This is a genomic window from candidate division Zixibacteria bacterium HGW-Zixibacteria-1 (genome assembly GCA_002838945.1).
GTDB lineage: Bacteria > Zixibacteria > MSB-5A5 > GN15 > PGXB01 > PGXB01.
Map to the genome: position 1 here is coordinate 57,672 of PGXB01000006.1, position 56,381 is coordinate 114,052.

At 48.7% G+C, this 56,381-nt stretch carries 41 protein-coding genes (1 of these 41 only partly in view); 6 read left to right on the forward strand and 35 right to left on the reverse strand.

Annotated elements, in window-relative coordinates:
• Positions 1-3,243 carry the 3' end of a hypothetical protein gene (locus tag CVT49_04080; protein ID PKK84315.1) on the forward strand. 3,369 nt of this gene lie to the left of the window's left edge, so the window shows 3,243 of its 6,612 coding nt (coding positions 3,370-6,612); its start codon lies off the left edge, out of view; its stop codon occupies positions 3,241-3,243.
• Positions 3,244-3,384: 141 nt separating this feature from the next.
• Here the strand turns inward: CVT49_04080 and CVT49_04085 are convergent, their stop codons facing one another.
• The 3 genes from CVT49_04085 to CVT49_04095 are packed head-to-tail and all read right to left on the reverse strand — an operon-like array spanning position 3,385 to position 7,626.
• A complete protein-coding gene (locus CVT49_04085; protein ID PKK84316.1) occupies positions 3,385-5,142 on the reverse strand; it encodes a hypothetical protein in 1,758 nt (585 codons plus the stop codon).
• 19 nt (positions 5,143-5,161) lie between these two features.
• Positions 5,162-6,283 carry a hypothetical protein gene (locus CVT49_04090; protein ID PKK84317.1) on the reverse strand — a complete coding sequence of 374 codons (1,122 nt, stop codon included), beginning with the start codon at positions 6,281-6,283 and terminating at the stop codon, positions 5,162-5,164.
• An 8-nt stretch (positions 6,284-6,291) separates the two neighbouring features.
• Positions 6,292-7,626 carry a hypothetical protein gene (locus CVT49_04095; GenBank protein PKK84318.1) on the reverse strand — a complete coding sequence of 445 codons (1,335 nt, stop codon included), beginning with the start codon at positions 7,624-7,626 and terminating at the stop codon, positions 6,292-6,294.
• Positions 7,627-8,287: 661 nt separating this feature from the next.
• On the opposite strand from CVT49_04095, the gene CVT49_04100 reads away from it, so the two are divergent.
• A complete protein-coding gene (locus CVT49_04100; protein ID PKK84319.1) occupies positions 8,288-8,980 on the forward strand; it encodes a hypothetical protein in 693 nt (230 codons plus the stop codon).
• Positions 8,981-9,013: 33 nt separating this feature from the next.
• On the opposite strand, the gene CVT49_04105 is transcribed toward CVT49_04100, so the two are convergent.
• The 5 genes from CVT49_04105 to sat form a co-directional block, all read right to left on the reverse strand.
• Entirely contained in the window at positions 9,014-9,853 is an 840-nt protein-coding gene (locus tag CVT49_04105) for a zinc/iron-chelating domain-containing protein (GenBank protein PKK84320.1), read from the reverse strand.
• A complete protein-coding gene (locus CVT49_04110; GenBank protein PKK84321.1) occupies positions 9,850-10,128 on the reverse strand; it encodes a hypothetical protein in 279 nt (92 codons plus the stop codon). Before CVT49_04110 ends, CVT49_04105 begins: the two co-directional genes overlap by 4 nt.
• A 140-nt stretch (positions 10,129-10,268) precedes the next feature.
• The gene (aprA, locus tag CVT49_04115) at positions 10,269-12,191 is read right to left on the reverse strand and encodes an adenylyl-sulfate reductase subunit alpha (protein PKK84322.1); all 1,923 of its coding nucleotides are present in this window, start codon (positions 12,189-12,191) and stop codon (positions 10,269-10,271) included.
• A 21-nt stretch (positions 12,192-12,212) separates the two neighbouring features.
• Positions 12,213-12,653, reverse strand: a complete 441-nt coding sequence (aprB, locus tag CVT49_04120; protein PKK84323.1) for an adenylyl-sulfate reductase subunit beta — start codon at positions 12,651-12,653, stop codon at positions 12,213-12,215.
• A 47-nt stretch (positions 12,654-12,700) separates the two neighbouring features.
• Positions 12,701-13,924, reverse strand: a complete 1,224-nt coding sequence (gene sat, locus CVT49_04125; protein PKK84324.1) for a sulfate adenylyltransferase — start codon at positions 13,922-13,924, stop codon at positions 12,701-12,703.
• Positions 13,925-14,447: 523 nt separating this feature from the next.
• On the opposite strand from sat, the gene CVT49_04130 reads away from it, so the two are divergent.
• From CVT49_04130 to CVT49_04145, 4 genes are all read left to right on the forward strand, one after another.
• Entirely contained in the window at positions 14,448-15,677 is a 1,230-nt protein-coding gene (locus tag CVT49_04130) for a heterodisulfide reductase (GenBank protein ID PKK84325.1), read from the forward strand.
• 216 nt (positions 15,678-15,893) lie between these two features.
• The gene (locus tag CVT49_04135) at positions 15,894-16,715 is read left to right on the forward strand and encodes a hypothetical protein (protein PKK84326.1); all 822 of its coding nucleotides are present in this window, start codon (positions 15,894-15,896) and stop codon (positions 16,713-16,715) included.
• A gap of 196 nt (positions 16,716-16,911) precedes the next feature.
• Positions 16,912-18,615, forward strand: coding sequence for a putative sulfate exporter family transporter (locus tag CVT49_04140; protein PKK84327.1), 1,704 nt, complete (start codon positions 16,912-16,914; stop codon positions 18,613-18,615).
• Positions 18,615-18,905: a hypothetical protein gene (locus tag CVT49_04145; protein PKK84328.1), complete on the forward strand. Its 291-nt coding sequence runs from the start codon at positions 18,615-18,617 to the stop codon at positions 18,903-18,905. The genes CVT49_04140 and CVT49_04145 overlap by 1 nt, the downstream gene beginning before the upstream one ends.
• An 87-nt stretch (positions 18,906-18,992) precedes the next feature.
• Here the strand turns inward: CVT49_04145 and CVT49_04150 are convergent, their stop codons facing one another.
• From CVT49_04150 to CVT49_04280, 27 genes are all read right to left on the reverse strand, one after another.
• Positions 18,993-19,964, reverse strand: coding sequence for a porphobilinogen synthase (locus CVT49_04150; protein PKK84329.1), 972 nt, complete (start codon positions 19,962-19,964; stop codon positions 18,993-18,995).
• Complete coding sequence (gene cobA, locus CVT49_04155; protein PKK84330.1) at positions 19,961-21,514, reverse strand: uroporphyrinogen-III C-methyltransferase; 1,554 nt, start codon at positions 21,512-21,514, stop codon at positions 19,961-19,963. The genes CVT49_04150 and cobA overlap by 4 nt, the downstream gene beginning before the upstream one ends.
• Positions 21,504-22,433, reverse strand: coding sequence for a hydroxymethylbilane synthase (locus tag CVT49_04160; protein PKK84331.1), 930 nt, complete (start codon positions 22,431-22,433; stop codon positions 21,504-21,506). The genes cobA and CVT49_04160 overlap by 11 nt, the downstream gene beginning before the upstream one ends.
• A gap of 25 nt (positions 22,434-22,458) precedes the next feature.
• On the reverse strand, positions 22,459-23,100 hold the full coding sequence (locus tag CVT49_04165; GenBank protein ID PKK84332.1) for a siroheme synthase: 642 nt from the start codon (positions 23,098-23,100) through the stop codon (positions 22,459-22,461).
• Between the two features lie 4 nt (positions 23,101-23,104).
• Complete coding sequence (locus CVT49_04170) at positions 23,105-24,325, reverse strand: glutamyl-tRNA reductase (protein PKK84333.1); 1,221 nt, start codon at positions 24,323-24,325, stop codon at positions 23,105-23,107.
• Between the two features lie 28 nt (positions 24,326-24,353).
• Entirely contained in the window at positions 24,354-26,051 is a 1,698-nt protein-coding gene (locus CVT49_04175; GenBank protein ID PKK84334.1) for a hypothetical protein, read from the reverse strand.
• A gap of 99 nt (positions 26,052-26,150) precedes the next feature.
• Complete coding sequence (locus CVT49_04180) at positions 26,151-27,356, reverse strand: menaquinol oxidoreductase (GenBank protein ID PKK84335.1); 1,206 nt, start codon at positions 27,354-27,356, stop codon at positions 26,151-26,153.
• 7 nt (positions 27,357-27,363) lie between these two features.
• Positions 27,364-28,146 (reverse strand): 4Fe-4S ferredoxin, encoded by a 783-nt coding sequence (locus tag CVT49_04185; GenBank protein PKK84336.1) that lies wholly within the window; start codon positions 28,144-28,146, stop codon positions 27,364-27,366.
• Positions 28,146-28,532 (reverse strand): cytochrome C, encoded by a 387-nt coding sequence (locus CVT49_04190; GenBank protein PKK84337.1) that lies wholly within the window; start codon positions 28,530-28,532, stop codon positions 28,146-28,148. The genes CVT49_04185 and CVT49_04190 overlap by 1 nt, the downstream gene beginning before the upstream one ends.
• Positions 28,525-30,180, reverse strand: a complete 1,656-nt coding sequence (locus CVT49_04195) for a menaquinol oxidoreductase (protein ID PKK84338.1) — start codon at positions 30,178-30,180, stop codon at positions 28,525-28,527. Before CVT49_04195 ends, CVT49_04190 begins: the two co-directional genes overlap by 8 nt.
• Positions 30,181-30,182: 2 nt before the next feature.
• Positions 30,183-31,178 (reverse strand): menaquinol oxidoreductase, encoded by a 996-nt coding sequence (locus tag CVT49_04200; protein PKK84339.1) that lies wholly within the window; start codon positions 31,176-31,178, stop codon positions 30,183-30,185.
• A gap of 29 nt (positions 31,179-31,207) precedes the next feature.
• Positions 31,208-31,750, reverse strand: a complete 543-nt coding sequence (locus CVT49_04205) for a hypothetical protein (protein PKK84340.1) — start codon at positions 31,748-31,750, stop codon at positions 31,208-31,210.
• A gap of 95 nt (positions 31,751-31,845) precedes the next feature.
• Complete coding sequence (locus CVT49_04210) at positions 31,846-32,163, reverse strand: sulfurtransferase TusE (protein PKK84341.1); 318 nt, start codon at positions 32,161-32,163, stop codon at positions 31,846-31,848.
• A 44-nt stretch (positions 32,164-32,207) separates the two neighbouring features.
• Positions 32,208-33,899, reverse strand: coding sequence for a hypothetical protein (locus CVT49_04215; protein PKK84342.1), 1,692 nt, complete (start codon positions 33,897-33,899; stop codon positions 32,208-32,210).
• Positions 33,900-34,016: 117 nt separating this feature from the next.
• The gene (locus tag CVT49_04220; GenBank protein ID PKK84343.1) at positions 34,017-35,438 is read right to left on the reverse strand and encodes a cobyrinic acid a,c-diamide synthase; all 1,422 of its coding nucleotides are present in this window, start codon (positions 35,436-35,438) and stop codon (positions 34,017-34,019) included.
• Between the two features lie 25 nt (positions 35,439-35,463).
• Positions 35,464-35,712: a hypothetical protein gene (locus CVT49_04225; protein PKK84344.1), complete on the reverse strand. Its 249-nt coding sequence runs from the start codon at positions 35,710-35,712 to the stop codon at positions 35,464-35,466.
• Positions 35,713-35,729: 17 nt separating this feature from the next.
• Positions 35,730-36,800, reverse strand: coding sequence for a dissimilatory-type sulfite reductase subunit beta (gene dsrB / locus CVT49_04230; protein PKK84357.1), 1,071 nt, complete (start codon positions 36,798-36,800; stop codon positions 35,730-35,732).
• A 50-nt stretch (positions 36,801-36,850) separates the two neighbouring features.
• A complete protein-coding gene (dsrA, locus tag CVT49_04235; protein ID PKK84345.1) occupies positions 36,851-38,065 on the reverse strand; it encodes a dissimilatory-type sulfite reductase subunit alpha in 1,215 nt (404 codons plus the stop codon).
• A 466-nt stretch (positions 38,066-38,531) separates the two neighbouring features.
• Positions 38,532-40,781 carry a heterodisulfide reductase subunit A gene (locus CVT49_04240; protein PKK84346.1) on the reverse strand — a complete coding sequence of 750 codons (2,250 nt, stop codon included), beginning with the start codon at positions 40,779-40,781 and terminating at the stop codon, positions 38,532-38,534.
• 3 nt (positions 40,782-40,784) lie between these two features.
• Entirely contained in the window at positions 40,785-42,062 is a 1,278-nt protein-coding gene (locus tag CVT49_04245) for a heterodisulfide reductase subunit A (GenBank protein ID PKK84347.1), read from the reverse strand.
• A 395-nt stretch (positions 42,063-42,457) separates the two neighbouring features.
• The gene (locus CVT49_04250; GenBank protein ID PKK84348.1) at positions 42,458-44,614 is read right to left on the reverse strand and encodes a hypothetical protein; all 2,157 of its coding nucleotides are present in this window, start codon (positions 44,612-44,614) and stop codon (positions 42,458-42,460) included.
• Between the two features lie 163 nt (positions 44,615-44,777).
• A complete protein-coding gene (locus CVT49_04255; GenBank protein PKK84349.1) occupies positions 44,778-46,628 on the reverse strand; it encodes a hypothetical protein in 1,851 nt (616 codons plus the stop codon).
• Positions 46,629-46,652: 24 nt separating this feature from the next.
• A complete protein-coding gene (locus CVT49_04260) occupies positions 46,653-48,833 on the reverse strand; it encodes a hypothetical protein (protein PKK84350.1) in 2,181 nt (726 codons plus the stop codon).
• 146 nt (positions 48,834-48,979) lie between these two features.
• Positions 48,980-49,795, reverse strand: coding sequence for a hypothetical protein (locus CVT49_04265; GenBank protein PKK84358.1), 816 nt, complete (start codon positions 49,793-49,795; stop codon positions 48,980-48,982).
• Between the two features lie 2,233 nt (positions 49,796-52,028).
• Positions 52,029-53,396: a DNA recombination protein RmuC gene (locus tag CVT49_04270; protein PKK84351.1), complete on the reverse strand. Its 1,368-nt coding sequence runs from the start codon at positions 53,394-53,396 to the stop codon at positions 52,029-52,031.
• A 138-nt stretch (positions 53,397-53,534) separates the two neighbouring features.
• Positions 53,535-55,631: a S9 family peptidase gene (locus CVT49_04275; protein ID PKK84352.1), complete on the reverse strand. Its 2,097-nt coding sequence runs from the start codon at positions 55,629-55,631 to the stop codon at positions 53,535-53,537.
• A gap of 214 nt (positions 55,632-55,845) precedes the next feature.
• Positions 55,846-56,381 (reverse strand): hypothetical protein (locus CVT49_04280; protein ID PKK84353.1); only part of this gene is annotated, 536 nt, incomplete at its 5' end.

The following is a 56,381-nucleotide window of genomic DNA, read 5'->3' on the forward strand; positions in this document are numbered from 1 at the left end:
GGAAATATCGTTCGCACCTGGACGGCCACGGATGCCTGCGGCAATAGTTCTTCATGCCAGCAGCTGATTAATTTCGAAGATACGACGCCTCCTGTGCTGGTTTCCTGTCCTCCCGATATGACAATACAGTGCGATCAATCTTCGGCCCCATCCTCCACCGGACAGGCCACCTCAGAAGATAATTGCGATCCTAATCCTGTGGTTACTTATTCCGACAGTGAAACTCCGGGCGACTGCCCACAGGAGAAGACTATTTCAAGAACATGGATTGCGACCGATGCCGACGGTAATTCGGCGACAATTTGCCAGCAAACAATTACCATTGTCGATACCACGCCGCCGGCAATTACATGCCCGGCCAGTGTCGAGGTTGAATGCGGCCAGCCGAACGATCCGGATCACACCGGTTATGCGACGGCAGTCGATAATTGCGATCCTTCTCCGATAATAACTTTCTCCGATACCAGAAATAACGGTGTCACCACCAGACTCTGGACCGCGACCGATGCCTGTGGCAACAGCGCCCAGTGCACGCAAACTATCACGGTTGACGATGGTACGCCACCGGTTATAACCTGCCCTGCGAGCATCACAGTCGAATGTGGGACTTCGACTGATCCGGCCAATACCGGTTCGGCGACGGCCACTGATAATTGTGATCAGAATCCGGCTATTACAAAGACCGATTCAGAATCGGCCGGAAGTTGTCCTCAGGAGAAAGTCATAACGCGTACGTGGAAAGCAACCGACGGCAGCGGCAATTTCGCTGAATGTCAGCAAACCATCACCGTTGTGGATACGACACCGCCTGTAATTACTTGTCCGGGCGCTTATGTCGTGGGGTGCAGCGGATCGACCGATCCCGGCGTTACCGGGAATCCGACAATCAGTGATAATTGCGACCCAAGTCCGATAGTCAGCTATACCGATTCGCTATCCGGGACCACAATCATAAGGAAGTGGACGGCGGCGGATCATTGCGATAATGCCGCCTTCTGTCTGCAGACAATAACCCAGGCTCAAAACTCGCCGCCCGTTGCGACCTGCCCGGGTAATACGACAATGTTCCTCTGTGCCCTGACCGATACGGCCCTGGCCGGCTTTACATACAGCGATCCCGATGATAATATCGCAACGATCGATCTTGCCGGCGGAACGCTTGACGGCAATATCGCCCGCTTTACTCCGGTCGAGGGCGTCAATATTCTGACCCTGATTGTTCAGGACGAATGCGGTGAAGTTGATTCCTGCACAACCGAGGTGCTGGTTACTTTGAATAATCCGCCTTATGCAGGGGTAGATTTCGACACAACGGTATTTAAATGCACCCGCGAGGAAATCTGTCTGACTGGTTTTGGCTGCACTGATTCGGATGACAATCTGGCCAGTTGCTATGCTGTCGGCGGCGTGCTCTCCGGCGGTGTGATTTGCTTTACACCCAACAACGGTGTAAATGTCATAAAGCTGATTGCGGTCGACGAATGCGGTGCGGCGGATACGGCTCTAATCACGGTCAATGCGATTTTGAATAATGCGCCGTTTGTTACCTGTCCCGGTTTCCAAACTGAAAATGTCTTTGAGCTTCCGGCCGAAATCTGTGTCACCGGTTTCGGTTGCAGTGATCCTGACGGCAATCTGACCAACTGCTCGGTTACCGTGACGGATGGCGACGGGAGCATTTCCGGCACGTTTGACGGCAATTCGGTTTGTTTCACGGCTGATGCCATGGGCATGTATACTATTATGTTGACAGCAACTGATCAATGCGGCGCCACCAGTTCCTGCTTTACGGAGGTCTTTGTTAAGAAGGTCTCCAGCTGCCCGATTGTCAGAATCGAAAAGACCCACAATACTTTCCAGGGTTATTTCGAGAATGTTTCGATTACGATAGAAAACAGCACCTATGACTTCGAGGGGTTTGACTTCCTGATTGCCTATGACGCCTCGGCTCTCAGTGCGGTGTCGGTTACGGCAGGCGCATGGATTGAAGATTGTGAGTGGGAGTATTTCACCTACCGATTCGGGGTAAACGGAAATTGCGGAAGCGCCTGTCCCTCGGGATTACTGAGGATCGTGGCAATTGCGGAAATGAATAACGGCGCTCATAGTCCACTCTGTTACGGGCCGCCCGATGGGGCCGAGTATGAGCTGGCCGTCATGCGATTCCTTGTCACGAACGACAGAACCTTCGAATGCCAGTATGTGCCCATATCGTTCTTCTGGAATGATTGCGGTGATAATGCCATTTCCGGTATGAATGGAGAGATTTTATACGTAAACAACATTGTTTACGATTTCCTCGGAAATGTAATCTGGGATGAGGAAGATGATGTAAATTATCCCGAAGGCAACAGAATTCCTTATATCGGAGCGCCTGATTTATGTCTTAATCCTGATCCGCTCAAGCCGAGCGCCGTTCGCTGTATCGAATTCGTGTTCGGCGGGGTGGATATCATCTGCGCCGACAGTATCGATGCACCGGGCGACCTTAACCTGAATGGGGTTGCGAATGAGATTGCCGATGCCGTTGTTTTTACGAATTACTTTGTCTATGGCACAAAGGCATTTAATGTCAACGTCGAAGGGCAGAGAGCGGCTTCGGATGTCAATGGCGACGGTGTCATCCTGACCGTATCCGATCTTGTATATTTAATCCGCATTATCTGCGGGGACGCTTTGCCGCTTCCTAAGGTTGCCCCTCATGTCAAGGCCGAATTCAGCATTCAGAATGGTGTGGTTTCCGTTGAAAAGCCGCTGGGCGCCGCCCATATCGTTATCAAGGGCAATGCCAAAGTGGTTCTTGGCAAAGACGTTTCGCATATGGAAATGGCCTATAATTTCGACGGCGTCAACACCAACGTCCTGATTTACAGTTTCACTCAGGATTATTCGTTCAGCGGCGAAATCCTGGTTACCGACGGTGAAGTCGTCTCGATTGACGCGGCCGATTATGACGGCATTGCCTGTCAGGCGAAATTCCTGCCGGCTACATTCAGTCTGACCGGTTATCCCAATCCGTTTAATCCGGTCACCAATATTGAAATGAATATGCCGGTTGCAGCCGACTGGACAATCGATATTTATAATGTTGCCGGACGCAAGATCGCGGAATTCAGCGGCCACAATGAAGCCGGTACGGTAAAGATTCAGTGGGATGCCTCCGATCAGGCTTCGGGGATATACTTCTTCAAAGCCGAAGCCGGCCAATACTCGGCATCCAGAAAAATGCTTCTTTTGAAATAGGGATTTGATAAAAGAGAGGCAAGCTAAAATGGCCCCCGATTGGGGGCCATATTTTTTGTGTCATTTATGTTTCAGAGAGTTTGTAATCAATAAATATCATTACCGTATGGAAATATTCGGGGATCGGGACGTTAACAGTACCTACATTTTCAACTGGTGCTTGGCAAGTTCGCGATAGAGGGGAGAGCTTACCATCAGCTCTTCATGCCGGCCTTCGTCGATAATTTTGCCTTTGTCGAGTGTTATGATTCTGTCGGCATGTTGAATGGTGGAGAGACGGTGCGCAATGATGATGGCGGTCTTATCCGCGAGGATCTCTTTTAATGCTTCCTGAATAAGATGTTCGGATCTTGAATCAAGCGCCGAGGTTGCCTCATCAAGAAAGATAATCGGCGGATTTTTTAATATCGCCCGGGCCAGGCAGATTCTCTGTTTCTCGCCTCCGGATATGGTGACGCCGCGCTCGCCGACTTCGGTCTGATATTGCTCGGGAAGAGATGAAATAAAATCATGAATGTTCGCAATTTTGGCAGCTTCGATAACTTTATCCAGACTCGCCTCGGGAAAAGAATAAGCAATATTATTATAGATGCTTGTCTTAAACAATAATGGGTCCTGATCGACCAGACCGATATTGCCGCGAAGGGACTTAAGAGAAATATTCCGAATATCGATTCCGTCAATCGTTATATTGCCTGATTGGAACTCGAAAAAGCGCATCAGAATATTTACCAGGGTTGTTTTGCCCGAACCCGACGGTCCCACTATGGCGACTTTTTCTCCGGGGCGGATATCGAGCCGGAGCGCTTCAAAAACAGGGCTGCCGGTATTATAGGCGAATGATAAGTTGTCAATTTTAATATGACCTTTGGCCTTTTCCAGAATAACGGGTTCCGGGGGATCGGTAACTGCCGGAGAAATATCCATGTATTCAAAAAAACGGTTGACGGAAGCCATGGTCGATTGCACCTGGACATGGATCGAGGCGATATTTTGTATCGGAGAGTACAGATAGGAGAGAAGCATATAAAAAGCAATCAGAGCGCCCAGTTTCATCGAGCCGCCGGCAATCAGATAAGTTCCCCAGGAGAGAACCACAATGGGCCCGGTCATATTGACAAAATTGACAAGGTTGACGGTAAGAGAATTAGTCACACTGTGTTTTATATAAAGCTTTGTCATCTTCTCAAGAACTGTGTCGACTTTCTTTTTTTCCGCCAGCTCCTGGCTGAATGCTTTCACCGTCTTAATAGAGAGAAATGATTCCTGCAGCTTAGCTGAGAACGAAGCAACGGTCTCCTGTAGATTTTTCGCTATTAAGTGTATTTTGGATCCGAATTTCAGGGCCAGCAGGAAAGTAAGGGGAACCGGTATAATGGCTATTAAGGTCAGAATCCAGTCGGTCATAAAAAGGTAAATCGAAATCGCCGCGAGCATCATGATATTGGTCAGGAACACCAGAAGGATAGAGGTGAGCAGACTCTGTATGTACTGAACATCGGACAGTACTCGAGACATCATTTCGCCGACCTGATGACTCTGATGGAAATCAAGGGTGAGCATTTCGAGGTGGCCAAAAAGTTGCGAGCGCATTCTGGCGATAATGTTGGCGCCGATGTATCCTACCAGGTAATCCCGGATATATGAAAAAATGACATTAAAGAGATAGATTCCCAAAAGCACCAACCCGAAATAGATGACGGGCATAACATCTATTCCATTTTTGGCCTGGGCGGTTAATGAGGGTATTAAATCGTCGATAAGGTACTTGACGGCCAGCGGCATCGCCAAGACCAGGGCAGCAATCAACCCCATGATTATGAGAGTCAGGAGTTCAAGGTGCCAATGCGGCTTAAGATAACCCCACAGACGCACTATTGTCTGTTTTTCAATTTTCATATCGGGTGCGGCACATATATTACGGCTGCCGGACTTTGTTCATTTCCTCTTCGGTTTCTCTGATATTTTCAAGCAATTGAGAGATGTTGGAAGGATCTTCACATTTAATACCCTGTTGCTTTTCAATTTGATATATGCAGAATGGATTATTAGCACGCTCCCCGCTGGCCGAAACCGAAGTGGTTGTGCAGCCGCCGCGGCAAAGCGGAAGATAGCGGCAATCATGGCAGAAACCGGTGGCGGTCTCTTTGGTAAACTTGCGATTGTAGGCGAACCCGTTAGGATTGTTCCATATTTCGGTAAATGAGGAGTTCCGAATATTACCTTCAACAAACTGCTCCTGCATCGACAGGCATCCCTTGACATTGCCGTTGGAGCAAATACCGGCCACCCTTGTTCCGGCATAACAACCCAAATATACATTATTCTTCCCAAGCAAATCATAGCCCATGCAGCCATAATAACCTATATTTTCACCGGCATTGATTTGGACGCGATCGTCTTTCTTCAGGTCGATGATTTTGCGGATAAAACGGGGATAATTTTCAAGCGACATGACCAATTCTCGACGGTCTTTCATTCTGCCGGTGCTGGTGGTCATCTGTATCCGCCACTGTTTAGCCCCGATTTTGACTAATATGTCATGCATGGCGTCCAGTTCATCCAGATTAATATTCGAAATCTGACTGACCACGCAATATGGGACACCCTCCTCAGTCATCATTTCCATGGCCCGAACAACCTTCGTCCAGCTGTCATCACGTTGCCTTATATAGTTATGCGTTTTCGCTGTCCCGTCGAAACTCACTCCGACATTGGTGAAACCGAGCTGCCTGAAATCATTGATAATATCTTTTGTAACGGCATAACCATTAGAGATAATATATGACTTCACCCCTTTTTCCACAACATGGGCGGCCAGTTCCCGCCAATCAGGGCGCAGCAGCGGTTCTCCGCCGGACAGGGTAAGTTCCTCACAGCCAAGCGCCGCCAGCTCATCGATAAGTCCAAATGCTTCCTGTTTCGAGAGCTCATCGGGGCGGATTTTTCCGGCCGAGGTCCCGCAGTGGAGGCATCTCATGTTACAGGCAAAAGTTATTTCCCAGACAACAGCCTTGGGATAAAATCTGAATTCCGTCATATCTACTCCTATACTGTGCTCTTGGCCTTTTGCTGCCGGGAGCGGGCAATTATATCAAGCATTTCCGGAAGCCTGTGTTTCCAGGTCCCGCACAAATTTTCCTGGGCAAGTTTGCGATCCTGCCGGCGCGAGGGACAGCCGCCCATGCAGATCGGCAGAATATCACATTCCCGGCAGGTGGAATCATTGAAGGGGTCGAAGTCGAAGAGCCGGGTAAAATTGGGATGGCTGTAATCAATTTTATCGGCGATATTACCCATCGATTTTTCCTTATTGCCGGTGTAACCCAGGCATCGGTACAAATCCCCCTCGGGATCGACTATAAATGAGTTGATCGTCTGCGCCATGCAATGAAAGGCGCATGGCCGAGGAATATAATTTATGGAAAATCCCCTGTCCAGTAAAAGGGAATAAAGTTCTATTTCAAGTTTCGAGAAATCACGGTTGCTGTAACAGCTTTCCGCGATATTTCCACAGACTTCGGATACCGGTTCCACCATTCCGAAATACAACCCGACGCGGTGTTTCAATCCGGCGTCGGAAAGCTCCTCCAGCATCTCCGAAATAATTTCGGACGTGAAGGTCATATCGATATTGACACGTATGGCCACCGCCATTTTCCCGGCGGCGTATTTGATATTATTTACGATTTTGGCAAAACTCTCGCCACCGTTCTTTAACGGTCGTTTCTTATTATGGAGTCTTGAAGGACCGTCAAGGGTTATTTGAACGCTGCCGACTTTTAAATCCGCAAACCTGTCAACCAAATCAGGCGTCAACAGAAGGCCGTTGGAAATCAACTGCGCCGTATAATCAAAATCATGCTTTTGGCCCAGAGACATGAATTTCTCAGACATCTGTTCGATTTTCCGATGGGCCAGCAGAGGTTCCCCTCCGAACCAGATAACGCCGAATCTATTGAGATAGCGCCCCTGCTCTTCCAGCAGTTTATATATTGCGCTGCTGACATCATCGGAGATAAGACCTTCTTTCTTACCCTCGTAACAATAGGCGCAGGCCATATTGCAGGCCATTGTCGGCGCAATGGTCATACCGAGTTCCGTCTGGTCATAACGATCGATCATATGCTGGAAATGTAAGATATCAATTTCTTCTCTCGGATCGTCATATACAAAGTTTCCGAACATCAATTGCCCAAGAAGAGTCTGCTCGTTTTCGGACAATGATTTTTCGCCATTCTCCTTGAGTTTTAAATAAAGCCTGTCCAGGACAGCTACATTTTCAGGTGTAAGGAGAGCCAATCCCCCGGAACGGGCATTATATGCAATATGATAACCATTGTGCCATGGCAGGATATGATTGTATTTTGATACCTTTTTCATCGGCAAGTTAATCCCTTAATTATTATACGGATACGGAAGGACGACAAGCGCCTTCCGTATCCCATAACTACTCTAATCAAATGGGTACTGGATCAATACCATAGAGAGGATACACTACATCCTTGCAGACCGGCGGTACATAAGTGTCACAGGTCAGCTTTTTGCAACCGCTTTTCGTAATTTCGCTTGGGTCGATCAGGTAAATCACAGTCTCACCTCCTCAACGATGTCTAGCAGTTATGCGTTTAATGTTGACTCACGCAACCTCACTGTTGACAGTATGCTGCGTTTTAAAATTGCATAGCACAAATATCCAAATAACTTATCAAGACAGGTAGGATCAAATTTGCGAGGCGCAGACCTAATATCTACACCCAAAAATCGGCAAGAATCTCGGGTTCAAGTGTTAAAATATTGTGTTGCAGTTAAGGCGCTCTCTACCTACCTCCCGCTTATTTATTAAATTTATACTAATCTTTTCTAATGTCAAGCCAAATATGCTCGCTTCTTTCCAATGCAGAAGAAGCCTATTTCCGAGTACGGAAATATCTTTCTTCAATTCACGCGGCTGTCTGATGTTACCGCAAAGTTTGCCTTGTCATTATAAATCGATTTCAGTACATTTATAGATGTCAAATACCTTTTAAGAGATTGGTATTCAATGGGAATGGGATTTCGACAAAAGAAGCACCTGGTTCGCGAAATGCTTGTGGCTCGGGATAATGAGGGAATAGTTCGTTGGGCAACGGCCGATCGGTCGGCCTTCCGCGTCTTGATTTCATTGTTGTTCGAACCGGAAAAAGTGAACTGTTATCGGGCGGCAGAGGTTCTGGGCAAGGTGGCCGCTGTCGAAGCGCGGAGCAACCTCGAAAATGTCAGGGAATTGCTTCGTCGCCTCTTTTGGACGATGAACGATGAATCCGGAAATATTTGCTGGTATGCGCCTGAGGCGATTGGAGAGATTCTATTCAATGTCCCTGATCTGTGTAGGGAGTTTTGCCCCATTTTGGCTTCATTTCTGAGCGAAGAACCGTTTGAAAGGGGAACCCGGCTGGCTATTGCCAGAATCGCCGAGTACAATCCCGATATTTTTGACGGTATAAAAGAAAAATTGTCAAAATCGCTGGAAAGTCCCGATCATGAAATAAGAGGGGCCTCATTGCTGGCACTGGCATTGATAGACAACCCGGCCGCACAAGAGGGGGCGCACCTTTTAACCGACGACGACCATCTCGTTGATATTTATGAAATAGAATCAGGGACTTTACTGAGTTTGAAGATCAGCGATCTGGCGGAGAAAATCAGCCAAAATAAAAATCCCCGCACCGGGACAGGAGGCGGGGATCAGCCTTAGCTTGCCTTAACGATAATATTAAATTACCGGCGGCTACTTGCCGCTGTTTTTATTTTTTAATTTATCCTTAAGCTGTTCTTTTTTAGCTGCTGCGACATCCTCTCTAATACTCGCGGTTTTTTCTCCAAAAAATGCAAATCGCAGCCAGTTAACCGCGAATTTCGACAGCTCGACATCGTCTGTCTTGATTTTACTTTTTGTTTCTTCATCAACTTCGAATTTGTTAAAAAAGCTGCTTTCAAAGACAAATCTGCGGAAGCGATCAATATCATAGCAGGCGGTAAAGAACATTTCAATCTGCTGCGGGTTAAGTTTATTCCCCTCCCGAAAGAAATGATGCGTCGTAATTTCCTTGAAGTACTCGCCGTTTTCGTTATATTCTTCGATACCCTGATTTTCCAGCCACTCGGCGACCGTGAATTCCTTGTCTTCGTTAAAACCCTTGCAGACATCTTCCTTCAGAAGGAAATAGAATTCTTCACTGACATCGCCGGCATCTTCACCGGGCGAGGCCAGTCCGAGCGGATACATCCGGCACGCCCAGGGGCGGTCCGGATACACGGTACAACCCTGTTCCGCCACAAAGGGACAGCTTTTTTTGGCATCGTCGTTCATTTTGAGAAGGAGTACCGGGAAGTGAAGATTCTTGTCAAAAGGGGAGATGGTATATTTTTTGAGAAGTTCGGTTGAAGCAATACCCAGATTTTGCTTGAGCCGGATAATATCGTAGGGAGTAAGGAATATGTTGACGTCGCCGCAGCAGGCATTGAAACAGGGGACGTTTTTATGGCATGAAAAAGTGAATTTATCCTCTTTTTTCAAGCGTGGATATTCCTTCAAAATATGCTCTTTGAATTTTTCGATTTCTCTCATTTTTTCTCCTGATCAACTATTATACCATCTTTAAGGGCGTCCCTGGACCAGACCGGCAACGGTCCTTCTTCACCTGTTTCGGGATCAAGCCGGTACCGATATGAGGCATTGACCTCATATTTGGAGCGCATCCAATCCCAGCCTTTGACGAAATACGGGCATTCATCGTTAAAACAAACGAATTGCACTTTTGACCCCCAGCAGACCATTTCGGGAACGGTCCAGGGGGCGAGTCTGGTCTGGCAGTGCGGACAATTGTACGTTTTTTCAGTCATACTCATTCCTTAACAGCCCCATAATCATCGTAAGATAACAGTCGGCGACCAAAAGTCAATCCGTTTAATAAAAACCTCCAGGCGCCTGATAAACAGCGCCTGGAGGAGTTCGCATAAGCGATTATCGGACGGGCTTAAGATCAGCCACCGAGAAGTTCATGCTCTTTCGGCTGAGGATAGACATGAAGCATCGGGCGTTTGATCATTTCCCATTCATTCTTAGCAGGATGCCATTTGCAGTTGGCGAAGCAGTGCCAGTTGTCCTCGTCCATTTTCGGGAAGTCGGCACGGAAATAATAACCGGGCCAACGGGTTTCCTGACGGAACAAGACGGTCCGGGCATGAGCTTCAGCCTGCCACATACGCTGAACATTTTCCCAGCAGCGCATCAGTTCATGCAGGTCGCGGGCTCCCAGTTGCTCGGCATCTTCTTTGAGATAGTTAAGCAGTTCGAGGGCGCGGTTGAGCTGCATTTCGTTGGTGGAGAACTGCGACGAAACACCGCCGACGTACTCATCCATGATCTTCTGCAGACGGAACATGAACATCTTGGGAATAATGTAGTTCGGGTTGGTGTCGGGATCGGTGGAAGCGCCCTGATTGTCCTTAAAGGTCTTCAGCGGCTTCAGAATGGCGTCTCTGAGTTTATCGATTTCGGCCTTGTTGATGTTCGGCAGAGTATTGTTTTCGAGGACGAATTTAACGGCTGCCTTGCCGACGATGCGGCCTTCCGCATGCGAACCGGAAGAGAACTTGTGCGAGGAGGCGCCTGAGGCATCACCGGCACAGAACATACCTTTGACGGTGGCCATATGATCGTAGCCCCAGAAATACTCGCTCTTGGTGTCCTTGCTCTGGATGTCTTCCGGACCGCTGACCCAGGCACCCGAGGCGCCGGAGTGAGAACCGATGAAATACGGTTCGGCGGCGGCGATTTCGGAAGCTTTCTTCTCCGGCTCCACGTTGGTGGCGGCCCAGAGAATGGCCTGCGAAATGGTCATATCAAGGAAGTCTTCCCAGGCTTCGGATTCCAGTTCTTTAAGTTTCTTCTTGGCCGCTTTTTCATCGCCGGCCTCGGCAACTATCTTCTGGATAGCTTCTTCGGTCCTCATATAGATGGGGCCTTTGCCATCCTTGATGTCAAGCATACCAAGCCAGTTACGAAGGTTAGCCGGGATCGGCTTGACCAGACCGTACGGCTTCCAATTCAGGAGCTCGTCGGTGCGTTCGACCATGTAGTTACCGCCCATGGCGTTGGTCGCACGGGATTTGAACAGAAGGAACCAGGCTCCAACCGGACCGTAAGCGTCTTTGAAACGAACCGGGATGAAGCGAACTTCCTGGCTGGTCATTTCGGCGCCGGCACGAATGGTGAAATAGGCCGATGAGCCGGAGTTCCACGGCGGATACCAGGCGCGGCCGAGACCTTCACCGGTACTGCGCGGTTTGAAGACGTGCACCGCGCCACCCATGGATACGATGGTGGCTTTGGCACGGAAGACATAGAATTTGTTCTCGCGAACCGAGAAGCCAACGGCGCCGGCGACACGATCGCCGTCAAGCAACGGCTCAACGATGAAGATACGTTCAAAATACTCACCGCCGGCTTCGGCCAAAGCGTTCTTGGCGGCTTCAGCGACGATGACTTTATAAGATTCGCCGTTAATCATCAGCTGCCAGCGGCCTTCATGCACATATTTGCCATCGGCATCCGTCCAGATGGGGAGTCCCCATTTTTCGAACAGGTGCACGGAGGAATCGACGTGGCGGGCAATATTGGCCACCAGATCCTCACGGGTGATACCCATCAGGTCCATGCGGACATAGTCAACGTAATCCTTTACGGTATTCTTGCCGCTGGGAAGATCGACATACTGGTTGATGGCCGACAGTCCCATAGCGACGGCACCGGAACGATCCATGGCCGCCTTGTCGACGACTGTAACCTTAAGATTGTTTTTCTTCGCCCAATAGCTGGCCTCGACGGCCGCACCGCAGGCTGCCATACCACCGCCAAGTATCAGCAGGTCAGTGGTAATTTCAACAGTTTCAAAATTTTCCATTACTATCCAACCTCCTGAAATTTACTTAATGGTATAGACTTCGGACAGTTTCAGTGCTTCCGGCTCCTGGGCCAGAATGTGATCATTCAAATTACCGTGAGAAGTGCCGTAACCACCGGCCGGCTTAGCCTTGCCTTCTTCAGTCGTTCTGATCGGGAATTTGAATCGCTTCAACATTCCATTACGGAACTTGACCGTCCACATGATGCTGTCGGTGCTGCGAAGCGGGGTAACCGAAGCATTCAATGGCACGAAGTCGGCATAACCGCGGATCTCGACTGCCTGGGTAGGGCAGATCTTGACGCAGTTATAGCATTCCCAACACATCTCCGGCTCTCTGTTGAAGGCTTTCATTTTGTCCTTGTCGAGAACCATAAGATCATTCGGACAGATATGCTGGCACGCGGTTTTGTCCAGTGCCTTGCACCCGTCACATTTTTCGGGATTCACAAAACTAGGCATTAACTACCTCCTAACTGAGTTTATAAATCAGCTTCGTGATGTATTTATTATTTCTTTTTATCCGCATCGCCGGTCGCATGGCCATGCAGTTTGACTTCAACCTTGTCTTCTTCCTTGATGCTGGCATAATATTCGCGAAGAATGGCCAGAACCTCGGGACGACTGAACTCGGTGGGGATGTCGCCGCCTTCGGATAATCCCTTGCGAAGAGCGGTGCCGCTCAGGAACAGACGATCTTCTTTACCATGCGGACAAGTCTTCATTGAAGCCATACCACCGCACTTGTAACACCAGAATGTCCAGTCGATAGGAAGCATCTTGCATTCAAGAGCGCCGTCCCACAGTTTGAAGAAGATTTCCTGTGCATCAAACGGACCATAATAATCACCGACACCGGCATGGTCACGGCCGATAATCATGTGCGTACAACCGAAGTTTTGACGGAAAAGAGCATGGAGGAGACCTTCACGCGGTCCGGCATAACGCATATCCAGCGGGTAACCGCCCATCACAACACGGTTCTTGTCGAAATAATTCTCGACAAGGGTGTCAATGCATTTGACGCGAACCTCGGCCGGAATGTCGCCCGGCTTAAGATTGCCGACCAGCTGATGGATATAAAGACCGTCGCTGACTTCAACCGCAATCTTGGCAAGATATTCGTGGGAACGATGCATGGGATTACGCAGTTGCAGGGCGGCGATTGTTTTCCATCCTTTTTCTTCGAAAATTTTGCGGCTCTCGGTGGGAGTCTGATAAATGCCCTTGAATTCCTTGGGGAAATAACTCTCCGAAAGAACCTTGACCTTTCCGGCGATGTTCCACTCTTTTTGAGCCATGACCATCTTGACACCGGGATGCTCCATGTCGGTGGTCTTGTAAACATGTTTGCATTCGAATTCTTTGTCGATCTTGTACGATTCGGAGACTTTCATCGTACCCATAATCTCATTTGTCTCGCCGGAGACAAGGCATATCTCCGTGCCGGGATCGATCTTCTTGTCGTGAGAGAGAGTCACGGGAATCGGCCAGAAGACACCATTGGTCATTTTCATATCTTGGCAGACACCTTTCCAGTCAGCCTGTCCCATGAAACCTTCCAGGGGAGTGAACCCGCCGATGCCCATCATGATGAGGTCACCGGTTTCGCGAGAAGCCATTACCACCTTGGGTAATCCTTGCGCTTTTTTCAATTCAGCTTCTTTCTCTTTTCCTTCGAGAAGCAGAATCTTCAGCGTGTCGCTTCCATGTGGAGAAATTAGTTTTGACATAATTCTTACCTGCTTTGTGTTAATTATCAGTAAACTAAAATTTCAATTCTGCATTAATTGTGATATAATTCACAAGCTTTGTCATCTATTCACACAGCATAGAATGTAACTTTTTTCACAAGCTTTGTCAAGAGGTAAAAGCCATTTTTTTGCGTTTTTTGCCCTTATTTTGTATCATTTTTCAATCGATTTATCAAGGGTGGCTGGCAGGATTCGAGCTTTGCCCTCTATCTGTAAATAGTTCATAGGGATAACGTTTTGAGTGTGATCCCCTGATGGTGCCGGACCGGGCTGTGGCTTCATGGTGAGCCTTTTCCTCCCAATAGGCTGCGTCGATGTCTAGTTGCCCCAAATTCAATTAAATGTCCGAATTTATGACTAAATTAGTAATATTAAATTCACCGCCTCTCTTATAATAGATTTCGATACTATTTGTGAAAAACTTAACTGACTTTGTGAAAAAAATAACAAAAAATCTTGACATATTTGATGCCTGTGCCTATTTTTAATCGGGTAAACCGGCATTATTGCCGATTTACCAACCAAAGATGGAGAGATATCAGATAAGGAGTGTGTAGTGGCCAATGGGCAGTTAATAGAACCCAATCTTCAATTTATACGCGATGTCAGAAAAGCCGGGGGAGACACTGTCAAAAGCTGCTACCAGTGTGCCACCTGCTCGGTGGTTTGCAGCCTTTCTCCGGCCGAAAAGCCATTTCCGCGTAAGGAGATGCTTCTGGCACAATGGGGCCAGACGGACCGCTTGATGGCTGATCCGGATATCTGGATGTGTTTTCAGTGCAATGACTGCACGCAGAAATGTCCCCGCGGCGCCCGTCCGGGTGATGTTCTTGCGGCCATCAGATCCTATATGTATAAAAAGTTCGCCTTCCCGTCATTTATGGGCAGGGCAGTAGCTTCACCAAAGGCCCTGCCGATCCTATTAATGGTACCGGTTCTTATTCTTGTGTTCGCCATATTATTTATGCCCAAAATCGGCCCGAATGGCGACGTCCTGTATCTGAGCAGCAGCACAATAGATTTTGACTACTTTCTCAGACATAGCTTTGTCGATGCTTTGTTCGTAGTAGGAAATATTATTATTTTTCTGTTTGCTTCCATTGGCTTTGTAAGATTCTGGAAAGGGCTGAAATCAAGCGGCTTTCAGTCGCAGATGTCCTTTATGAAGGCGCTGATTTTGACGGTAAAGGGAATTCTTGCCCATTCCAGCTTCTACGACTGTGATACCAATAAGCCCCGCGCCCTGGGACACCTTCTGCTTTTCTATGGATTTATCGGCGCCATGATCACCACCGGGGCGGTTTTTGTTTTTATATTTATTCCTCATTATCTGCATCTTCTCGGTCTGGAGCAGTTAAGCGCCTTTTTTGATTTACCGGTTAATTTGCCTCACCCCGTAAAAATACTGGGCGGTCTGAGCGGTCTGGCCCTGGTAATCGGCGGTGGCATGCTGATTGTCAGGCGCTGGCAGAACCGAGACAATGTCGGGGCCAACGGCTATGCCGATTATCTCTTCCTGTATATGCTTTTTCTGGTCGGCTTGACCGGCATGCTGTCCTGGGCAACTCGATTGACCGGGGTGCCTATGCTGGCCTATATTGTTTATTTTATTCATCTGGTCGTGGTCTTTTTCCTGCTATGGTATATGCCTTATTCGAAATTCGCCCATATGATTTACCGCACCCTGGCACTGGTTTATGCGCGAAGTATCGGGCGGACAGCCGGGAAATAGCAATTATGCCGATTGCCTTTATTACAGGCCGGCTATTGCCGGCCGGGTAAATATCGTTTGCCTAAGTCCAATTTAAATTGTATTTTAAAACGGCCCGGGATTACCCGGCCGACCTGCCTGTTCCGAGATACCCGGAAATAGCGGACAGGCGAATTTTTAACATAGTTGGGCCTCATTTTATAAGCTCATAGAGGTATCATTGATGAGGAGGTTGAGATGCCGGTTATAACAATCACACGCGGTTCCCTTAGCGCTTCCTATAAACTCACGCAGGGTCTTGCCAGGGAAATTCCCTGCCGGGCAATTTCCCGCGAGGAAATAATCGAACATGGCAAAAAATACGGAATTGAAGAATTCCTTAATGCGGCCAAGAGCATCATGGAAACCCGGCCGCCTCACTCGTGGGATCCTCACGCTGCGCAAATTCACCACTATCTTGTCATTTTCAAGGCGGCCCTGATGGATTTCGTCGCCGAAGGAAATATTATTTATCACGGGCTGCAAACCCATTACCTTTTGACGGATGTCCCTCGGGTGCTGCGGGTCAAGGTCGTGGCGCCGCTTGAATATCGCGTCAAGACTCTGACCGCCGAATCCAATTACAGCGAGGCGGAAGCCAGGGAGCATATTCAGTATGTGGATGCACAGCGGATTAGCTGGTACAAGTTCCTTCATGGCGCCGAATATGACGAAATGACGAATTATGATATCGTCCTGAATATGGAGAAGCTCAATCTCGATGCCATGGTGGAAATGATCGGCCTGCTTGTAAGAAAGCCGGAATTTCGAATTGATGCCGGCGCCATGAAACTGATCCATGATGCCCACATGAAGGCAAAAATCAGGGCATATCTGGTGCGGTCACCGAAAACCAGGGATATGGATATGACGCTTACCTGTGATTGCGAATCCGGCACCGTGAAAGTGAAATTCAATGCGCCGGGCCGTATGGCCGGTGAAAGGCAGAAAGACATCAAAGAGGCTCTTGCCGAGTTGGATATTATCAAAAATATAGAGATCACCGGGATCGATACCTGATCCCGTTCTCATTTCCAAAGCCATTCTAAAATATATTTTATAGACGCCCCTGTATAAACAGGGGCGTCAGTGTGTTTATTGCCTTTTTCCATTTTTGTTTTTACTTGACTGGAGGGCAAACGGCCGGTTATTATTTATTAATCAGTGAATAGGGTGTGATAGTACAAATTCATCAGTAAAGTAAAGGACGGGATGTATGGAAAAAGGCATAAAAGCACTTTGGAAAGAGGAAGATTGGTGGGCGGTCTGGATAGGCTTCTTTATTTTAATCGTGATTTTGACGCAGTCGGTGTCCCGTGAAGAATATCATGATAAAAGCGCCTGGTCCAAACTGGAAACCGCGCAAGCCGGGCAATCATGGGTGTTGTTTACCAATGATCTGTGCGTGGAGTATTTTTTCGATCAGTTCAATGACAGCCTGATCAATCGAAATAATTTTCAGTATGCCGCCGGTAATCATAAGACCGCCGAGGCGCTGGAAGCCAAAGGTGTTAAGGTAGAATTTATTCCAAAGGATTCCACCGATATGGCCCTGGCGCGCGGCTTAAGAAAAAATTATGACTTATCGCAGGCATCGGTGTTCCGGGTCAGGTGCAATATTATGGATAACACCATAAATGCCGAAATGAGCGAGAATGTCGGGCAATTTGTGTCGGTCATGGTATATAAAGTGGTGCATGGATTTCCGGTGATTCCGAAGGTCGGTAAATGGACAACCAATCCGCTCGATGCTTTGGCAAAATCGGGCAAGTCGTTGATTCCGTCGTTGCTTATATTAATGATTATCCTGGGTGTGCTGACCGCCATAGTCATCGGTGTCACCAAGCGACATAATGTCTTTAAGTATCTGCTGGCATTTGTTTTTATTTTCATCCTGGCTGTGATATCGTATTGGATGGCCAATCAGACCGAAATAAAATATTGGGGGTTGAGCTATGCCATGTGGGCGCTGCTGGTTGGTCTTCTGGTGTCGAATACGATAGGAACGCCAGGCTGGATCAAACCGGGTATAAACACTGAATTGTTTATTAAAATCGGTTTGGTACTCCTGGGTGCCGAGATTCTCTTCAAGAAAATACTTTCTCTGGGCGTCCCGGGGCTGATGGTCGCCTGGATTGTGACGCCAATTGTAATCATATTCATGTATATGTTCGCAGTCAGAGTATTGAAAATGAAAAATAAAAATCTGGCCATTATCATAGCCAGCGCCACCTCGGTGTGCGGCGTGTCGGCGGCGATTGCCGCGGCGGCGGCGTCGCGAGCGAAGAAAGAGGACCTGACTCTGGCCGTCGGAATGACCCTGATCTTTACGGTGCTGATGATGTTTTTCATGCCGCTTTTCATCAAATTCGTCGGAATGAACAAAATCCTCGGCGCCGCCTGGATGGGCGGGACGATCGATTCCACCGGAGCGGTTGTGGCGGCGGGGTCGATGCTGGGGCAGACCGCCGAGCAGGTGGCGGCGGTGGTCAAAATGATACAGAATGTCTTGATCGGCGTGGTCGCTTTTTTTATCGCGATTTACTGGGTTACCAAAGTCGAAGCCATCCCGGGGCATAAGGCCAGCGCCATGGAAATCTGGTACCGTTTCCCGAAATTCGTTATCGGATTTGTCGCGGCATCATTGTTTTATTCGTTTTTGGTGGTCCCGATGATGGGCGGCGATTTTCGGATGGTCGAGGCGATTATGATCGATCCGTTTTCGAGCGTTCTTCGCGGATGGTTCTTTTGTCTCGCGTTTGTGTCGATCGGTCTGGAGTCAAATTTCCGTGATCTGGCCAGTCGCATGGAGGGCGGCAAGCCAATGTATTTGTATGTTATCGGTCAGTCCTTCAATATGATTTTGACGTTACTGGTCGCCTGGCTGGCCTTTATAATATTATTCCCGAATGCGATATGATGAAAGATGTTGACGGCAAAATTAACAGGGAGCCATTGAAAAAAAGGCTCCTGAAATTTATGGCAGGCCTGTCGGCCATTGTTATTTTTTATATAATCCTTGCCGCCGGGACCACTCCGCCCGGAATATGCGGTGAAGTGTTAAGGCATAACCGCGCCAATAAGATCGATGCCTCACCGCTGTTTTACAGTGAAGTCGAAAACATACGCGAGCTTGAAGCCGCCGTCCGGGCGATGCGGGAAAAGGCGGATGAAGATATTGTGCTCAACAGAAGTATCGTACCGGATTAACCGGATTAATTGATTGAAATCATATATCATGCAAGAAGGCCCGATCAAGCTAAATGACCGGGCCTTTTTGGGAACATATAATGCAACTTATTCCAGCCACCGAGCCGCTTCAAGAGCATGGTAGGTAATTATTATATCGGCCCCGGCCCGTTTGATCGATGTCAGGATTTCCAGCGTCAGTCTTTTTTCGTCGGCAAGATTATTCTTCGCGGCTACTTTTACCATCGAGTATTCGCCGCTGACATTATAAGCCGCGATCGGGACGGCAAATTCGCTTCTGGCTGCGGCAATAATATCCAGGTATGACAGGGCCGGCTTGACCATTACGATATCGGCTCCCTCGGCAATATCAAGCTCAATCTCCCGGATTGCTTCAATGGCGTTGGCCGGATCCATCTGGTATGTCTGCCGATCCCCGAATTTCGGCGCCGAATCGACGGCGTCACGGAAAGGGCCATAGAAAGCGGAACAGTATTTGGCCGAATAGGCCATGATGGCGGTGTTGGCAAATCCATAATCGTCAAGCGCCCCCCTGATGGCCCCGACGCGTCCGTCCATCATGTCCGAGGGGGCCACGATATCGGCTCCGGCCTGAACATGACTGACCGCCTGGCGGGCCAGCACATCCAGAGTGGCATCATTATCAACGCCATTGTCTTTAATAATCCCGCAATGGCCATGATCGGTATATTCGCAGAGGCAGACATCAGTAATGACAACAATATCCGGGTTCTGGGATTTTATTTCCATGACCGCCTGCTGGACAATACCGTCCGATTTTAATGATGCCGATCCGCCGGGATCCTTTTTGGCAGGCGTGCCAAATAAAAGAACCGCCGGAATGCCCAGTTTGAAGGCTCGGTCGGCCTCAAGAGCGATATTTTTAAGCGGGTAATTAAATATACCCGGCATCGAGCCGATCGGGGTGGGATCATCGATTATTTCACTGACAAAGAGCGGGTAAACAAAATTGGAAGGGTGCAGTCGGGTCTCGCGAACCAACCGGCGGATCGCCTCACTCTTTCTCAACCTTCTCGGTCGTGATATTGGAAATGTCATTGTACCCCCTGTAACTTATTTGTATAATATTCGACAATTTTTGAAATTATGCCCGGTACACTGTGTTCATCGGCTTCAAGAGTGACTTTTATACCCAAAGATTTTATCATGTCGGTCGTCGATGGTCCGATCGATATGATCTGCGCATCCCTCGTCAGTATTTCCATCTCTTCACCGGAAAGAATTTTACACAACCCTGCGGCGGTTGAACCGCTGGTAAATGTAATTATGTCGGGAAGGTGCTCAAACAGCCGTTCCTTAAATCCATCCATCCAGCCGGTATATGAAGTGTGGTAACAGGTAATCGGCAAGACGGAAGCGCCGGCTGAAACCAGTTTATTTTCAATTCGATCGTCAGCCAGATTACCGCGAATTCTGACAACATTTACGCCGGATAAATCCACATGCCCGCAAAGCTCATCAGCCAAAGCCTGAGTGGTGGCTTTTTTCGGAATGAAATCGGCTCTCAAATGCACTTGCTCCAGGGCTCTCGCTGTACCATGACCGACCGCTGCGATTTTGAAGCGGCCAAGTTGACGAATATCGCCGACTCTTTCGGCAAATTGCCTGAAGAAGTAACGAACGCCGTTTTCGCTTGTGAGAATCAACCAGTTGTTCTCTTCTGAAATTTTGCTGAATGACTCCCAGCCTTTATCGTCAATATTCTCTCTGGTAGATATGGTCGGATAGGGGAGCACCTCCGCCCCGAGATCCCGCAAGGCGCGGTACACCTCTCCCGATTGATCCGCCGGACGGGTCACCATGACACGTACGCCAAACAACGGCCCGTCGCCAAACCATTCCATAAACGGTTGCAGTCTGACCACCTCGCCGATGACAAATAAGGCGGGCGGCCGGATATTCTCCCTGATAACCAGATCGGGCATATCAGTCAGTGTCGTGGTAAAATGCCGCTGGGTGGGGAAAGTCCCTCGTTCGATGACCGCCATGGGTGAGTCCGGGGACATGCCGTATCGGGTAAGTTCACTGACAATATTGGCAATCTCGCCGACACCCATATAGATCACAACGGTTCCATTTTTGGCTTTGGCAATACATTCCCAGGGGACCGTCGAGAGGACTTTTTCCTGTGCTTTATGACCGGTGACAAAAGTTACCAGGGATGCTTTATCCCGATCGGTACAGGGGATTCCACAGTAGGTTGGGGCGGCAATACCCGACGTGACACCGGGGACAATTTCGAATTTGATGCCGTGCGTTTTAAGATATTTGGCCTCTTCACCGCCGCGGCCGAAAATGAGAGGATCGGAGCCCTTCAATCGGGCCACTCGTTTTCCTTCCCCGGCAAGCCTGACCAGAAGTTCATTCATTTCGGATTGGGGGAGGGTATGTGTGCCGGCTCTCTTGCCGACATAATATTTTTCGGAGTGGGGGGGCAAATTCACAATCAACTCATCAGGAACCAGATTGTCGAAAACGACGGCATCACAATTGTTGATCAATTCCATTCCCTTGACGGTGATAAGGCCGGGATCACCGGGCCCGGCGCCGATCAGGTAAACTTTCCCGGTTTTTTCTTCAGCTTTCATATTGCTTAATAATTCCGGCTGCACCTTTTGCCAACAACTTGTCCGTCACAGATTTTGCAAGCTTCTCGTTCGGCTTTTCATAATCTATATTACCTTCGGCATATAATCTTGTTTTGCCGTCTTTGTCAAGCACGACCGCCGAGAGTAATATCTTATTACCCGAGAATCGGGCCCAGCCGCCGACTGCCGCCGAACACCCGGCCTGGAGCTTTTCAAGAAGCAGCCTTTCGATGGTTAAGCAGCGGCGAGATGCTTCATGATTAACCGCCCGGGTTATTTCTAGGGCTTCATTATCGTCGTTTCTGATTTGAATCAGGAGAAATCCCTGCCCCGGCGCCGGAATGAATCTGTCCGGTGGCAGAACCTGGGTTATATGCTTGTCAAGTCCCGCCCTCTTTAATCCGGCATGAGCCATAAGGATGGCATCATATTTACCTTCTTTTACTTTTTTCAACCTGGTGTCGACATTTCCGCGGATATCCGTCACAGTCAGCTCCGGACGCATACATAAAAGCTGGGCGCGGCGGCGCGGCGAGCCGGTTCCGACAACGGCGCCAGCCTTTATCTCATGAATACTGCTGCCGTCATGAGATATCCATACATCGGAGCAAGATTCCCGCTCCGGCACCGCCCCGATAGCCAGCCCTTCGGTCATCACCGAAGGCAGGTCCTTGGCGCTGTGAACGGCTATATCGATATTATGTTCCAGCAATTCCTGTTCGATTTTTTTGGTAAATACACCCACGCCACCCATTTGCTCAAGAGACGTGGCGGTGTCATGATCGCCCTCGGTCGTGATTGTCAGAATCTTAAAATCGACATTTGAATGGAGCTTTTTTAAATATTCCACAACCTGACCGGTCTGAGCCAAAGCCAGTTTGCTTCCCCTGGTCCCGACTTTATAAACTTTTTTTGACATATAGCATCAAGCCTGATTCAGTTAATCAGAACTTCAACATTTCATCCAGCATGGTTCGAATTTCATCATCACTTTTTTCGCCGATAACCGATTTCCAGTCGGTATCCAGAAAACGGCTATAACATCCGGTCTTCTTGTCGGTATCGTCCGGCCACTGCTCCTGCACTTTTTTACGAAACTCCGAAGCAAATTCGGCAATTTTATTCCAGCGGTTTTCGACAAACATATTTTCGAGGACAAACCTAAGGTGACCCGATAAAAACGGCGCCTTACCGTCGCTGGCCACTGATACGGAAAGGCAGCCTCGCCGAACCACTGCCGGAAATATAAAGTCGCACAGGGCCGGGTTATCGACCACATTGACCGGAACGCCGGCGCTGCGGCAGTCATCAAAGACGGTTTGATTCACAACATTGTCATTACTGGCCGAAATGACAAGCCCATATAAGGCTGCTTCAGGAGACTTGTAAGCTCTCTTTTCCAGCTTAATCAGCCCTCTTTGGGCATAATAATCTATTTTGTCCTCTGTCTCCGGGGCGATCACTGTAAATTCGCCATCATAATTTATTAAGGTTTCTATTTTTCGAAGCGCCACCCGGCCGCCTCCGACAACAAGGCATTTACGGTTTTTCATAGCGATACTGATGGGCATATAATTATGAGACATGAATTCACTCCGTTTTTTTGCTGTCAGATGAAAGCCGGACTTTAAGATGCACCAGCTTGTTTATAAGATTTTTTGTGGCCCGATTTATAATAATGCGCTGGTCCTGCGGAAATTTTTCGAGTATTGATTCCATCTCGGCCTGTCGAATATTCTCATATGCATCGTACAAACCATTATAAATCGGTTCATAGCGCACGTGATCGAACCAGTAAACAAATTCCCCAAGTTTGCGCTCGATTATCTGTTCGGCCTGCGGGATGGCCAGTTCCCGTTTCGCCTGCTGTTTTTTTACAGACAATTTGATATCTTCGAGATCAAGCACCTCTATTGATTCATGATAATTCTTGTCGATCTCGCTATCCCTTGGAACAGCCATGTCAATAATTTTCAGTTTCTTTCCGGGATTTTTGGTAAGGAGGCTGTCAAACATATCTTTCCTGATAATCGGTTCCATGGATCCGGTGCAGGTGATAATGATATCGGACCCGCCGATTAACTCATCAAGTCGGTCAAGAGAATGCCCCTCGGCATTGTATCCGGCCGCGAATGAGGCCGCCTTTTCCTGTGTGCGGTTGGCAAAAACAAAATGGTTATAGTCAAGGCGGCGCAGCCCGTTGGCGGCCAGGGTGATCATCTGGTTAACGCCGATAAATAGAATTCGCGGGTTTTCAGCTGCCGCCGTGCGCTCGCTTAGCATCTCGACCGCCGCGCTGCTAATCGAACAGGCCCCTTTACCCATCTCGGTATCGGTGCGGACACTTTTGCCGACCCTGAAAGCCTGATGAAACAGGCGGTGGATGATCTTCCCGGCGGCTTTGACCGCGCAGGCGGAGCTGTATGCATCCTTGACCTGACCCATAATCTGGTTTTCGCCAAGAACCATGGAGTCGATGCCGGCCGCGACGCGAAACAGATGATCGGCGGCATGGCGGTTCTTTTTTACGAAAAACAGATCAGACAGCGCTGAAATATCATTGCCCCGGAAGTCCCGATAAAACTGCCTGACAGCTCCAAACGGGTCACATTCCTTTTTGGCTACAAAATAAAACTCGACTCGATTACAGGTGGCTACAATGGTCGATTCCAGGATATCCGGATGATTGCTGAAAACGGCATGGGCTTTGGCCATATCATCGCGCCCCAGTTGCACCGGTTCGCGCTCCTCGAGAGAGGATGTCTTATGGTTGATTCCACAAACGGCCAGATACCAGTTGCTCATTGCCATTTATATGATACTCCTTCCAGTCATAATATCATGCTAAAGCTGCCTGCGTTCCTCCGGATGAAATATAAACATTTTCATATCCGGCATCTCTTAAAATTATGGCCGCCTGATATGACCGCGGTCCCCTGCGGCAGACAATTCTAATTTTATCGAAATTCTTTACTTTATCAAGATTGTCTCTCAAATCATTGAGAGGGATATTTATATAATGATCTTTTTTAATTTCTTCGGGCAATTGCCATGGATCTTCGGCCGCCTCCTCTGTTTCGCGAACATCAAGCCAGAGGACGTTACCTTTTTCAATTGTTATACCCGGTTTGGCAAAGGATATACCTCTTTGCTGCGCCTGTGCCATGGTTGTCAGATGATACAACGGATCGATAGCCTCCGAATATGGCGGGGCGTAACCCTGCTCAAAATCAAGCAAGTCATTAATTTTTGATTTCTTCAATAGAAATGACGAAAAGACATCGATACGGCGACAGATATCGCCGCTGCCGACCGCCTGTAAACCGAGAAGACGATCGCTGTTTTCATCATATATCATTTTCAGGGTGAAGCTTTTGCTTTCGGGATAATAGTCGGGCTTATCGACAAAGGCCCCCCAGACTGATCTTGCCTTTAATCCGCAAACTTCGGCCGTTTTTTCATTAATGCCGACCGAACCGATATTGGTATCAAACACTTTAACCAGAAAGGCCCCGGTTACACCGGGAAACTCCGTCTTGTTTCCGGCAATATTCTCGGCAATCACATGTCCGTGACGGTTGGCCAGTGAGCCCATCGGAATATATAATTTCCGGCCGCTTACCAGACATTCCGATTCGACACAATCGCCTCCGGCATATATATTCGGATCCGATGTCAGCATATTCCGGTTTATCTTAATGGCTCCGGTTTCTCCAATTTCCAATCCCGCATCACGGGCGAGATCAACGTTTGGTTTTACACCAAGACAGAGAAAGACAAAATCTGCCGCGATCGGCGCCGAATTCTGAATATAAATAACAGGATTTCCATTATCATCGAGTCCGATTTTTTCGACACAACTTGAAAGCCTGACTTCGATATTATTCCTGATCAATTCCCGTTGGGCTATGGCTGCCATCTCGGGGTCAAGAAGGTAGGGGAGAAGAGAAACTTCCTTTTCCACCAGAACCGTTTCGATTCCCCACATTCCGCCGACCGCTTCGGCCAGCTCGCAGCCAATAAAACCACCTCCGATAATTACTGCTTTGCCGATTTGCCCCTGCTGAGCCGCCTTGCGAAATTCCATGGCGTCTTCAGGTCGCGTAAAATGCCTGATTTTAGGACTTTCCGGAATTGGGAAAGGCGTCTTCTGGGGTGTTGCGCCGGTAGCCAGCACCAGCTTGTCGAAGCCATATTTATAAATCACGCCGTCGTTGGCTTCTTTTACCGTTACAGTCTTGTTGCTCCGATCAATATTAATGATCTTTGCGCCGGTGATTACGTCAAACCCCTTCGTTTTTTTGAAGAAATCGACATCCCGCGGGACCCCATATGAGGTCACGGTCAATTCGCGGAAACTGTCAATGTCCCCCGAGGCAAAATAGGGAAGACCGCAGGTTCCGAAAGAAATGTGTCGATCTTTCTCGAACAGGGTGATTTTGGCCTTCGGCATGCGCCGGGCCAGAGTGGCCGCAGTCTTGGGGCCGGCCGCGACGCCGCCCACAATAACAATATCGGATTTTTTCAGTTCTGTCATCTCATTCCCGAAAAATTAGGGGTTGCCGAGGCAACCCCAATTTTTAAGCTGCCCAAATCGCAGCGTCCTCAAATTTAATAAATTTCGTATAAAAATCAACTACCCGGCGATCGTTTTGACCTCCCGGGCGATTATTTCATTTTCCTGGTTTTTAAGGGTCTCACCCCTGAGAGATAAGGTCATTTTGTAGAAGACAGTCACGAGCAGGGCGCCGATCGCGTAAACTCCCATACTTATAAAAAACTCGGTCCAAGTCAGCCAATATTGAATAACATGACCAAGCGGTGTCGGCGTGAAACCGGCGACAACCATGCCAAGGCCCTTATCGATCCAGATTGATACGAAAACAGCCACACATGCCACTGCCAGAATACTCTCGTTCCGCCGGGTCTTGGGATTCAGCAAAAGAATCAGCGCCAGTATCGCCAGAATTACAGAAGACCACATCCACGGAACCAGGGTGGTGTTTCCCTCCAGACCAAAGAAGAGGAACTGGAAGTGATGTATGTGCTCGGGAATATTGCTGTATAGAACGGTGAAGACTTCCATCAGAATCAGAAAGATGTTCATGCTCATGGCATAGGTGGCGATGATAGCCAGTTTTTGCACCGGCTCTTTACCGGGATCGAAGCGGGTGAATTTCCGAATCAGCATGACCATGATAATCAGCAGCGCTGGACCGGATGCGAAAGCCGAGGCCAGAAATCTCGGGGCCAAGACGGCCGTCATCCAGAAAGCACGGGCGGCAAGACCGGAGTAGAGGAAGGCGGTGACTGTATGAATACTGATGGCCCACGGGATCGAAAGGATAATTATCGGTTTGATCCATTTCGGCGGCGCAATGCTCTTTTTCTCGGCATCAAGTGTTACATGGCTGATGAGCACATTTAAGAGCAGGTAACCGCTCAGGACAATCACATCCCAGAACATCAGTGAATGCGGTGTCGGGTGCAGAAATATGTTCAAAGCCCGGAACGGCTGTCCCATATCCACAAATACAAAGAGCATACACATAATTACCGAGCCGATTGCCAGGAACTCACCCAGAATGGTCAGTTTGGAAAAGGCCTTGTAATTATGCAGGTAATAGGGTAATACAACCATCACCGCCGAGGCCGCCACACCGACCAGAAAGGTAAACTGGGCAATATAGAAGCCCCAGGTTATATCCCGGCTCAGACCGGTAACGGTGAGGCCGTTGGTGTATTGCCTCAGGTATGATAGAAACCCGATGCCGATGACAATCATGAGGAAGGCTATCCAGCTCCAGTATTTTTTATCTCCACTAAGTGCTTTTTCTATCATAAAAACCTCACACTATATAGTACACTTCCGGAGAGGTGCCTAAATTGGGTTTACGCCGGATGGCATAGTTTTCGCGAAGGAGTGCCCGGATTTCCGACTCCGGATCTTCAAGGTCGCCGAAGTGCAGTGCTTTTTCCTGACAGGCCTCAACACACTTTGGCTGCAGTCCTGTGGCCAGTCTTTCAGCACAGAAGTTACACTTCTCGACGACACCTCGGGATCGCGTCGGGAATTCCAGGTTCAGATTCTTTATGAACGGTCTCGGGTCGCGCCAGTTGAAACTCCTGGAACCGTACGGGCAGGCCGCCACACAATAACGGCAGCCGATGCAGCGATGCATATCCATCATCACGATGCCGTCATCGCGCCGCCACGTCGATTGTGTCGGGCAGACCCGGACACAGGGGGGATTATCGCAATGATTGCACATGACCAGGACCGGCGTTTCGAGAAGACCTTCCTTCAGGTGCTCATGCTCCTGATTCGGAAAGGCCTCTTTATAATGCTCCTTCCAGATCCATTTGACTTCATCCTTGGGGTTGCCGAAATAGGGAACATTGTGCGTCTGGTGACAGGCCTCGATACACACCGTGCAGCCGTCTTTCTGACGGCAGATTCTGGTGTCGATAACCATCGCCCAGCGTTTCGCGATCAGCGGCGATTCCTCGGGCAGTCCAAGAGATGTCCGGACGGAATCAGTTTCTTCCGTCTGACCGATTACTTTTCGGCCAAGGGCCGTTGCGGCCGTAAGGCCGGCTATTGTCAGGAATTTTCTTCTATCTATTCCCATCACTGCACCTCCCCCGGAACATTATGGCAATCCCAGCAATTTGGCTGACCGACCGCACTGTAATTGTGACACTGGTCACAGAAATCAGCCTTGTTCGAGTGGCAGCCCATACAGGTGTTGGTCAGGCTCATATTGAATTTGCGGCCCTCGGGCGAAGTAAAGACCCTTAAACCGTTACGAACAACGTCGGTTCTCCAGGAATTGAGGAGATCCATGTGCCGGGTCTTCATATATTCGGTGGGCATCACGCATTGTTTTTCGCTGGTGACATATTTGAGGTCGGGCACGACATTGGCCCTGCCGCTCGCCATATTGTACCAGATCGGACTGGATATCAGGGCAAGGAAGATAACTAAGCCGCCGATGATTTTACCAGCATCATACATTTGCTTTATCCTCCTTCCTTTCGATCATATTTTCCGTTTCTTCACTTTGTTTCTGATTTACGAATGGGTCACCCCTTAAATCGGTCCGGTCCTCTTTCTCGCCGGTCATGACAAGAGCGTTGCCGACGAGTTCGTGCAGACTTCCGATTTGCACCCCGGGGGCCCAGAAATCGACCACGGCCGGAAGAGTCGCCTTGTCGATGGCGCACATGCAGGCCAGCAGATTGACATCATGCTTTTCCTGAACGTAGCGAACGGCGTTGCCTCTGGGGTACCCGCCGCGCAGGCGCATCTCGAGGTTTTCATCGGTGCCCAGCCCCGCTCCGCTGCCGCAACAGAATGTCTGCTCTTTGATCGTGCCTTCCGGCATATCAAAGAAATTGTTGCAGGTATGGCGGAGGATATACCGTGGTTCCTCGAAAATACCCATGGCCCTGGCAGGGTTGCATGAATCATGCCAGGTCACGCGCCACCGGTCGTTGCGTCCCCTGTCGAGTTTGATCTTATTGTGCCTGATCAGATCCGATGTGAATTCGGCGATATGGACCATCTTTGTTGTTTTGGCATTATTGAACTTCGTTCCCGTCACAGGGGAGACCGGTTCTTCGAGAAAATCGGCCGGTCCGTTGAGAGTGTCCATATACTGATGCAAAACGCGCCACATATGGCCGCACTCTCCGCCGAGGATCCATTTGACACCGAGCCGTTTGGCTTCGGCGTATATTTTCTGATTGAGGCGTTTCATCGTTTCGTACGAGTGGAACAATCCGAAATTTCCGCCTTCCGAGGCATAAGCGCTCAAAGTGTAATCCAATCCGATTTCGTGAAACAGCGCCAGGTAGCCCAGAAATCCGAAATAGTGGGGGTCACCGAAATAATCGGCTGATGGCATTATAAAAAGTATTTCGGCGCCCTTGCGGTTGATGGATGGAGTGGTTCGGACCCCGGTCACATCAAACAGGTCATCCGCCGCGAATTCAATGCTGTCCTTGAAGCCGTGCGGCTGAATGCCGAGATGATTTCCGGTGCGAAGACAGTTCGCCGCCGGGGTGCAGATCCAGTCGATATCGAGACCGACCAGGCTCAACAGCTCCCGCGCCATCATGGTGATTTCGGCGGTGTCGATGCCGTAGGGGCAGAACACCGAGCAGCGACGGCATTCGGTGCACTGGAAGAAGTAGTAGAACCATTCTTTAAGCACATCGACCGTCAGCTCGCGGCTTCCGGAAATTTTGCCCATGATTTTTCCGGCCAGGGTAAAATTATTTCGATACACCGCACGGAGCAATTCGGCCCGAAGGACCGGCATGTTTTTGGGATCACCGGAACCGATGTAGTAATGACATTTATCGGCGCAGGCGCCGCACCTGACACAGATATCCATAAAGACCCGGAGGGACCGATATCTGTCCAGGCGGACCTTCAGTCCTTCAAGAATAATTTCCCGCCAGTTCTCAGGCAGCTTCCAGTCATCATCGGTCGGCTGCCATTTTCTCGGATTGGGCAGGCCCAGGTATTCAATGCTCTTCGGGATGGCGCTGTAATTAAAACGCCCCTTTTTGAATACCGGGGAGGTATCCATCCAGTCCGTCTTTGGCGGTGTTAAGTCTATTCGGGATAATTCTTCTGCTTTATATTTTTCCGACATGGCTATTCCTTCTCCAATGGCATATCAGCGGCCTTCATCAGTTCCCTGAACTCATCTTCCCATTCCATGTAGGAATGTCCCTCGACAGGGTAATCCCAGGGATTGACATGCCGGCGGGCACGGTTATTGTTAGCCAGATTTCGTGTAGGGCTCAGAAAAACGCCACCCATGTGCATCAGCTTGCTGGCCGGGAAATAGGCCAGAAGAAGACTGACCAGAAACAGGTGAATAAAAAACGTGGCACCGATTCCTTCAGGGACAATGGGACCGAAACTCAGGAGGCCGAGGGTCAATTGTTTGATTCCATTGATATCGACTTTCATGGAAGGAACATATCTCATAAGTACTCCGGTGGTGCCTATCGCCATAATCAGGAAAAGCGGGAAATAATCGCCGGCCAGCGATATATATCGCACCTGCGGCACGATCACCCTTCTGAAGAATAGATATGTGAGCGCTCCAAGGAATACCACGTCGGTCATGTAAAGTACCGGTATACCAACCTGCATGATGCCGTCAAGGTTTTGAATCCAACCCACAAAGAACGGCGCCGGCTCCATGAAAAACCTGAAGTGTCTCACGAGGACAATTAAAAATGTCCAGTGAAAGGCCAGTCCGCCGAGCCAGAGCCACTTGTTCCCGCCGTACACGATTTTACCGTCATGGATATCAGCTTTGGTATTTCTGAACAGCGAGCGGAAAAACAGAATTTCCAGGGCCATGCGGCCGAGGACACCAATAAGATTATGGGGATTGTCAAAATAACTGGAATTGATCCACGGGTGTGTTTTCTGTTGTCCGCATGTGGTCGTGATTCGGAAGGGGACCGGCGATTTCGCCCATTTGATTACCCGGTAGATGATTCCCAGAATAAATATGGCAAAGGCCGTATAGGGAATTACCACTCCAAATAGAAAGTGCCATTTGACTACCTGGACACCTATAAGGGCAACGGCAATGAGCAGAAGTAAAGAAAAGAATGCATACAAACCTTTCATTTACCATCGTCTCCTTCTATATCTTAATATCAATTATTTTCGATTTTCTTGTCGTCGGCGCTCGCAGCGCCGTCGTATCTGCGATTTAATCGCTCGATTAACCTGTTACTGCCGGCTCGGGCCTCGTTGACCCTGATCTCAAACATTTTCTCGCGGCATTGCATATAATTATCAAAGGCATACAGGGTCAGTCGATCGACCCGGCAGTCAAAATTGTGCAGTTGGTTTCGAAGTTGATCGTCCCTGATCTGTTCGCCCAGTGATTTTCTTACCACTTTCTTAAGCTGATGGATGAAGGCCACGGCCTGAGAAGGGGAAAAATCCTGGACCGATCTGATTTTGATTATTTTATCCAGAGGAGCAGCAACATCTTCAAGGCTGAATTCTCCCAGGAGTCCTTCAAAGAGTTTTTCGATGCCATTCAGGATCGTATAACCTACCGGATTCTGGAACTGGTCCTTTTTGTTTTTGAAGAAATCAATCGAGCCGGGGGGATAAGATTCGAGGATCAGTTGAAACCAGTCTTCCAGTATGGTTTTCTTTTTCTCAATTAATAAATCTTCCAATTTCATTTTTTTCGATATACCTCATGGTCCCTGGATAATATTAGAATGCGGGGCGCTCCGGGCGTTCCAACCCGAAAAACCCCGCATTTCCCACATAGGATTTATACGCATCCGGTCGGCTTGGGCAGCCCCGCGACTTTGCAGGCGCCTTTTGCAGGACCCGACGGGTAAAGTTCATAGACATATTTCAATGAAAACCCGGTTTCCTTGCAGAGTTTCCGAATCATCGGAGCAATCCCGAATTTGAGATAATAATCTCTGAGATAATTGGCAAGTTTCCAATGATCGTCGGTCATTTCGCCAACGCCCTCGGTGCTGGCCAGAGCCTTGGCAATTTCTTCATTCCAAGTTTCCGGTTCCGCCATGAAACCGTCTTCATCGACTTCGATTGAAACACTGCCGAGTGTGAATGTAGGCATTAGTACTCCTCCTGTAGTTCAATTTATGTTTTTTGACTGATTGCTCATAAAAACATTTCCATATAGCCGCAAGGACAGTTCTCAGCGCATTTCTTGCAGCCGTTACAAAACTCCATCTTGAATTTGTACGCCTCACCTTTGACAAGCGGTTTGATGATGGCGTTATCCTGGCAAAAGCTCCAGCAGGTGCCGCAGTCGAAACAATATCCGCAGCTCATGCACCGTTTGGATTCAAGGACAGCCTGTTCCTGAGTATAGACGTTGGTTATTTCGGCGTCGAGACTCTTGAGGCGTTCTTCCACGGCCATTTCGGTGGGATTATTGCGGTCCTTGGCTTCATAATAAGCCAGCTGCATCTTATCAAATCGAATAACGCCCATCTCCGGCGGATCAATGGCCATTTCCGTACCGGTAAACCGCTCGTGAATCGCCTCGGCCGCCCGACGACCATGGAAAATACCGTCGATCACAAGACCAAGATTGATATTATCACCGCCGGAATAGACATTGTCATCCTTGAGCGATTTGAATTTATTGTCAACCTTGACCCAGTCGCGACCTTCAATCAGGTTCTCGAAACCATTGAAATCGGGAGCCTGGCTGATAGCCGCGATCAGAGTCGTGAATTTCAGATCAAAGGTATCGCCTTCGATCGGAACAGGGCGGCGTCTTCCGGAATCATCCGGTTCGCCGAGTTCCATCCGCTGACATTTCATGCCGACTGCGTTGCCGTTCTCGGAGTAAATTTCCAGCGGAGCAGCCAACAGGTCGATTTTGACGCCTTCTTCCTCGGCGCCCACGATTTCCTCGTCGATGGCGGGCATTTCGGTCCGTGTCCGACGATAAAGAATGGTGGCATTGGCGCCCAGACGACGGGCGACGCGGGCGGCATCAATAGCAGTATCACCGCCGCCGATTACGACCACATTGTCGCCGATCTCGACCTTTTCGCCCTGATTCACGCGGTGAAGGAAATCGGTGCCGGTGAAGACATTCCCGGCATCTTCGCCCTCGACGCGCAATTTCAATCCTTTATGCGCCCCGATGGCGACAAAGATGGCGTTGAAGTCGCGGCGAAGGTTATCCATGGGAATATCGTTGCCGACGGAAGTCTTCGTTTTTATTTCCACACCCATGTCGGCGATGCGGTTGATTTCGGCATCAAGAATATTTTGAGGTAAACGATAGTCGGGAATGCCATATCTAAGCATGCCGCCGGTTTTCGGGAAAGCCTCGAAAACAGTGACCCGGTAACCGCGACGGGCCAGATGATAGGCGCATGACATTCCGGCCGGACCGGAACCGACGACGGCCACTTTCTCGGAGCGCTTTTCTTCTGTCAGCATTTTCGGTTTGAGGCCCTTATCGAGACCGAAGTCGCCGATAAATCTCTCGACCTTATTTACGCTAACGGCACCTTCCTTCTCTTTACGGTTGCACTCTGTTTCGCAGGGATGCGGGCAGACACGGCCACAGACTGAAGGGAAGGGGGTCTTTTCCATAAATAGATAGAAAGCCTCTTCGAAAGCCTGGTCATAGGATTTTCCATAATCCTCGGCCTTTTGAATCGTCATGAGCATTTTTCTGATCGGATTGTGATTCGGGCACCGGTCACCGCAGGGGGGAAGCTTCTCGACAAATTTTGGACGATATGGGGAAGTCTCGACTCCGGATCCGCCGGCCGAGCGACCCATACTGCCCAGCCCCCTTTTTTTCTTTTTCACGATTTTTGCCATATTGCTACTCTCTTATTTATCGTATGACTGCCGGAAACATCTTCCTCAAAGGCTCACACAATCTCCTGCAGTGCATCTGGTTTATTTGTTTCGTTTCACAAAAACCGACTCAAATGTTTAAACCGCAACGCGGCTGCTGCCGGTCACTCTCCCGTTAATGTTTTTTTTATAGGCCAGTGCCTTATTGACAAATGCCGGAGCCCAGCCGGCGACTCCATCGGCATGAATATGCGTATATGTTGCCAGAGTATTTTTTAATAACAACCCGTCACGACCGCCGCCGATTCCGGCGCCGGTTTCAACAGCCATACAACTGTTCGGAGCAGTCGAAGATGATTCAAGACTCGAATAATGAAATTCATGCCCCCTGACTGTGTCGCCCGTATCAAAAAATGGATTGTCTTTATCAATCAGAACCTCGGCATATCCGTGACCGGCCGGCTTAAGGTTCATTTTTAAATCTATTGGAAATATCCCGGCCATGGGATAATTGTTGTCATTCCAGATAATCGAGCGGGAGAGATAAATAAGCCCCCCGCATTCGGCATATATGGGCATACCGTTTTGCGAGGCTTCGCGGACCGACATCATCATTGAATGATTGCTCATAAGCCGGTCGGCCTGGGTTTCCGGAAAGCCTCCGCCGATGTAGAGCCCGTCGATATCGGGCAAATGTTTATCGTCCGTCGAAGAAACCGGCACCAGTTCGGCGCCGCTTCTTTCGAGAGCCTCAAGATTTTCGGGATAATAAAACGTGAAGATGGAATCCTTGAAATAGCCTATTTTCACGTTTGCCGGAATTTCCTTTTCGCCGGATTCACCGGTGTCATCAAGCAGAGAAGCCGTTCCGGCAATCTCCACCAGTTTTTCAATATCCAGATATTTTTCGCCGATTTCGGTCAATAAATCCGAGAATTCATGGCTTGAATTAAATTCCGCCGGCGTTATCAGACCCAGATGACGTCCCGGTATGAGAGAGGCATCCTCACCAAGTTTTGGAACGGCGCCCAGCACCGGAATCCCGCAATACTTTTCGATTGATTCGGTAATAATTTTTTGATGTCTTTTGCCGGCCACCTTGTTGAGAATCACGCCGGCGATCCTGACATTCGGATCAAATGAAATACAGCCGCTGATAATTGCGGCCACTGTTCGAGTGACTTTACTTACATTGATGACCAGTACAACCGGGGCCTGCAATAGCCCGGCAAGCCCCGATGTACTGTGTGTGCCAATGAGGTCTTTTCCATCAAAGATACCGCGATTACCTTCAATAATGGAAATATCGGTTTTGGAAGCGTTGCGAAAGAAAGTTGCGAAGACAATCTCGGGGGTAACCATATAGGTGTCGAGATTTCGGCAAACAGTGCCGGCCGCTGTTCCGAGCCAGGCCGCATCGATGTAATCGGGTCCTTTCTTGAATACAGAAACAGAATATCCTTTGCGTCGAAGACTGTTAATCAGACTCAAGCTTACAACTGTTTTGCCGGAATCGCCGGAAAGACCGGCGATTACCAGGCGCGGTATCTTAACAGACATAGAAATTTAACCCGGGGCGCCGGGATTAATCGTTAGCGGCGCCCTCTCTGTGTGGAACTTCCAAAAAACTTCCGCCGAAATAAGTGTAGACGAGGCGACCGGAGTCAACCAGAGTTTTGATCGCCTGCTTGCACAATAATTTATCTACACCTTCTCCACCATAAAGCTGCACCATAGCCTTGGTGAGATCCATCGGTTTCAGCTTTTTCTGGCCCATGGCATCTTTGACCATGGTATACATAGCATCAGCCACTTGTTCTACTGTTTTGGCCATTATACACCAACCCTTCCTTAGAAGGTTAAATGTGTCGAACGCTTAAACGTCAGACCGGCATGCTTGAAGTCGTCGATATGCTCCTTCTGGAATTCAATACCGGACATCCTGAAGAATTTGGGCCAACCGATGCGTTCAATCCATTCGCCCATTCTTTCGTATTTGCGTGCATTTTTCGCCCACAGCTCAACCAGGCTCCTGACTGCCGTGGTAACTTCCGGCCAGCGCGGCGGATTGTTCGGCAGGAAGGGAATCGCCAGTTTCGAGAACATCGGTTCATGTCTGGCATTGGATACCTTTCCGCCGACCCAGATCGAGACACCATCGTTGAGCGGATCATTCAGCGTCATTGCAGGACAAACGGTAAAGCAGTTGGCGCAGAACATGCACTGTTCTTCGATGACCTCAACCGACGGATTGCCATTGACCGTGGCGGGCCTGATGGCGGCCGTGGGACATGAAGCGGAGACGTTGGGAATTTCACAGACTTTTCTCAGATTTTCGTGGTCAACCCGCGGGGGACGACGGTGAATACCGAGAATAGCTATGTCGGAACAGTGAACCGCGCCACACATGTTCAGGCAGCAGGCCAGGGCGATTCTGAGTTTGCCGGGGAGCTTGGTCTCCGTGAAGTATTCAATCAGATCATCCATGACGCACTTCACGATACCCGAAGCATCGGTGGCCGCCGAATGGCAGTGAACCCAGCCCTGAGTATGAACGATGGATGATATAGCATTGCCGATACCACCGATCGGGTGCCCGATAGCGTCCAGATCCTTAATCAAAGGATCGATGTTTTCCTTCTTGCTCAGCAAAAACTCGACATTATGACGGCTGGTAAAGCGCAGATAGCCGTCACAGTACTTGTCTGCCAGATCGCAGTACATGCGAATCTTGTCGATACTGAGAAGTCTTCCGGAGGCGGCCCGAATAGTGTATAATTTGGCATCGGTCTCGGAAACGTGAACCATCACGCCCGGTTTGATCAACTCATGATATTTCCATTTGCCGTAATTTTCTTTAATTATTGGCGGCAAAAACTGTTCATAATGCGGAGGGCCATAATCGGTCCTTCTGTCTTGCATTGCACCAGCCATTTTATTACCTCAAAATATTAATTTTCATGGTTACCAGTTTACGCTTTTTCTTCCTCTTCTTCACCATCATCCTCTTCATAATATTCTTCATAGAAGACATAGGGATTCTCGCGGGGATGGGCAACCATCTCGGCGACCGGTTCCATCTCAATGGCATCAAGGAAATTACCAAGGCCGACACGCTGGATAAATTCGCCCACACGTTCGCGGTTTTTACCTTCTTCACCCCATACATCCCAGATTTTGTCAACCAGACTTTTAATCTCGTCGTAAGGAGGTTTAATCTTCATAAACGGAATAAAGACTGAGGATAGGAAAGCGCCCTCGATAATCGGAGCCTTCGATCCGAGCAGGATAGTGGCGCCGCGGTCCTTACCGGGTCTCAGGGCCTTAGGCATAACATTGATACAATGCATGCATCTAACACAATATTCATTTTCGATGTTCAGTTCCTTACCGTCCCATTCCATACATTTTGCGGGGCAGTTAGCGACAACATCGCTTTGAATATCCATGCCGCGTTCGGCATATTCTCTGACGGCGTCTTTATCGATCTGGATCGAATCGCGCCAGGTTCCGATGATGGACATATCGGCACGGGCAATCGAGGCGACACAGTCGTTGGGGCATCCGGACATTTTGAATTTGAATTTGTAGGGGAATGCGGGACGATGAAGTTCATCCTGATAATGCATGGTCAAATCGTGAGTCAACGCCATGGTATCATAACAGGCCCATTCGCATCGTGACATACCGCAACAGCAGCTTGGAGTTCTAAGATCAGAACCGGACCCGCCAATATCGAAATTGATTTTCTGTAGCTCGGAAAAGACCGGCTCCAGTTCCTCTGTCCTTGTCCCCAGAAGGATGATATCGCCGGTCGATCCGTGCATATTGGTCAAACCGGATCCATGTTTTTCCCAGATGTCGCATATCTTCCGCAAAGCGTCGGTTGTGTAATACCAGCCGGCGGGCTGATTGATTCGCATGGTATGGAAGTGCGACACATTCGGGTATTTTTCGGGAAGAGCCGAATAGCGGCCGATAACGCCGCCGCCGTAGCCCATAACACCAACAATACCGCCGTGCTTCCAGTATCCGACTTTCTCATTGTACGACTGTTCCAATTGCCCGAGAAGGTCGCCCGCCATCGGGCTTCTTTTGGCCGCCATTTTTATCTCTCTGACAAAACTCGGCCACGGCCCTTTCTCAAGCTCGTCCAGTTTTGGGGTTTTTGGGATATTGTCCGCCATTTTTACTCCTTAATTTATTATGGTACACGCTTGTTGAACGTTCATCTCCGGTTTTAATCAGCCGAAAATCCAATATATTTAATGTCACATATAATCTCGCTTGCTTTTGCCGGATAGCAGCCTAAATTACACCAAATGCCACTATCCCACTATTGACACAAACTAAGCATTATTCAATTGATAGTCAAGTATAATTTGTGAAAAATTTCATTATCTTTTTAAAAAATATGATTTTTTTCGGTCTTGTTTAAGAGACCAGATTCGTTTATAACGATATACATAATAGTAAGTTATGACGAATTGTCCGGTTTTTTAAAAAACCTCCGTTAATGGGCCGGTTTTATTTATTTGCGTCAAATAAGATATTTTCGAGATGGACTCTTGTGAAATTCGTATCAAGGATTGTTCTTCTAAAAAAATAAGGCCCTCGTCAAAACGAGGGCCTTTTTTGCAGGAATCGCTGTTTTTACATATCCTTATAAGGATTCGGGCCGACCGATTCGATGACCTCCAGAAAATCATCAAAAATCTTCGGAATCTTGTAGTAATCGGAAATGGCCAGCTCAATTAATTCCACCCGGTCCTCTTCAAGAACCAACTGTTTGAGTTTGTCCCTGACATTGTCCATACGGGTATTGGCCAGCTCGCTGCCACGGATGAAATGACACTGGTAATCATCGCCTTTCTTGCAGCCGATCAGCATGACCCCGTCAAACCCGCTCGAAAGGGCATCCCCGACCCAGATGGAGTTCATCGAACCCAGGCATCTGAGAGGAATGATCCTGACATAGGCATTATATTGAAGTTTCTTCAATCCCGCCATGTCGATTGAGGGAAGGGCGTCATTTTCGCAGATGAAGGCAAGAATTCGTGGTTTTTCCTCGAACTCATCGGGAACATGGATCGATTTGATCATGCTGGAAATCGAATTGATGCTGTAGTTCTTAAAAGAAATAATTCGCTCCGGACAGGCTCCGAGGCAGATACCACAGCGCCGGCAGCGGAATGGGTTTGGCAGGGGCGTTCCCTTGGTGTCTTCGTCAAGGGTGCCGAAAGGACATTCTTCCGTGCACCGCTTGCACTGTGTACATCGCTGCAGGAAGAAATCCGGGAAACTGGTGTCTCCGGCCCGCGGGTGAACCGCCTTGCCTTCGCTCATTGCCACGACGGCCTGGATGGCTTTCATCGCCGCTCCGTAGGCGTCGTTCGTGCCGCCGGCAAAATCCATTGGAGCGCGAACCGCCCCGGCCGCATAAATACCGGTCCTTCTGGTTTCATAGGGGAAGCAGATAAAGTGCGAATCCGGAAAACCGTATTTAAGAGTCGGCAGATCGGTCCCCTGGCGGTAGGTCAGATTCAGAATTCTGGCCCCCGGTTCGGCGGCCGCAGCCGGCTTCTTACCGTCCTCGGTCTTTTCTTCCTCGCCCTTCTCCTTGGCTTCCGCAAGCGCCTTTTTATAGGCTTCAATCATCTCATCGGGGACCTTGGTGGTGGGAACCATGCCGGTGGCCAGAACCACCATATCCGCCTTTACCCTGATATCCTCGCCGAGCAGGGTCTCCTGAACGTCTATTATCAGCCTGCCATCATCATCTTTTGAGACGCCGGCCAGTTCACCCTTGGTCAGGAACAGTCCCTCGTCTTTCTGGGCATGGGCGTAAAACATTTCATACTGTTGCGGCGACCGGACATCTTTGTAAATTATATAAATCTTGGCATCAGGATATTGCTCCCTGACATACATCGCCTGCTTCAATGAAACCCGGCAGCATACCGCGGAACAGTAGGGGAGATGTTCCTGGTCACGGGAACCGGCACATTGCAGGAAAGCGATACTGTCTATCGGCTTGCCGTCCGAAGGGCGCTTTATCCCGCCGTTATTGGCCATTTCTTCAATCTGGATATTGGTGACAACATCGGGAGAAACACCATAACCCCATTTCCCAAGTTTGTGGGGTTCATAAGGAACCCATCCGGTGGCCTGGACAATGGAGCCGATGACCAAATTCGTTTCATTTCCGTTGGCGGTCAAAGTCACATTGAATTTGCCCGGCTGACCCTCGGTCTTTTTGATAGCCGTTGCGGTATGGACCGTGATATTTTTATGTCCATTGACCTTTTCGATCAGATCGGCGACGCCGGTATCCTCGAGATCCTGATACGGGGGATGTTTGGGAAAGACTTTTTTAAATTTGGTCGCCCAGCCCCCAAGTTGTGGGCTTTTTTCGATCAGATTCACCTTATAGCCGGCATCAGCTGCGGCCAGGGCCGCTGTCATGCCGGTCATACCGCCGCCGACAACCATTATATCTTTACTGGTTTCCTCGAGATGCGGCTCAGGAAGCTCGGTATGCTTGGATTTGGCAATGCCCATCCGGACATAATCTTCAGCCAGCATCTGAGTATCCTCGTCATTGGCCTTATGCGACCAGACTACCTGCTCGCGCAGATTGACACGATCGGTCAGGACATCCTTGCCGAAATCAAACAATTCCGGGAAAACCCGGTTGGAACAGGCCGCCACGACGATCCGGTTCAGGGCTTCGCCGGCAATGTCCTGCTTTATCATATCGACCGCTTCTTTGTTGCAGAGACAGTCATGGGTCTTGCATATTGGAAGTTTGCCCGCTTCCGATTCCTTGATCAACTGATCTATATCGAGACTGGCGCCGATTTCACAGCCCTTGCATATATAAACACCAATTTTCGGATCCATCGCTTACCTCCTCGCCCCGATATTTAATGCCTTCAAAGCAACGCCGGTGGCATCCTGTATGGATGCGGCGACCTCCATCGGCCGGACGGCCGTTCCGGCTCCAATAATCCCCCCGCCCGTATCGGTGACAATAAAGCCGAATTCATCAAGTGGTGTGTCCAGAGGCGGAGCGACTTCGGCCGTATTGGGAACCATGCCGGTGGCCAGAACCGCCAAATCGACCTCGGTCTTGGTAATTTCGCCGGTTAAAGTATTTTCGGCATGAAGGATCAAATTATGGTTGGCCGGATTTTCTTCGATTTTGGCCACTTTGCCCCGGTGAAAATGCAGTTTTTTATCTTCCTGTGCCTTGGTATAGAAATCTTCGAGCCGTCCCGGCGACCGGACATCGATGTAAAACATATGAACTTCAGCCTCCGGATATTGGGACCGGATATATGTCGCCTGTTTCATCGAGGCCAGGCAGCAAACGGCGGAGCAATAGGGAAGGTGGTTCTCGTCGCGCGATCCGGCACATTGCACAAAGCCGACTTTGGTAACTTCCTTCTGATCCGACGGGCGGAGTATTTTGCCCTCGGTCGGGCCATTGGCCGACGCCAGCCGCTCCATGATAACATTGGTCACGACATTTTTATATTTGCCGAAACCGAGATTATCGATTTTGGTCGCATCGTAAGGCTTCCAGCCGGTCGCCCAGACGATGGCTCCCACTTTTGCCGTAATCGTCTTCGGTTGCATGTCGAGTTCGATGGCATCGTACTTGCAGGCCTCGACGCATTTTTTCATCCTGTCGTCATTGGCGAATTCGGGATCGATGACATAACGCGGCGGATACGCCATCAGGTGAGGAATATAAATGGCCTTGCTTTTGTTCAATCCGTAGTTGTATTCATTGTCGCGCTCTATTTCACAGACCTGCTCGCAATCGCCGCAGGCGGTGCACTTATCATTGACATAGCGCGGCTTCAGGGTAATCTTTATCTCATAATCGCCCGGGCTTCCGGAAACGCTTTCCACTTCGGCCAGAGTCAGAACCCTGACATGTGGATTCAAGCGTATTCGCTTGAGATTAATTTCTATTCCGCATGTCGGGGGACATAGTTTGGGGAAGTATTGATGTATCGATGCCACGCGTCCGCCGAGACTGGGCAGCTTCTCCACCAGAATAACATGTTTACCGACCTCAGCGGTTTCGATGGCGGCTGTCATTCCGGCAATGCCGCCGCCGACCACCAGGATATCGGCTTTGATCTGGCTGTCAACCGGTTCAAATTCGGCCATTTTTTAATCCTCCAAGCCGATGATGCCCAATAAAGAATCAATCGGCTTTATCAGAATAACATATTGCTTGTTAAAATTTTCACAAACCCATTTAAAAAAATATTACTCTATCCCATTCTAACTCTATTTGGAATAGTAAATTAATAAATATATATATGATTTGTCAAGAGATAATCCGAAACAAACTTACGCAAACTTTATTTTTATTTAAATAAATTGGCGGCATACTTTGGAGGAGGAATCAGAATTTCTGCTATCTGCTTGTGAAAAAAGGAACTAGGTCGATTTTTGAGTGGTTTGAGGAGGCCAAACTTAGCGAAAAATAATTTTCACGTAAGGCTGCCCGAAAATAAAAAAGGGGACCCGAGGTCCCCTTAAATTCGTTTCCGACCAGTTTACTGGCACTGCAAAGCCGGTCCCGCTTTATACAAATACTGAATGAAATATGTGATATCCAGTATGTTGACATTGCCGTCGCCGTTGATATCGGCCTTTTCCATAGGAATCGGGGCAAAACCACTCTTATACAAATAGTTTATTATGTATAATATGTCGAGCAGATTTATTGAACCGTTACCATTGGCGTCGCCGCACAAATATTCGGCGCTGACCGTCAAATCGACATATTCGCCCATATAACCCGCCGTGGCTGCCTGCGACAGGATCGGCCGGTTTCCGGTATATACAATTTCAATTAGATTAATCGGTCCAGCCGGAATCACCGCCGAAGCTGAATCGGGAAATGGCCGTAATTTAGTTATTAAAATATTAAGGATACCATTTTCGGCAATGTAGCCGACATCCATATTCCCTATCTCCGGGGAGACCTCGATTGAATAGCCATTATAGCCATCCAAATCGGGGGCCGAAAAGCTGAAGAAAATACCGCCGACCGAATCTTCGAAATCGGCACTGATCATAATTGATGAGTCGGTTTGAAGCAGGTTTAAGGTACCAGCGAAATCGTACAAATTGATTTTGGCCGGTGACGGGTAGGGCAGGGCTTCACCCTCGATTATCCTGATCAGAAAAACGATATCATTGACCGTGAGCGGCAGGCCGTCGGCATTGACATCGGTGGCGGCTGTCTGGGCATCAATATTAATTGTAAAGGCCTGCAAGCCGTACAGGAAATAATTGGTAAAGACAACATAATCGGCGATTTCATAGGCAATGCCGTTAAGATTAACATCACCCCTGGCGTCGGTACTCGGATCGCAGAAAATTTCAATTCCTCCATTGTAGAAATCTATAAATCGTACCGGATTGACGGGATTGATAAAGCACTCGCTCGGTGATCCAAAGAAAGTCGGAAACATCGCATTGGTATCGCTGATTTCGGTTCCGAACACATTATAGATTTGATTCGAAAGAGCAAGAACATTACCATCGTTTAAAGCGATAGCGTTATCCCCGCAATCCATCCAGAAGAAACTTACCGGAATAAACGTGCACTCGTACTGGTCGTCATTGGTGACCGAAAAATTCAGACCGAACAACTTGGTTCCATCCGGAATATCCTGATTAGTAGGAACGTGGGCATTATTTATGTCGTAAACGCCAACGACACGGACCAGGCCCGAAGGACAGCCATATCCGCAACCGGCCGCAGTATCGGAACGCCAACTGAAATACTCCCATCCGTCAGGATCATTGAATGCCGGGCCCGGGGAAACATCCAGGAGAGTCAGGACCGATGTTTCGTAACCAATAAGCAAGTCAAATCCATCCATCAATTCTGAACCGGAATTCTTGAGTACCGGCACTTCCGCCTGTGTCCCGATCCAGACGAAATGAGCCCAGCCGATTTCAATCGCAAATGGAACGGCTTCACCCTGAGGGCAGTCTATCTCCACAAAACCGTTATATAAATCAATAAATCTGGTAGAACTTTTCGGCTGCTCGGGGACAACGCATTCATTCGGCGCCCCGGAGTAAGTTGGAAATTCGGAAAGAGTATCTGTTATCTCGACATTCTCAGGATCATAGACATGATCCGAGACATAAAGGACCGTTCCGGCGGTATTGGAAATGGTATTGTCGCCGCAATCGAACCAGAAAAATCGAAGAGGGAAAAGATGGCACTCAAGGGAGCTGTCCGGAGTGACTGTAAAATTAAGCGTAAACAGAACGGTGCCATCGGGGACAGACTGGTTAGTCGGAATGCTGTCATTGGGCAGATCATACAGCCCGATGACACGCAGCCAGCCCGGCGGTATTCCGGCGGCACTGTCGCCGGTTAATTCATGGCGATAGCTGAAATATTCCCAGCCGCCCGGGGTGGTAAAAATCGGCCCCGGCGTGACATCGACAAAATCGAGTCCAAGAGTATCATACCGGATGACCAGATCAAAACCGGCCATATCGATGGAGCCGGTCTCCTTGATAACAGGAATCGATATCGCTGAGCCAAACGGGGCGCCCGAAAGCGTATCGATTCTGATCTGATAAGGGATTTGGGCATCGGCGCTGTTGGTACTGCCCAAAATCAGCAAAAATATTGCAAAGGCCGCAAGGCAGATGGGCCTCGCAGAGGTGGGTTTAAAGGACATAGAATCCTCCATTCAGAGTGAAACTGAGGTGAATTTTAATCCCTTAGCAGTATTTTAGATAGGACGACCTTAATATCAAAAAATATTAGCAGGTTCGATCTGTTATCAATTTGACAATAATAATATACAGGCCCATCCCATTTATGTCAAGATATATATTACTTTAATTGCAGTTGGGTTCGGCTCCCGACTTATATATATAATTGATCAAGTATGTAATATCCAGGATGTTGACATCTCCGGAGCTGTTGACATCGGCCGTACTCACCGGCATCGGCTCCGGGCCTGATTTATATATATAATTTATCATATATGTTACATCAAGAAGATTACAGTTGCTGTCTGCATTAGGGTCGCCGCAAAGATAAACCATCAAAGATATTAACTGCTCATCAAAACTGTATTGATCGGAGACTTTGACCGTGAAATCAACCGCTGTCGGCGAGGCCGGGGCGTTGCCGATTAATGAATCGCCAACCACATTGAGCCATCCGGGGTAGCCGGTATATTCGATCGTGCCGGAGGTATCATCAATGTCTTCAAATTCCGGGCAATAGCGGATATTCTCATTTATCTGGTACAATAATGAATCCCCGGATAAAATATTCGGCGGCATATTGACCCTGAACTGATGCGCCAACGGGGCGCCTATAAACGGATGAGTTTCCACCCGGCCCGAATTGTCGGCTGCCTGGATATAATATGACACGACTGTCCCCGGACGCTGCGCCGGGATAAAAGCATAAAAAGAGTCAGGATTAGCGGTCGGGTTAAGCATCGCGGTGGAAAACGTCGGGCTCTTGGTGCGATAAAATACTTTCAACGAATCGGAGATCAATCCCTGATTCGAATAATCAATTATTTTCACATCGATCCGATAATCATTGATCGTGTCACCGACCACATAAAGCGGAACATGATCGACATATAGCATCTCCCGGTCGGGGACGCCCATCGCCCGGCAATGGATGGCATCATCATCCAGCCATGATCCGGTGAATCCCATGACCTCATAACCCGGCATGGCGTTTTCGTACGTCTTCAATGCGGTCGTGTCATAGGCATTGTTAAATATAGGTACGAAGACTTTATTTCCCAGAATTATCGAATTGGTATATGCGGTTCCATAGGGGCAATATACTCTGACAATGGTATAAGGCTGGCCCCAGGCGCTTATTTGCTGCGACAACAGTTCCGCACGGGCATCAAGCCAGGCATGATTATAGTCGCCTTCGGGAACATCCTTGATTAATATCGTGGTTGGATTCAGGAATTTGGCCCAGCAGTCGATATGATGAATCCCGCCCGACTCGATGTATTCCAGAACCGTGTAATCATTTCCAAGATAGGCGAGCATTATCGAATCGATTTGGGCGTGTGTTTTCCCGGGATTCTCATCATATACCAGCCTGGTTGACATCGACATGCCCAGCCCGTCGGACATATGGTTGCCGCCGGCAGTGATCAGGTCCATACCGTACACACTCATGCCCCATTCGGTTCCGATGGTCCACGGAATCTGATCATCGAGCGGCCGGGGCCGGTTGTAAATATGATCGACTATGGCCATTTCATTATTGCCGTCGAAAATGAACCAGGGGCCGTAATCGCGGGTCCAGATACTATTGGTCGAGGCAATTATAAACTGGGTGTTGGCCATATTGACGCCGCCCGCAGTATAGGCACTGATGGCCGAATTCATGTATGAAGTACTGGCCACCAGGGTTGTTACCATCAGGTCCTCGGACATCTCGGCGATAAGCTCGATTGAGATGCCCAGGGGCCAGCGTATAATGACCCCTTCCGACGGTTCCCATTCCGCACAGCTGCGCATCGGAGAGGGCGGGGGAGAAGTGCGAATAAAGCCTTTACCAATTTCATCCAGGCGGAGCATTTCTTCCGGGGTTAGTTCGATCGGAAGGAATTCTTCTTCGCCGCTGTCATTGGCAAAGCCGTTGAAGCCGAAGGTCATCAGGCCGATGACCAGCATGAGAATAAAATATTTTTGTGGCATAGTCTCTCTCTTCTTTGCCTCGCCTTACATAGGGCAATCGGGTGGCGGGCCGCTCTTGTACAGGTAACTTAAAAGGTGCGTTATATCCAGAATATTGACATTTCCCGAACTATTGACATCGGCCGACTCGACCGGTTCCGGCGAAGGTCCGGATTTGTACAAATAACTTATAAGAAATGACGCATCCAGCAGGTTGACGCCTTCGTCACCGTTGGCATCGCCGCAAACATAGGGCGGTTCGATGACATAGGTTTTTACAGGATCCGAAAACAGGCTCCACTGATTATCGGCATCTTTGGCTCTGACCTTATAATAATATTCCCCTTCCGGTTTATCAGAGAACGAATAGAGAGTATCGGTGATGTCCGATGAAACCAGCATCATGCTTTCATATCCATCGAGCGGGCATATCTCATCGATATAGAATCCTTCCTCTGACACATAGCTGTCGGTCCGGTAAGTAAATCGGAGATATATCTGCTGCCCGGTAAATGCGCCCAGGCTGAAGAGTCCCTGCACCCATCCGCTCGAAATGCCGGTAATGCCGAAGCCAAGATTATAGCCGTAAGGGTCATTATTCGTCGAAATATTACCTTCAATGGGATTAAAGGAGATACCATCGGTTGATACTTCGACATAGGCATAATCCCAATCACTTTCAATATCATAATAGATCCAGAATTTCAGGGTGTCATTATTCGCGACCGTAACCGGCGACAAAGTCTGGATATATCGGTTGAAATTGTTGCCGGAGCCTGAATAGAAACTGGTCGGCGGTGTATGATACCTGCTTCCGCCGACCACGAAACCATTCGTTGACCAGCTTTCAAGATTGTCCGCCGAATCTACTACACCATGGATTTTATTTTGCATTTCCATCAATTCAAAAGATACGGGTGGATTAAGGGTGTCCTCAATATGCCATGAGACATTATAAGAAATTGCGACCACCGTGTCCGGCACATACGGAACAGGAGTAATCGGAGGCAGGAGTTGATAGACATTGCCGGCGGTACGGGCAAAGAATATATTGGGCTGAAGGTTTTCGCCGACCAACTGAGGAATTCTTTCCACCGGCGGCCAGAAATAGTCATCAGAATTACCTACCTCCAGTGTCATTGCGAAATTTTTATTTTTTAGTGTTTGCTCGCCGTAACCCCAATCATCGGAGCCGCCGTTGACCGGATACAGCAGTTCCCATGAGGTCCCCGGGGCATAGCCGTTAAAGGTAGCGGCACTGTCACCCAGGGCGGCAAAAATGTCCTGATCGGGCGTATAAAATTCATCGTATGACCATGGCTGCAATATGAGATTGCCGTGTGCATGGTAATAAATTGTCATGGTAAAATCACGGGAGCTGATAAAGTCGCGCATATTCTGTGTCTCCGGTTCGGAAAAAGGGGCGCTGCCGCGATATGTCGGGTCGCTTGAATAGGGCGAGGAACCTTCGTTATCATAACCCCATTCGTACCCGAAATTGCGATTGAGATCAACACCATAAGTACCGTTGCCGTTATTGCGCCGGTTCTTGCGCCACATTCCGCCGCCATCAGGCTCGATCACCTCATTATAATAGTAGCCGTCAGGATTGACGAGCGGGATGAACCACATTTCGCGGTTATCGACAAGAAAGGCGGCTTCGGGGTCGGTCTTGTAATTATTGGTGAGAAAATCCATGAAATAAAAGAGAACTTCGGGAGTAATAACTTCCCGACAGTGAATAGCCGCGGTGAAAAGTATTTCGGGTTCATCCTCGTCAATTTCGGGATTGTCGGAAATTTTGACGGCCCACATATCGCGCCCTTCGATGGTCTGCCCGATACTTACTTTTTGGGAGACAATAGCCGGGTGAGCGAGGATTATTCCATCCAGATAGCTGTTGATTTCATCAAGTGTCTTGTAACCCCCCATATCCTTGCCTTTAGGCAACCGCGACTGTAGAAAGGCCGTAATGTCGTCGTAAATAACCTCGATGCCGAAACCGAGCGCTTTGATCCGGTCGAGCTGCTGCTGATCGGTGATGATCTCAATGAAATCATCACCGCGGCTGACAATATCGGGCGCCAGTTGCAGGAGGCGGGGCAGGTTGTCTTTGGCGTCTATAATTACTTTTGCCTGTATATACTTAAGATCAGCGGCGGCTGGATTATGACTCATTAAAATCAAAAGAAACGGCAGAAAAAGCAGGATTTTATTCAATGACATGGTACTCCTTTTAATCGGCGAGTATTTCTCTTAAATATACCAAAAATTGTCTTTTAAGCAAGCTCATAATTGGGCAGGAATTCGGCGGTTATTAATAAAAAAGGGACGGTTTATACCGTCCCTTCTTTTCAGTTTCTATTCGGATCTTACGGGCAGTTAGGAACCGGGCCGCTCTTATAGAGATAATTTATAAGATAAGAGATATCCAGGATATTGATTGAAGCGGAATTATTCACATCACCTGATGCCTCGGGATCCGGAGCAGGGCCGCTCTTATACAGGTAATTGATCAGGAAAGTAACATCCAGGATATTTACGGCGCCATTACCGTTGGCATCGCCGCATATCCATTCGCAGGCATCGCCGATTCCATCAAGATCGGTATCTTCCTGCAATGGATTATAAACGAATTCGCAATTATCGCAGACATCGCCGACGCCGTCAACGTCACCATCGGCCTGATCAATATTGCTGACCGTGGGGCAATTATCGCAGGCATTGCCATACGGATCAGCATCCGAATTGGCCTGATTGGTGTTGGGCGTGCTGATACAGTTATCGCACAGGTCACCGACATTATCAGCGTCGATATCGGACTGGTCGTGGTTGATTACAGTCGGGCAGTTGTCGCAGGCATCACCGAACGTGTCGCCGTCGGTATCGGCCTGAGTCGGATTGGTCACGGTCGGGCAGTTGTCGCAGGCATCACCGAATGCATCGCCGTCGCTGTTGATCTGCGTCGGATTATAGGTGGCGGGGCAGTTATCGCTGGGATCCGGAATTCCATCGCCATCGCTGTCAGGAAAATCATAAATCTGCAGTTCTTTGATATCGACAAAAATCACGTCGCCTTTGACGGCATTCATATATTCATAAGTTATCTTTACTGAAAAGCCGTCGGATTCGGCAATATCAACCGATCTGTATTCGGCGTATGCCAATTGATCCGGATCATTAAGCATGATCGGAGGATCCCAGGTCAGACCGACATCTCTCGATAAAGTATAGTAAAGAGTGTCCCTGCGAATATAGGTTACGATATAGGTGCTGTCGTCGATATCGCGAATCCGCGGGAAGCGTTCATCAGACTCAGTGTCGGCCAGGGCCAATAATGTAATATCGGAAGTAGTCAGATCCCCGCCGATTACCGTTCCGACCACGATATCGATATCGGATGTATCGGTGGCATTGGCTTCGAAATATTCGCAGACGACAACATCATTGCCGCCGGTCGCAGAAACATCGGGGTAACGCAGGCTCGAAGTATCTCCACCGTTGAGATCCCAGGCGCCTTCCATTGCCCCGCCCCAGTCGGCGTAACTGTCCTGCCAGTAAAGCAGCATCCAGGTATTGGAACTGTCATTAAGGTAGTCGTAGACCATATAAGCATTAAGATTGGACGGATCGATATCGATCGCCGTGGTGGCCGCACCATTGGCCAGCCAGCCGTGCATACTTACCCAAAGACTGCCGGTTCCACCGATAGAATCGGGATGAATGGCCAGCGGAATGTTAAGATAACCGCTCGACTGCAGGGTCATAATGAAGGAAATCATGCCAAATTGAAAATCGGCCAAGCCGTCGTTGGCGACTATATCGGTCATTTTGATATTGGACCAGCCATTCGTACTCCAGTTGAACGAGCCTCCCAGATAACTCGATGGCTCGGCAACATCGGGCGCTTCCATATAAAATAATGCCGCGCCATTGTTTTGCTGCGGTCCGACGACCAGGGTACCGAAGAAACGGGTACTGTCGCCCCAGTAACTGGTCGCAGGATAATTACCCGACTTACCGGTCAGATTCCAGGATACGGCATCGCTCCAGGAGGCGCCGTCATCGCGGGAACCCATCCAATAAAGATTCGAATCATATTCGTTGAACTCGAAGGCATGGAAGAGCATGCTATTGTTGCCGTCGGACAGCGCCGGATGCAACTGAGTCGTATCGACCGGCGGCCAAGCCTGAATATCAAGAACATAATTGCCGGACTGGCCCCCAAAGCCGTCAATAATAAAATAATATGTGTTTCCGCCGACCAGATCCATTCCCCAGACGGCACCATGATAAGGATCGGTACAGGAATCAGAATACTGGTTGCATTGCAATGCGTTTAAGGTATCCGACGCCGCATAAATAATCAGTTTGGTCCAGTAGGATGAGGCGCAGGTGGAAACATCGACTCGTTCGGAGACAGCCGGAGTATAAGAGTAAACAACATCCGGGGATGAAGAAGTCGTCGGACAGCTTGCGTCATAATTATTGGTGTACCCGGCGGTCGTTCCATTATCGAGATAAGGCAGGCCGGTAATGACGGTGGCCGTCGCAATGACGTCTCCGCCCTGCATGCTGGTGGCAAAGACAGGTGTCCCGCTCTTGTCAACCGGCATCGATATAGTCGGTTGGACCAATTCGACATCGGTATCAATCGGGGCTATCTTTTGCAGGTCGACCCTGGGGACGGCCTGAAGCTTATCGGCACGCCATGAAATGTTTTTGGCGGTTGTATTCAAACAAAGGAGAGACAGTATCATTATTACTGCCAGAAATACTTTCGTGCTTCTCTTCATAGTAGATCCTCTCTCTTACATGAATGTTTGTGTTCATTCTTGGTCATTTTTCAAATCATAATAATCCATCATTGATGAATGGATTAAATTACCCGGCTTTTGAGAATGACGCAACTATCCCATGCGAACTCCTCCCATGTTTTGTTAGCATTTATGCCAAAATTACTTATTTTCAGTCCTTTCCATATAAGGTCGTAATTTTTCGGCATATTATTAGCTTTTGCAGAAAAAAATAGTTTGTGCATATTTACCACTTACCGTGCCATTAAAAAAATAAAGCGTCTGCATAACCAAGTTGTCAATTCTGTCAGACCGCGAACGCTCCATTGAAAGCCGAAAAAAGGGCTCCAAAGTAGGTATATAGTATGGCTTGCTCGGCTTTTGGCAGAATCTAAAGTCAGTAACCCTAGCTTACTTCAAATATGCCATTTTTTTTCGTTTCGTCAAGTCTAAAATGCCATCTTTTAATAAGTTATTACAGCCATTAAAGACAATTTGTTTCAATGCTGTCAATAACGAAGCTGCCTTCCCGCAAGTGCTTTCTGTTAAATAGGTGATAGCAACTCGCTTTTCTTGCAAAATTTTGCCGATATTTGAAGGGAGTTATAAAGACGCCAATGAAGCTTCAAACCGATTCTTCATCATCGCCTGAAGACAAATCTGCGGATTGAAATAATCTGGTCGTTTTTTCAACAGGGTCAATGCTCGGAATCTCTTTATGGCTGTCGGCTTCCAGCTCTACGAACCTGCGAGCAGAAACCAAAACCCTTGTCTCAAGGGATCCTACCGCCCTGTTATAGGCCTCGATCGATTTATCCAGTCCCTTTCCAACCGCCCCAAAATGTTCGGCCAGGGTCCTTATACGGTCGTAAAGTTCCTTGCCGAGGTTACTGATGGCCTGAGCGCTTTCGGCGATTTTCTCCTGCCGCCAGCCATAGGCCACCGCCCGAAGTAAGGCGATTAAGGTAGTCGGAGTAGCCAGGATAACCCGTTCCTTGACCCCGATTTCGATCAGGCTGGGATCACATTCCAGGGCCGCACTGAAGAAGCTTTCACCGGGAAGAAACATGACCACAAACTCGGGCGAAGAATCAAACTGGTCCCAATAGGCTTTGGTGCTTAATTTGGAAATATGCTGTCTGACCTGTGCCGCATGTTCCTGAAGCCGGGAGCGTCTTAAATCCACATCCTTTTCATCAAGCGAACTAAGGTAGGCCATTAATGGCGTTTTGGCGTCGATTACGACCGTCTTCTCGCCCGGCAGATGAACAATAACATCGGGTCGAAGCCTTCCGTCAGCGGTCGTGACCGAAGTCTGCTCCTCAAAATCACAATACTGGAGCATCCCCGCCATTTCAACCACTCTTCTTAATTGAATTTCACCCCAGCGTCCGCGAACGGTTGGCGCCCGAAGGGCGGTCACGAGGTTATTTGTTTCCTGACGCAGTTTGTCCTCAGTCTGAATCAATGATCTTACCTGCTCGGTGAGTCCCTGGTATGCCCCTTCGCGGGCCTTTTCAAGCGCGGTTATCTGGTTTTTAACATTATCCAGCGACTCTTTGATCGGCTTTACCATACCCTCAATCGACTGTTGGCGTTTTTCGAGATCGCCTTTGGCTTCGCTTTGATATTTCTCCAGTGTTGTCCTGGCCAGTTCCAGGAAGGATTGATTGTTGCTTTTGAGAGCGGCCGAGGAAAGTGAATCAAAAGCATCCGACAGCTTTTTCTCTGCTTTCTCAAGCAGCTCTATTTTCTCTTTGGATGACTCTTCCTGGTGCTTGAGCGAAGTCTCCAGGCGGGCTTTATCCGACTTGATATCCGATATCTCACTCATGCGATTTTCCAGATTTTGCCTGGTTTCCTGCAGTTCCTTTTCAGTCTGGATCAGGCGGGAATCAAGAGCGGACCGTGCCGATCTTCCGGAAAACCATATTGTTCCACCGGCCAGCAAAGCACCGGCGAAAAGCGCAATTATTACTGTAAAAATATCCATTTAATCCTGACTTTAGTTCGAATCGGCCTTAGCTAAAATAGAAAATAAATCGTCCGATAGCAAGCCCCGACTTCGGATACTTTTAATGTCTTTCAGGCAATAAAAAAGACCGTCCTGACTGCCCTTACTATATTTCTATTACATTCCCAATTGCCAATAAAGAAAACTGTCCTCATCGGTTGATTCCTTGACCCATTTGCTAACCGGCTGCCCACCCGAATGACCCATCTTGGTATCATAAAGCAGGAGGATGGGGCTCTCGGCGCCTTTTTTAGCCTGAAGGAGAGCGGTCATTTTTCTCGCATGAAGCGGTGCCACTCTGGTGTCGGAATCTCCGGTGATAAACATGACAGACGGATATTTCGATTTTTCATCGACATTATGATAAGGCGAGTATTTGTATATAAAATCAAATTGCCCGGAACTATCGGCGGTGCCATACTCGGATACCCAGTACTTGCCCATCAGAAACTTGTCATAGCGAAGCATATCGAGAAGGGGATAAGTACAAATAACAACCCGGCAAAGATCCGGCCGCTGATTCATCACCGCTCCCACTAACAGGCCGCCGTTGCTGCCGCCCTTGATCGCCAGTTTATCCCGATTTGTATAACCATTATTGATCAGCCATTCAGCCGCCGCAATAAAATCATCAAAACTATTCTGCTTTTTATCCAGCATGGCGGCTTCGTGCCATTCCTCCCCGAACTCACCGCCGCCCCTGATAGCCGGTTCGGCATAGACCCCGCCATTTTCGGCGAAGACAATCGCCTGATAGTTCAGGCTCGGGGTCGCATTTGCGCGAAAACCGCCGTATCCGTATAGAAGTGTCGGGTTCATTCCATTTAATTTGATACCTTTGCGATAGACCAGGAACATCGGGATTTTTGTCCCGTCTTTAGATGTATACCAGACCTGCTTAACCTCGAAATTGTCAGAATTGACCGGATTATTGCGTCTGAACCAGACTGTTTGTTCTCCGGTCTGAATATCAAGATGATAAATAGTCGCCGGAATATGATAAGATGAGAAATTAAAAAAGGCATGATTGCTTTCCCAGTTACCATATATGCTGCTCACCGAGCCGAGTGCGGGGAAAGAGATTTCTCCGAGGCCTTTTCCATTTATATCGAATATCTTCACTTTTGAGACAACATTCTCGAGATAATTTACAAATATCTTTCCTCCGGCCGCGGAAAATTCCTCTATAACGGATTCTGCCTGGGGGATAATTTCTCGCCAATTTTCGCGGGCCGGATTTCGCAGATCAATGGCAATTATTCGTCCATTGGGCGCTTCCCAATTAGTCTTAAGCAGCATAATATCATCGGCCATCCGATCCTCAAAATATGCCGCAATGCCCTGAGTCAGCGGTTTTATTTCTTCACTTCCGGTTAAGTCCCGGTAGAAATATTCGTTATTGCCCGCAGAGCCATGAAAGACGGTAATAATAAGATATTTGCCGTTGGGCGAGACCTGGCAGCCAACCCCGCTTTCGGGATCGAACTGCTCGCCGAAAACGGCTCTGTCTTCAGTCAGGTCAGTTCCCATCTTATGATAATAGATATGCGAGCCGTCTTCTTCCCGAGGCGAATAAAATATGCCCTGTTCGTCCGCTGTCATCGAAAAGCCGAAATATACCGCCTCCGGAAATGAATCAGGCAATTCCGCGCCCGTATTGACATTCAATAATTTGACAGAAGTTTCATCCTTGCCGCCTCGACGGATGCCATAGGCGAGAATTTCACCATCATTCGAAAAATCAACGATACTTATGCTTGACAACAGGTCCGGGTCAATGACCGCAGGATCGACCAAAAGTCTGTCTTCACCGTTTAATCCGTCACGCATGAAGAGTGAATATTGATCCTGGTCGGCGGCCCTTTTGTACATGAAAAACCGATTATTTTTCTCATGTGGCGTACTGACATAGTCGGTTTTGATTAATTCCGCCAGCCTTTTTGATATTTCCTCACGATATGGCAAAGATTCTACAATTGACTGAGTATATTCATTTTGGGCCTTAATCCACTCCCTGGTTTCCGGGCTGTTGATATCCTCCAGCCAGCGATAGGGATCTTCAATAACCACGCCATGCAATGTATCGACCGCTATATTTGTGTCCGTCACGGGTGGTGGAGGGAATGACTGCTCTCCATAAACAACTGCCGCAAAAAGGCCGAAAAGAATAACAGCCAAATAGAAATGTGGTGATTTTCGGGCAATGATAAACATACTTCTGTTTCCTTCCTGAAATAATAATTGACTGTGTAATATATAATGAAATTGTCGAATTGGCGGTAGAGATTTTAATAAAAATAGTGAATCGTTATTGATTCCGGCCCATTTTCAAAATCAATGGAAAGACTTAATAAAAAATAGTGGGATAAAAAAGCCGGGGATGGAGGTGGCGGCTCCATCCCCGGCTGTTATTGTTGTAATCGTTTCGTTATTGGCAGTTGTATGGCGGACCATCCTTATAGATGTAGTTAATCATGTAACTGACATCAAGAATGGAAATCCCGCCCGATCCGTCAACATTGGCGCTCGCCACTGGCTCCGGAGCCGGTCCCTGCCGATAGATGTAACTGATCACGAAGGTGATATCAAGCAGATTGGTCAGTCCGTCGCCGTTGGCATCGCCGCAGACCCAGGTGATCTCGGTCGTGAAGCTGCGGCAGGCGCACCAGTCGCTCCAGCCGGCCGCATTCTGCGCCCGAACTCGCCAGAAGAAGGTCACACCCTCGTCAAGACCGGTTATCTGCCACTGCGAAAGACCCAGGCTCGTATCCGTCACGAGCGCATCAAAGGCATCCGTAACATCAACCTGAACCTCATACTGTGTCACCGTCGAAACATCGTCCCAGTCAAGCATCACCGGTTGAGCGACGTCGGTCGCGCCGTTATCCGGCGAGGTTAGATTCGGCGCCGGCGGCGGCATCAGTGAACCCTGGACCGTCATCAGAACCGGTACCGCCAGTTCCG

Excerpts from the sequence above, each read along its gene's own strand:
- CVT49_04190 (PKK84337.1), bottom strand. The coding sequence starts at position 28,532 with ATGTATGATGCTGGTAAAATCATCGGCGGCTTAGTTATCTTCCTTGCC.
- CVT49_04140 (PKK84327.1), top strand. The coding sequence starts at position 16,912 with ATGGAAAAAGGCATAAAAGCACTTTGGAAAGAGGAAGATTGGTGGGCG.
- CVT49_04220 (PKK84343.1), bottom strand. The coding sequence starts at position 35,438 with ATGTCTGTTAAGATACCGCGCCTGGTAATCGCCGGTCTTTCCGGCGAT.
- CVT49_04270 (PKK84351.1), bottom strand. The coding sequence starts at position 53,396 with ATGGATATTTTTACAGTAATAATTGCGCTTTTCGCCGGTGCTTTGCTG.
- CVT49_04160 (PKK84331.1), bottom strand. The coding sequence starts at position 22,433 with ATGTCAAAAAAAGTTTATAAAGTCGGGACCAGGGGAAGCAAACTGGCT.
- sat (PKK84324.1), bottom strand. The coding sequence starts at position 13,924 with ATGTCAAAACTAATTTCTCCACATGGAAGCGACACGCTGAAGATTCTG.
- CVT49_04205 (PKK84340.1), bottom strand. The coding sequence starts at position 31,750 with ATGAAATTGGAAGATTTATTAATTGAGAAAAAGAAAACCATACTGGAA.
- CVT49_04095 (PKK84318.1), bottom strand. The coding sequence starts at position 7,626 with ATGAAAAAGGTATCAAAATACAATCATATCCTGCCATGGCACAATGGT.
- CVT49_04210 (PKK84341.1), bottom strand. The coding sequence starts at position 32,163 with ATGCCTACATTCACACTCGGCAGTGTTTCAATCGAAGTCGATGAAGAC.
- aprA (PKK84322.1), bottom strand. The coding sequence starts at position 12,191 with ATGGAAAATTTTGAAACTGTTGAAATTACCACTGACCTGCTGATACTT.
- CVT49_04175 (PKK84334.1), bottom strand. The coding sequence starts at position 26,051 with ATGACAGAACTGAAAAAATCCGATATTGTTATTGTGGGCGGCGTCGCG.
- CVT49_04090 (PKK84317.1), bottom strand. The coding sequence starts at position 6,283 with ATGACGGAATTCAGATTTTATCCCAAGGCTGTTGTCTGGGAAATAACT.
- dsrA (PKK84345.1), bottom strand. The coding sequence starts at position 38,065 with ATGGCGGACAATATCCCAAAAACCCCAAAACTGGACGAGCTTGAGAAA.
- CVT49_04260 (PKK84350.1), bottom strand. The coding sequence starts at position 48,833 with ATGTCATTGAATAAAATCCTGCTTTTTCTGCCGTTTCTTTTGATTTTA.
- CVT49_04255 (PKK84349.1), bottom strand. The coding sequence starts at position 46,628 with ATGCCACAAAAATATTTTATTCTCATGCTGGTCATCGGCCTGATGACC.
- aprB (PKK84323.1), bottom strand. The coding sequence starts at position 12,653 with ATGCCTAGTTTTGTGAATCCCGAAAAATGTGACGGGTGCAAGGCACTG.
- CVT49_04135 (PKK84326.1), top strand. The coding sequence starts at position 15,894 with ATGCCGGTTATAACAATCACACGCGGTTCCCTTAGCGCTTCCTATAAA.
- CVT49_04165 (PKK84332.1), bottom strand. The coding sequence starts at position 23,100 with ATGTCTCATAATTATATGCCCATCAGTATCGCTATGAAAAACCGTAAA.
- CVT49_04250 (PKK84348.1), bottom strand. The coding sequence starts at position 44,614 with ATGTCCTTTAAACCCACCTCTGCGAGGCCCATCTGCCTTGCGGCCTTT.
- CVT49_04180 (PKK84335.1), bottom strand. The coding sequence starts at position 27,356 with ATGATAGAAAAAGCACTTAGTGGAGATAAAAAATACTGGAGCTGGATA.
- CVT49_04145 (PKK84328.1), top strand. The coding sequence starts at position 18,615 with ATGAAAGATGTTGACGGCAAAATTAACAGGGAGCCATTGAAAAAAAGG.
- CVT49_04265 (PKK84358.1), bottom strand. The coding sequence starts at position 49,795 with ATGCTTAATGATCCGGATCAATTGGCATACGCCGAATACAGATCGGTT.
- CVT49_04105 (PKK84320.1), bottom strand. The coding sequence starts at position 9,853 with ATGAGAGAAATCGAAAAATTCAAAGAGCATATTTTGAAGGAATATCCA.
- cobA (PKK84330.1), bottom strand. The coding sequence starts at position 21,514 with ATGAAAGCTGAAGAAAAAACCGGGAAAGTTTACCTGATCGGCGCCGGG.
- CVT49_04225 (PKK84344.1), bottom strand. The coding sequence starts at position 35,712 with ATGGCCAAAACAGTAGAACAAGTGGCTGATGCTATGTATACCATGGTC.
- CVT49_04275 (PKK84352.1), bottom strand. The coding sequence starts at position 55,631 with ATGTTTATCATTGCCCGAAAATCACCACATTTCTATTTGGCTGTTATT.
- CVT49_04110 (PKK84321.1), bottom strand. The coding sequence starts at position 10,128 with ATGACTGAAAAAACGTACAATTGTCCGCACTGCCAGACCAGACTCGCC.
- CVT49_04240 (PKK84346.1), bottom strand. The coding sequence starts at position 40,781 with ATGGATCCGAAAATTGGTGTTTATATATGCAAGGGCTGTGAAATCGGC.
- CVT49_04195 (PKK84338.1), bottom strand. The coding sequence starts at position 30,180 with ATGTCGGAAAAATATAAAGCAGAAGAATTATCCCGAATAGACTTAACA.
- CVT49_04100 (PKK84319.1), top strand. The coding sequence starts at position 8,288 with ATGGGAATGGGATTTCGACAAAAGAAGCACCTGGTTCGCGAAATGCTT.
- CVT49_04245 (PKK84347.1), bottom strand. The coding sequence starts at position 42,062 with ATGGCCGAATTTGAACCGGTTGACAGCCAGATCAAAGCCGATATCCTG.
- CVT49_04185 (PKK84336.1), bottom strand. The coding sequence starts at position 28,146 with ATGGGAATAGATAGAAGAAAATTCCTGACAATAGCCGGCCTTACGGCC.
- CVT49_04085 (PKK84316.1), bottom strand. The coding sequence starts at position 5,142 with ATGAAAATTGAAAAACAGACAATAGTGCGTCTGTGGGGTTATCTTAAG.
- dsrB (PKK84357.1), bottom strand. The coding sequence starts at position 36,800 with ATGCAAGACAGAAGGACCGATTATGGCCCTCCGCATTATGAACAGTTT.
- CVT49_04215 (PKK84342.1), bottom strand. The coding sequence starts at position 33,899 with ATGGCAAAAATCGTGAAAAAGAAAAAAAGGGGGCTGGGCAGTATGGGT.
- CVT49_04170 (PKK84333.1), bottom strand. The coding sequence starts at position 24,325 with ATGGCAATGAGCAACTGGTATCTGGCCGTTTGTGGAATCAACCATAAG.
- CVT49_04200 (PKK84339.1), bottom strand. The coding sequence starts at position 31,178 with ATGAAAGGTTTGTATGCATTCTTTTCTTTACTTCTGCTCATTGCCGTT.
- CVT49_04150 (PKK84329.1), bottom strand. The coding sequence starts at position 19,964 with ATGACATTTCCAATATCACGACCGAGAAGGTTGAGAAAGAGTGAGGCG.